The sequence below is a fragment of the Raineyella sp. genome (assembly GCF_034933565.1).
Lineage (GTDB): Bacteria > Actinomycetota > Actinomycetes > Propionibacteriales > Propionibacteriaceae > Raineyella.
This window is the reverse complement of sequence record NZ_JAYFNG010000032.1, coordinates 1-49,274: the sequence shown is the minus strand read 5'-3', so window position 1 is coordinate 49,274 and position 49,274 is coordinate 1. Positions and strand designations below refer to the sequence as shown.

Here is a 49,274-nt window from a genome sequence, read left to right as displayed (position 1 = left end):
GCGGCGGCGGCCGTGTGTGGCACCGCCGCACACCCCCGCCCGTAGGGATGGGTCGGCCCCGGGGGCACGACCCTTCCGGCATTTCCCCGCTCTGTCGTCCGGGCCGCCCTTGGTAGGCTGGCGGCCCGTCCCCTCCCAGTCAGGAAACCCCTATGGCCATTCCCTCCTTCGTCGATCGCGTCACTCTCGAGGTGGCCGGCGGTAACGGAGGCCACGGGTGCGCCTCCATCCACCGGGAGAAGTTCAAGCCACTCGGTGGGCCCGACGGCGGCAACGGCGGTGACGGCGGCTCGGTCGTGCTCCGCGTCGACCCCGGCCTGACGACGCTGGTCGAGTTCCACCGCCAGCACAGGCGCCATGCCGCCAACGGTGAGCCGGGCCGGGGGGACAACCAGAACGGCGCCAAGGGCGACGACATCGTGCTGCTCGTGCCGCAGGGCACGGTGATCACCGACGCCGCGACCGGTGCGTTGATGGCGGATCTGTCCACCCCGGACGCCGAGGCGGTCGTGGCCCAGGGCGGCCGGGGCGGGCTCGGCAACGCCGCGCTGGCCTCCTCCTCCCGGAAGGCCCCCGGCTTCGCGTTGCTCGGTGAGGAGGGCGAAGCCCACGACGTCGTCCTCGAGCTCAAGGTGGTCGCGGACGTCGGCCTGGTCGGCTTCCCCAGTGCGGGCAAGTCCTCGCTGATCGCGGCGATCTCCGCCGCCCGCCCGAAGATCGCCGACTACCCGTTCACCACGCTGGTGCCCAACCTCGGGGTGGTGGTGGCCGGCGACACCACCTACACCGTCGCCGATGTCCCCGGCCTGATCGAGGGCGCCTCCGAGGGCAAGGGACTGGGGCTGGACTTCCTGCGCCACATCGAGCGGTGCGCGGCGATCGTCCACGTGATCGACTGCGCCACCTTCGAGCCGGGCCGCGACCCGGTCACCGACCTCGACGTCATCGAGGGCGAGCTGCACGCCCACGGCGGGCTGGACGACCGTCCCCGGCTGGTCGCGCTGAACAAGATCGACGTCCCCGACGCCCGGGACCTGGTCGATCTGGTCCGCGCCGATCTGGAGGAGCGCGGCCTGCGGGTGTTCCCGATCTCCACCAAGACCGGGGAGGGGCTGAAGGCGCTGCAGTTCGCCATGGCCCAGCTCGTCGAGGAGCGCCGGGCCCACCAGCCGGCGCCCGCGGCCCCACGCATCGTGCTGCACCCGCCGACGGTCGGGGAGACCGGTGAGCAGTTCACCATCCGGCGGATCGGTGACGGTGAGGGTGGCTTCATGTGGCGGGTCCGTGGCGCCAAGCCGGAGCGCTGGGTGCGTCAGACGGACTTCAAGAACGCCGAGGCGGTCGGCTACCTGGCCGACCGTCTCAACCGGCTCGGCATCGAGGAGGCGCTGCTCGACCGGGGCGCCATCGCCGGCGACGCCGTCGCGATCGGCGGCGACGACGCGGTGATCTTCGACTTCGCCCCACAGGTCGACACCGGCGCCGAGATCCTGGCCCGGCGCGGGCACGACCAGCGGCTCGAGGGGCAGCGCCCAGCTGTGACGCGGCGCCGCGAGAAGGACGCCGCCTACCACGCCGCCCAGGACGAGGAGGCGTACGTCTTCGGTCCGCGCACCGTCCCGGAGCATCCGGAGGTGCTCGAGGAGCGGACCGACGCGCCGGGGGCCGGGGCGGGCCGGGACCCCGAGGAGCCCGAGCGGTGAGCAACGGCGTGGAGACCTCGATCGATCGCGCGGCGCTGTCCTCCTGCGGCCGACTGGTGATCAAGGTCGGCTCGTCGTCCCTGACCCGGGCCGACGGGCACCTCGACGTGATGCACATCGCGATCCTCGTCGACACCATCGGTGCCGCCCGGGCCCGCGGCCAGGAGGTCGCCCTGGTGTCCTCGGGGGCGATCGCCGCCGGGCTGCTGCCCCTGGGCCTCACCCACCGGCCGTACGATCTGCCCACCCAGCAGGCCGCCGCCGCGGTCGGGCAGGGCCAGCTGCTCGAGCTCTACACCGCACTGTTCCGCCGCTACGGGCTGTCCGCGGCCCAGGTGTTGCTGACCACCGGGGACCTGGAGTACCAGGAGCGCTACCACAACGCCCGCGAGACGATGGACCGGCTGCTGGAGCTCGGCGTCGTCCCGATCGTCAACGAGAACGACACGGTCGCCACCCAGGAGCTGCGGTTCGGTGACAACGACCGGCTCGCCGCCCTCACCTCGCACCTGCTGCACGCCGACGCGCTGCTGCTCATCTCCGACGTCAACGCGCTCTACACCGCCCACCCCGAGACCCCCGGCGCCCGCCGGATCGGCACGGTCCGCAACGTCGACGAGCTGGCCGGAGTGGACATCTCGCGGCGCGGCAGCGCGGTCGGCACCGGCGGCATGGTGACCAAGCTGGAGGCGGCCCGGATCGCCACCGGCGCGGGGATCGCGGTCGGGCTGACCGACCTGGAGCACCTGCCGGGCTTCCTCACCGGCCAGGACGTCGGGACCTTCTTCCTGCCCACCGGCAAACGCCGGCCCGCCCGGCTGCTGTGGCTGGCGCACATCAGCGACCCGGACGGCGCCCTGGTGCTCGACCCGGGCGCGGTGAGCGCCGTCGCCGACCGCAAGGCCTCGCTGCTGCCCGCCGGGATCACCGCCGTCCGTGGCAGCTTCGACGTCGGCGACCCGGTCGACCTGATCGACGAGCGCGGCCGGGTGATCGCCCGGGGGCTGGTGAACTACAACTCCGCCGACCTGAAGAGCATGATCGGCCACCACACCTGGGACCTCGCCGCATCGTACGGGGAGCGCTTCCAGCGCGCCGCAGTGCACCGCGACTCCCTGGTGGTGCTGCGCTGATGCCGCCGCTGTCGGCGCGGCCGGTGCCGGTCCGGGGGCGGTGCCATCCGGCCGACGACGCCGGGACGGCCGGCCGTGTCCGCCTGGCCCACGGAGCCCATCGGGCCCGGGCGGCCCTCGGCGGTCGCGCCCGGAGGGTGCTGGCGCTGCTGGCCGGCGCCGCGCTGGTCCCCCTGACCGCCTGTGGCGGACCGGGCCCGACGCCGACCCCGGCCGACCCGACCGCCGCCGGGCAGGGGACGTACGTCGTCGGCGCCGCCGTCGACCCGCTGTCGCTCGACCCGGCGCTGGTCACCGACCCGGACAGCCTGCGGATCACCCGGCAGATCTTCGAGACCCTGGTCATGCTGCCCGAGGCGGCGGCCGCCGCCACGCCGTCCCCCAGCCCCACCGCCACGACGGGGGCCGGCACCGGCACCGGGCCCGCGACGCCCGGCGACCCGACGACGACGGCGGCGGCGCCGGTCGACGACGCCGTGGCCCCCGGCCTGGCGACCGCCTGGAAGGCGACCAACGGCGGGCGGACGTACACCTTCACCCTCCGTCAGGGGGTGAAGTTCCAGGACGGCACGAGCTTCGGCCCGTCGGCGGTGTGTGCGAACGTCGACCGCTGGTTCACCTTCACCGGCCGGGCGGCCGACCCGGACATCTCCGCGGTCTACCAGGAGGTCTTCGGCGGCTTCATCGACTCCGCGGGCACCCGGCTGGCCGGCTGCACGGTGCTCGGCACCCAGCAGGTGCGTCTCGACCTCACCACCCCGATGCCGGGGCTGTTGACCCAGCTGACCCGCCCCCAGTTCGGCATCCAGAGCCCCACCGCGATGGCGACCTACGGTGCGTACGACACCGGCGCCGACCCGCGCGCCACTCCGTACGCGACCGCCCACCCGACCGGCACCGGGCCGTTCCGGTTCGGCGCCTGGGAGGCGGGCGTCCAGGTGGTCCTGCTGCGCAACCCCGACTACTGGGGCAGCAAGGCGACCGTCGAACGGGTCCTGATCAGGACCGTGAACGACCCCAAGGCGCGCGGCGACGGCCTGGTCAAGGGCACCCTCGACACGTACGACCAGATCACCCCGCTGGAGGCCGGGTCGCTGACCACCGACCCGAAGGCGGGCACCCGGGTGCTCGGCCGGGCACCGCGCGACCTGACCTATCTCGGCATCGACCGCAGCGCCAAGGCGATGCAGGACACCCGGGTGCGCCAGGCCGTCGCGATGGCGATCGACCCGACAGCCCTGGTGGTGCGGACGATGCCGCCCGGTTCCCAGGTCGCCGACGACCTGATCCCCGGCCGGTCACGGCAGCGCGCCTACGCGTACGACCCGACGGCCGCCCGTCGGCTGCTCGCCGAGGCGGGGGTGAGTGATCTCAAGGTGCGGATCGCCTATCCCAGCGGGGTGCAGCAGAGTTACCTGCCGGCCCCGGAGGACCTGTACGTCGCGGTCGCCGACCAGCTGAAGGCGGTCGGCATCACCGCCGAGCCGGTCGCGATGTCCTGGCCGGCGTACCTGCAGATGCTCGGCACCAGCAACAGCACCAACCGCCCCGACCTGCACCTGATGGGGGTGGCGATGGACACCCCGGAGTCGTCCTCGACCGTCAGCCAGCTGCTGTCCGGCGGGGCGGCGGAGTTCGGCCTCGGGGCGTCGTGGACCTCGGCCACGCTGAACACGCTCGCCGGACTGCCGGCCGGCAGCGGCCGGGACGCGGCGGTGCACGCCGCCGCGGACCATCTGCTCACCGACCCGGTCATCGTCCCGCTGGCGGTGCCCGCCGACCGGGTCGCCGTCGGGCGTCGGGTCACCCAGTTCACCGTCCGCCCGTACGCCGACGAGGTGTGGTCCTCGGTACGGCTGACCGGCTGACCGGCTGAGTCGGTGGTCGGCTGAGCTGCTGAGCTGCTGAGCTGCTGACCGGCTCACCGGCTGAGCCGCTGCCGGGCGGCGGATATCCTTGCGGCCATGGAGTTCCGTGACCAGGCCCTAGCCGCTCGTGACGCCGCCCAGGTGCTCGCTGTGACCCCGACCGGGGTGAAGAACGCCGCTCTCCACGCGATGGCGGACGCCCTCCTGGAGGCCACCGAGCCGATCCTGGCCGCCAATGCCGAGGACGTCCGTGCCGCGGAGGACAACGGCACCTCCGCCTCGCTGATCGACCGGCTGCGGCTCACCCCGGAGCGGATCGCCGCGATGGCCGACGGGCTGCGCCAGATGGCCGGCCTGGCCGACCCGGTCGGCGATGTGGTCCGCGGCTGGACCACCGACAACGGGCTGCGGATCCGCCAGCTGCGGGTGCCGTTCGGGGTGATCGGGATCATCTACGAGGCCCGGCCCAACGTCACCGCCGACGCCGGCGGCATCTGTCTGAAGTCCGGCAACGCGGCCCTGCTGCGCGGCTCCTCGTCCACGTACGCCTCCAATGTCGCCGTCGTCGAGGCCCTGCACCGCGGCCTGCAGGCGGTGGACCTGCCGCAGACCGCGATCCAGCTGGTCGCCGGCCCCCGTGAGGTCACCGACGAGATGATGACCGCCCGCGGCCTGGTCGACCTGCTCATCCCCCGGGGCGGGGCCGGGCTGATCAACCACGTCGTACAGAGCTCGACGGTCCCGGTGATCGAGACCGGCACCGGCAACTGCCATCTCTACGTCGACGCCGCCGCCGACCTCGACATGGCGTACGCCATCATGCTCAACGCCAAGACCCAGCGCCCCAGCGTGTGCAACGCCCTGGAGACGCTGCTGGTGCACCGCGACGTCGCCGACGCGTTCCTGGCCCGGGCCCTGCCCGGGCTGGCGGAGGCGGGCGTCACCGTGCACGGTGACCAGCGGGTGGCCGGCGTCAGCGACACGGTGGTGCCGGCCGGGGAGGACGACTTCGCCGCGGAATGGCTGTCGCTGGACCTGTCGGTGAAGGTCGTCGAATCGCTGGACGAGGCGATCGCGCACATCCGTCGCTACACCTCGGGGCACTCGGAGACGATCGTCACCGACTCGCGCCGGGCGGCCGACCGGTTCGTCGCGGCGATCGACGCGGCCGCGGTGCTGGTCAACGCCAGCAGCCGGTTCGTCGACGGCGGCGAGTTCGGCTTCGGGGCGGAGATCGGCATCTCCACCCAGAAGCTGCACGCCCGCGGCCCGATGGCGCTGGTCGAGATGACCTCGACGAAGTACGTGGTGGAGGGCGAGGGCCAGGTCCGGAGCTGACCGGGGCCCTCCGGGCCGGGCTCCCAGCGGGACGGGCTCAGAGCTCTCCGCAGGGCGGGGAAGGTGGTCCGCGCAGGGCGGGGCCCCAGCAGCGCGGCCTGAGGTGTTCCGCCACCGGGGCACTCCGGGACAGCGTCGGGCCGAGCCGCTAGCATGACCGGCATGACCAATGCTCTGGTAGCCCTCGCAGCGGGCGAAGGCCTCACGCTCCCGATGCCCGAGTGGGCGTTCTTCCTCATCCCGTTCCTGATCCTGACCGGGCTGATGCTCGCCGTCCAGCTCATCGGCCGGACCCACCCGCACAGCTGACCACTGGGTTGGCCACTACGCAGACCGGCCTGGCGCGCCGCCGTGACGTCCTGTACGGACGGCGGTACCGCCTGGGCGTGATGGGCGGCACCTTCGACCCCATCCACCACGGCCACCTGGTCGCGGCGAGTGAGGTCGCCGCCCGGTTCGCACTCGACGAGGTCGTGTTCGTCCCGACGGGCACGCCCTGGCAGAAGAAGGACCGCCAGGTCTCCTCCGGTGAGGACCGTTACATCATGTCGGCGATCGCGACCTCGTCGAACCCCCGCTTCACCGTCAGCCGGGCCGACATCGAGCGGCCCGGCGACACGTTCACCGTCGACACGCTGAAGGACCTGCGGGCCGAGCGGGGCGACGACGTCGACCTGTTCTTCATCACCGGTGCCGATGCGCTGGCCCAGATCCTCACCTGGCGCGGGGCCGACGAGCTGTTCGAGCTGGCCCACTTCATCGGCGTCAGCCGCCCGGGCATGACGCTCGAAGCACCCTCGGTCGAGCACCTGCCGGCCGACCGCATCACCTTGCTCAACGTGCCCGCGCTGGCCATCTCGTCCACCGACTGCCGCCAGCGGGTGCGGGACGGGCTGCCGATCTGGTACCTCGTCCCCGACGGCATCGTGAACTACATCAACAAACGTGGTCTCTACCAGGAGCTGTGATTCTTTGACCGCCACCGAGCGTTCCGTCCATCTCGCCCGGGTCGCCGCCCGGGCCGCCGCCGACAAGCTCGCCACCGATCTGGTGGCGTTCGACGTCTCCGAGCGGCTGGCGATCACCGACATCTTCCTCGTCGCCACCGCGGCCAACGACCGCCAGGTCGGTGCCGTGGTCGACGCGATCGAGGAGGCGCTGCACCGGGAGGATGCGAAGCGCACCCGGATCGAGGGCGACCGCGAGCAGCGCTGGGTGCTGATCGACTTCCTCGACGTCGTCGTACACGTGATGCAGCCCGACGAGAGGGCCCTCTACGCCCTGGAGCGGCTCTGGGGTGATTGCCCGCGGGTCGAGCTCGGCGTCGAAGAGACGCGATGACCGCGGCCCGGCTGATCATCTGGCGCCACGGCGAGACCGACTGGAACCTCACCGGCCGCTTCCAGGGCCACCACGACATCCCGCTCAACGCCGTGGGGGAGCAGCAGGCCCGGACGGCGGCCCCGTTCCTGGCCGAATGGGCCCCGACCACCATCGTCTCCTCCGATCTGTCCCGGGCCCGCGGGACGGCCCAGGCCCTGGCGGACGTCACCGACCTCCCGATCACCCTCGACGAGCGGCTGCGCGAGATCGATGTCGGCGACTGGGTGGGTCGTACGATCCAGGAGATCGTCGAGGAGGACCCCAGCATCGGGGAACGGATGCGCACCGGCGAGGACGTCCGCCGCTCCGAGCGCGGTGAGACCGCCGGCGAGATGGGGGAGCGGATCGCCTCGGCGCTCAGCGACATCGCCGAGCAGGCCGCCGACGGGGAGACCGTCGTCGTGGTCACCCACGGGATGGCCGCCCGGATCGGCTCGGTGTTCTTCGTCGGCGGATCCTACTTCGACACCCGGCTGCTCGGCGGCGTACGCAACTGCGCCTGGATCGTGATGGACACCGGCCGCGACGGCGTGTGGCGGATCCGGCAGTACAACGTGCACGTCTGACCGCTCGGGTGATCCTCTGGCTGCTCGGTGACTTGTCAGGGACGGGTTCCGGTGGCCTTGTCGGAACCGTCAGGAGGGCCTGCCAGGGGCCATCGGGAGCGGGCGCCCGATTTGGTGCGATCGGCGATTCGCGCTAAGGTTCTCTGGTCGGTCCGCGCAGGACGGGCGCCCGCAAGGGGCATTGGCGCAGTTGGTAGCGCGCTTCCATGGCATGGAAGAGGTCAGGGGTTCGAATCCCCTATGCTCCACTCTCTGTCTGTTCGGACTTGTTCCGGGCGGTCGAGTGTCTCCTGTACGGGAAGTATCCCGGGGCAGACGTACGGGGCATTGGCGCAGTTGGTAGCGCGCTTCCATGGCATGGAAGAGGTCAGGGGTTCGAATCCCCTATGCTCCACCAGATTGAATATGTTCAAACCCGTGACCTCAGAACAGAGGTCGGAGGTGGACTCCGGGTTCAGCGGGGTCGCAAGAATGGGCGTTCCGACAGTGTCGGGGCGCCCTTCTTCGTCTGTTGGTGAGGTCACGGGTTCAACGTGGCCGAGCCCACGGGTCTTGTTGACGATCACCGCGAACGGCTCGCTGAGTTCGTGGCGTACACGGATGCGCCCGTCGTCGGACACGTCGACGTAGAGGGCCTCGAAGAAGGCCCGGTTGAGCTGGCCCCGCGCTTCAGGGGTGGCGTGGCGGTAGAGGTCGTGGGGTTCGGCGCAGAGTGCGGTTGTCTTCTTCGTCAGCTCCACGCCGGCCTCCAGCTCGACGTCGACCTTGTCCGTGTGTTGTTGGACGGCCCGAGGTTGGAACTTGATGTCGCCCAGGAGCTTTTGCAGCTTGTCCGGGGAGCCGAGGCCGTTCATGAGTCCTTGGAGCAGTCGGTCTTCTCTCTGGTCGAGCTCGACGAGCTCCTTCTTGAGGTTGGCCTGGAGCTGCTTCGTGGTGGCTAGGTGCGCGGCGACTTCCTGCTCGGTCGCTTCGATCAGTGCCTTGCTCCGGTCGGGGCCGATCGAGATCTGGCTGTAGGAGTCTTCGACGGCTCGTTCGAGTGGATCGATGCGCAGGAAGGGGAGATCGCACACTCCCTTGGCCCGGCCGGTGCAACCGAAGTAGGCGTACTGGTGGTCCTTTACTTCTGTGTAGATGAGGCGGTTGTGATGGCCTCGCTGCTCGCAGCGGTCGCACCAGACGTAGCCCTTGAGGTAGTGGTGCAGCTTGTGTATGCGCACGTCGGCGGTCGAGCGGGTGTCCAGTACGTCCTGGACGCGGTCGAAGAGTTCCTGATCGACGAGCTCCTCGCAGGTGGTCCAGGCTGCCGGTTGGGGACGTTCTTCTGGACAGGGAGAAGAAGGATTCCATGGCGGCGTTGTCACCGCAGGCGCCGACCCGGCCCATGGATCCGACCATGTGGGCCATCGACCGCATTGCGCGGGGTGGGCGATAGGGGTGGGGAGAGCACCCCATCGGAGGCCTTAGGCGGATGCCACCACCCTTCATTGGACGAGATTGATAACCACCGAGACCACCATGAGGACGAACATGGCGGCCACCGTCAGCACGATCAGGTAGTACGGGAGAGCGGTCATGAAATACCAGACGCGCTCCCCGGATCGGATGCCGGCCTCGCGAACACAGGAAGTGAGGTATTGACGGCTCAAGAAGTGGAAGATGCTGATCTTGTCGGGTCCGCCGCCACCATTCGTCGCGGATCTCCACCGGCTGAGATAGCCGAGCCGACGAGAAAGATAGTAGCACCCGAAAATTACCCCCCATCCCAGCACGACGATTCCGTAAGTGATGTTGAATGTGAAGTAGAGCAACAGGCATGCCGCTGCCACCCACCCAGGAGCCACCACAAGGACCAGCGGAATAATTCGGCGCGATGCAGCCGCATCACACGCATCCCCCAACTCGGGAAAACTCATCCCAAACCTCGCTTAACGTAATTTCGCCATCCCTTAGGTCGTACAGTTTGCGGACCCTACAGGATCCCGTGGATCACCCCGAACAGACGCCCACAGAATTCAAATGCTTCGGATCAGTGGATCGACTTCTCGATGACTTCAAGTGGAGCCTCAGCCCATGCCGCGATCTCTTTCGCCTGTCGCACGACGCGGAAATCGTCCCATGGGGGCGGGCGGAATACAAACGAGGACAGAGAATCCAGCGCCACTTCCCGCCCGTCATTCAATATGACGGAGCCGTAAAGCAGCGGAAGACCCGTCGCATTCATTGAATTGAACTCAACGATTACTCGGTCTATTTGATAGCGACCCACCTTACGATACAATCCGTAACGCAGGGCGGCACCGTTCAAAACGACAGCCTTTTGCTCAATGAAGAGGATGTAAAAAATAGTCGCGAAGGTGAAGAATCCACCTCCGAGGAGTCATACGCGATCCAGCACCGCGCTGATGCCCAACGCAAGCAGTGGGTAAATATAGAACCCCCAAAGGACCGGTATGGGGTGCGGTATTAAGAAACGACGACCTCCCCAGTTGAACTCCACTCCTCCTCCTCCTCCTCCTTTCCTGCGATGTAGATTTGGCTAAGGTCGACCGCGATTGTTGATCCAGTTTCCAGCCACCCAAGCCCCAGATCCAGAATTCATCATCCCGCTATACACGGCCACTCGACGCCAGCCGCGATATCGAATGCAGTGTATTGGCCGTTTCCGGAGGGTGACCAAGTTCATTCTTCCGGTCCGTGATTTGTCCCCTACAAAAGCTCGGTATTCGGCGGTAGTGGTCCGCTCTTTATAGCCGATCCACTTGAACCCGGAACGTCCGGCCTGACCGACTCTTGCCACCGCACCCAGACCGAAGGAGGCGGCGGTCCAGATGCTGTCGGCGGCGATAGCGCGTCCGCTGCGGCGTATGGCCTGTCCCAAGGCCCCTCCCCTGTTGACGCGCTGCGGCCACAGTGTAGGCCGTACGGACTCCCCATGCGGCGACGGTGGCGATCGCACAAGCGCCAAGCCCGCCGATGATACAGACACCAGTGGCTGCCACGTTGACGATCGTCGTAATGGCGGACCGATGCACCATCAGGAAGCTCCCAACATCTCCCCAACCGAATTCTCCGGTAAGGTCGTGTTGGTTGACCGGATCATTCGCATACGCGTAGTTGTTGTCGGTTCCGCCTTCTTGGGGGTCGATGGAGAGGAATCGTCCGAGTGCGGCGATGTAGAGGTGGGCGCCCATCTGGGTGATGCCTCCGGCGATGGGGCTGGTGTCGGTGTCGGTCAGCTTCTCGTGTTGGCCGACGTAGCCGTAGGTGGTGCCGTCGGCCGTGTTGTCGGGGGTGGGGATCGGGTTGAGGGCGCCGGCTGGTTGGCTGATCGGGGTGGGGAGGACCTCGCCGAAGGGGCCGGTCATGAACGCGCTGATCAGGGCCCCGAGAGCGTTGGTGGTGGCGAAGATGTCGCCGTGGATGTTGGGCAGGCTGTAGGTGGCGGCGTCGGCTCCGGTCGCGCCGGTGGTGATCGTGGCCAGGACGTCACCGGGCAGGTGGTCGAAAATTCCGCAGTCCGTGCAGGGTGATCCGTAGAAGCGTGACGTCCTTGGGTGACATGGGTTGCTCCATCTCCGCGCCGTCATGCCGGTCGCCGGCTGAGAATGCACGGAGTTTCGCAACCATCCCTAACTGGGTGCTCTTGGCTGCTTGACACGATGCTCGGCAGGGGGTCGGTATGCGGCACTGGCAGCGCCGTCGTCTCTCGCTGTTCCAGACGCACACTGGTGGTGACGGGCGCGGGTCGTACGTGACCCCTCGCCTGCACCACGTGAGGGAGGCCCATCATGAGTGGGAATCAGACAGTCCTCGTCGTCGGCGCCACCGGCTACGTCGGTGGCCAGATGGTTGGCGAACTGCTGGCGCGGGACAAGCCTGTGCGGGCGCTCGTACGGCCCGCGACCGATGCCGGGCATCTTGAGTCCTCCGGCGTTGAAGTCGTCCGGGGCGACATGCTCGACCCGGCGTCGCTGGAGGCCGCGATGACCGGCGTGGACGCGGTGGTGACGACCGCGGCGGGGTACACCCGCGGGCTCCCGGAGGCGGACGAGATCGACACCGTCGGCCAGGCGAATCTCGGGACGGCCGCCGCCCGCGCCGGCGTGCGCAGGTTCGTGCTCACCAGCATCCTCACCTGCGACCAGACTCCCCAGGTGCCGCACTTCTGGCACAAGAAGCTGGCCGAGGACCACCTGGCGGCGATGGGGGTGCCCTTCGTGGCGCTGCGCCCCGGGGCATTCCTGGACAACTTCACGCGCTACGGGAGTGACCCGTTCACCACTGGGCGGCTGGTCCCCACCGGGGCACCCGGCTCGGTGATGACCTTTGTCCTCACCGCAGATCTGGCCCGGTATCTGGCCGAGGCGGTGGATGCTCCGGGTGTCGACGGGGAGCGGATCGACGTCGGCTGGACGCGCCCGGTGTCCGTCACGGAGATCGCCGCGATCGCCTCGCGGCTGCTCGACCGACCGATCGCGGTGGGGGCTGCGGACTTCCCGGTCGGCGCGGGGACGACAGGGGAGGAACGGCAGGCCCGGACGATGTCTGCGGACATGCGGGCAATGGCCGAGTGGTTCGACACCGGCCGCTACGTCGCCGATCCGACCCGGCAGGGCCAGGTGTTCGGCCCGGTGCCGACGCCGGAGGATGCGATCGCCCGGTTCCTGGTCGGTCTCGGCCATCAGGTCCGGGTCTGACTGTCGCCGAGAGCGCCGAGCCGATCACCACCATGGGCGGCGTACGGATGGTCCCCGACCTGACCCTGGCCGACCTGTACCCCGCACGTGCCGATCTGTTGGTGGTCGCCGGCGCGGTCATGTGGGACCGCGGCGACGGGCGGGCAGGTCTGGGCGGAGACCGCGGAGGCCTTCCTCGAGGCCGATGTGCCCGTGGCCGCCATCTGTGGGGCCACCGCCGGGCTCGCCCGGGCCGGGCTGCTCGACGATCGGCGTCACACCAGCGCCGCGCCCGTCTGCTCGCCTGTACCGAGGCCGGCTACTGGGCGATCCGGCAGATCTCCGTCGCACACCACCCCTGGGCCGATCGGGTCGCTTCCCGGGTGGACCTGGCGGATCTGCGGCACGCGCTCGACACACTGTGCAGGCTCACCACCGTCCTCGACGAGGACCGGACGGCGTCCGCGTGACCCTGGCGGCCCGCGCGGTCTCCTCATTCGGTCGTCGTGCCCCTGGCAAGACCCGGACTGCTGCACCGGCTGCGGTCATGTCCGCTCGGTGGTCCCTCAGGCGGTCGTCGTGACCCCGTCGGCGCCTCCGGTGTGCCTCAAGCGGTGCCGACCCGGTCAGCGCGTCCGGTGTGGCTCAAGCGAGCGTCGTGACGGTGAGCCCCACGGCGGTCTGCTCGACCCGGCAGGAGGTCAGGTCCGTGACCACCGCGTCGGCCTCGGAGAGCTGGGTTGCCGGGTGGGAGGTCGCCACCGCGAGCACGTGGGCACCCGCCGCGCGACCGGCGCGGATCCCGGCCGGGGCGTCCTCGATGACCAGGCAGTCGCGGACGTCATGGCCGAGGGCTCGGGCGGCGAGGCGATAGCCCTCGGGATCGGGTTTGCCCCGGGCCACGTCCTCGGCCGAGACGAGCACCTCGGGTGCCGGCAGCCCGGCGGCCGCCAGACGGGCCAGCATCAGACGCCGCGAACCGGACGTCACCGCCGCCCAGCGATCGGTCGGCAGGCCCGTCAACAGGGACCGGGTGGCGGGCAGCGCGACCACGTCGCCCAGGTCACTGAGCTCCAGCTGCTCCAGCTCGGTCACCGCGGCCGCACGCTGTGCCGCGGGCAGGAGATCGGCGACGGTGTCCTCGGAGCGCCGGCCATGACAGACACGCAGGATCTCCTCCGCCTCGAAGCCATGCGCACCGGCCCAGGTCCGCCAGGTGCGGGTCACCGCCGCCGTGGAATCGACCAGTGTTCCGTCGATGTCGAACAGGATGGCCTCGACCGGGAAGAGCATGACCCCAGCCTAGGCGCCCCGGGCCGCCAGGATGGCCGCGCGCTGGGCGTCGGTGAGGGGTTTCACCGCCTCGCGTACGGTCACGCCGGAGGCCCGGGCGGCGCGCGGCAGCAGCCAGTCGAACACCAGGTCGGGCCGTTTGCGCCCGGTGTCGCGGAGCACCCAGCCGATCGCCTTGCGGATGAAGAACTCCTGCTCATCCAGCATCGCGTCGGCGTAGCGGGCGAAGCGCTCGAAATCGCCCGCACCGCGGCGCAACGCGACCAGCAGAGGCCTTCTCGCCCGCTGCGCGCTCAGGCCTCGCCCGGGCGCGCAGCTCCGCATCGATCTCATCGGCCAGCCCCCGGGGATCAGTCACGAGCACATTGTCCCCGGATGCCGGACGGATGCGGATGACTACCGCAGGTCGAAGCGGTCCAGCTCGGAGACCTTCACCCAGGCGGCGACGAAGTCGCGGACGAACTTCTCCTGGGCGTCGTCACTGGCGTACACCTCGGCGATGGCGCGCAGCTCGGAGTTGGCCCCGAAGACCAGGTCGACCCGGGTGCCGACCCAGCTGGCCTCCCCGGTGGTGGTGTCGGTGGCCCGGAAGGTCCGGGAGTCCTCGTCGGCGGGCTGCCAGGAGGTGTTCATGTCCAGCAGGTTGACGAAGAAGTCGTTCGTCAGTGTGCCGGGCCGCCGGGTGAACATGCCGTACGCCGACCCGTCCCAGTTCGCCCCGAGCACCCGCAGGCCGCCGACCAGCACGGTCATCTCGGGCGCGGTCAGGGTGAGCAGGTTGGCCCGGTCGACCAGCAGATGCTCGGCCGGCATCCGGTGCACGCCCGCCTTGACGTAGTTGCGGAAGCCGTCATGGCTCGGCTCCAGGTAGCCGACCGACTCGACATCGGTCTGCTCCTGCACCGCGTCCGTACGACCCGGGGTGAACGGCACGGTGACCTCGACCCCGGCGTCGGCGGCCGCCCTACGGACGGCGACATCGCCGGCGAGCACGATCAGGTCGGCCAGCGACACCTGCTTGTCGGTGTGCTGCTCGGCCTGCCGGGCGTTGAAGTCCTGCTGGATCGCGGTGAGCGCCTCGAGGACGCGGCCGAGCTCGCCGGGACGGTTGACCTCCCACGACCGCATCGGCTCCAGCCGGATCCGGGCGCCGTTCGCGCCGCCCCGCTTGTCACTGCCGCGGAACGAGGCGGCCGAGGCCCACGCCGTCGACACCAGGTCGGCCACACTCAGCCCGGATGCCAGCACCGCCTGCCCCAGAGCCTCGACGTCGGCGGCGTCGATCAGCGCGTGTTCGCGGGCCGGCAGCGGGTCCTGCCAGATCAGGTCCTCGGCCGGCACCTCCGCGCCGAGGTAGCGGGACTTCGGCCCCATGTCGCGGTGGGTCAGCTTGAACCAGGCCCGGGCGAACGCCGCGGTGAACGCCGCCTGGTCACCGCGGAACCGTCGGGCGATCGGCTCGAAGCCCGGGTCCATCCGCAGCGCGACGTCGGTGGTGAGCATCCGCGGCTCGCGACGGCCCTCGGAGTGGGCCAGCGGCACCATGTCCTCCCCGCCCTGCTTCGGCCGCCAGTGGTAGTGGCCGCCCGGTCCCTTGACGACCTCCCAGTCGTAGGCGAACAGGATGTGCAGGAACTCGTCGTCCCAGCGGGTCGGGTGATAGGTCCAGGTCGCCTCGATGCCGCTGGTGATCGTGTCGTCGCCGACGCCGGTGCCGTACGAGCTCTTCCAGCCCAGACCCTGCTGCTCCAGCGGGGCCGCCTCGGGAGCGGGGCCGAGGTGCTCGGCGTCCGGTGCGGCGCCATGGGTCTTGCCGAAGGTGTGACCACCGGCGATCAGTGCGACCGTCTCCTCGTCGGTCATCCCCATCCGGGAGAACGTCGTACGGATGTCGCGGCCGGCGGCGACCGGATCGGGCACCCCCTCGGGGCCCTCGGGATTGACGTAGATCAGGCCCATGTGGGTGGCGGCCAGCGGCTTGTCCAGCTCGCGGTCGCCGCTGAACCGCTGATCGTCGGCCAGCCAGGTCGGCTCGGCACCCCAGTAGACGTCGTCATCGGGCTCCCACACGTCGGGGCGACCCCCGCCGAAGCCGAACGTCTGCAGGCCCATGATCTCCAGCGCGACGTTGCCGGCCAGGACCATCAGATCACCCCAGGACAGGGCGGGGCCGTACGTCTTCTTCACCGGCCAGAGCAGCCGGCGGGCCTTGTCGAGACTGGTGTTGTCGGGCCAGCTGTTCAGCGGTGCGAAGCGTTGTTGGCCGGTGCCGCCGCCACCGCGGCCGTCGAAGACGCGGTACGTGCCGGTGCTGTGCCAGGCCATCCGGATGATCAGCGGGCCGTAGTGGCCGAAGTCGGCCGGCCACCACGGCTGCGAGGTGGTCAGCACCGTCGCGATGTCCCGCTTCACCGCGGCGAGGTCGAGCGCCAGGAAGGCCTGCTTGTAGTCGAAGCCCGGCCCCATCGGGTCGGCCTCCTGCGGGTTCTTCGCCAGCACCTTGAGGTTGAGGCGGTGCGGCCACCAGGACGGGTTGGCCGACGCCTCGGTCGGATAGGGCAGGCGTGGGGTCTGGTCGGGATCGGACATCGTGATCAACCTTTCGTGCGAAGGGCGCTCAAGGGCAGTCAGCTGGTCCTGCCCTCGCCGCCGCTCGGCCCGGACAACACGGTCATGCTCCCATCGTCCGCGCACATCCGGGCCCTGTAAAGGCGAGGGGCGCGGGCGTGGGATCCCCGCCGAACGGTCCGTCGTCACACCGCTCTGAGGCGTCCCACCGCTTCGGCTCATCAACCACCCGGCTCATCAACCACCCGGCGCTCATCGGTGGGCGCCCCGCCCGCGGGGCCATGAGCGGCGTTTGACTCCCGGGGGTGGCCCGACCGGCGTGGTGGCCCACCGCTTGGCCCGGTCGACGATCAGCGAGTACACGATGACGAGGAACACCAGGGTGGCGAAGTACGGCAGCCCCAGTGGGGTGAAGCCGAAGACGGCGGCCAGCGGTGACAACGGCAGCAGGACGCCCACGACGACCACGGCGCTGACGGTCGCGAGCAGCGGGGCACTGGGGCGGCTGCGCCAGAAGGGCACCCGGGTGGTCCGGATCACGAAGACGATCAGGGTCTGGGTGGCCAGTGACTCGATGAACCACCCGGTGCGGAACAGCTCCGGGCCGGCGTGGAAGACCTGCAGCATCAGGGCGAAGGTCATGAAGTCGAACAGCGAGCTCAACGGCCCGATCATCAGCATGTAGCGCCGGATGTGCCCGATGTCCCACTCGACCGGACGGGCGAGCTGCTCGTGGTCCACCCGGTCGGTGGGGATCGCGAGCTGGCTGGCGTCGTAGAGCAGGTTGTTGAGCAGGATCTGCGACGGCAGCATCGGCAGGAAGGTGAGGAACGCGGACGCCGCGGCCGCGCTGAGCATGTTGCCGAAGTTGCTCGAGGTGCCCATCAGGATGTACTTCGTCGTGTTGGCGAAGATCCGCCGGCCCTCGATCACACCGTCGGCGAGAACGTCCAGGTCCTTCTCCAACAGGATCACGTCCGCGGCCTGTTTGGCGACGTCCGTGGCCGAGTCGACCGAGATCCCGACATCGGCGTCGTGGATCGCCAGGGCGTCGTTCACCCCGTCGCCGAGGAAGGCGACATCGAACCCCGCCTTCCGGTGGACCCGGACGATCCGCGCCTTCTGCTCCGGCGACACCCGGGCGAAGACGCGGGTGCCGGGGATCGCCGCGGCGAGGGCACTGTCGGTCAACTCGTCGATCTCGCGCCCGGTGAGGGTGCCGCCCGGGCGCATGTCCAGCTGATGACTGACGTGCTCGGCCACCTCGGCGGCGTCACCGGTGAGGATGTGCACCGAGATGCCGAGATCCCGCAGCCGTCCGAGGGACTCTGCGGCGGACTGCTTCGGCGGGTCGCGGAACACCAGCAGGCCGACCACCTCGGGGGTGCCGGTCGGAGTACTGGTGGGCGTCGGCCCGTCGACACCGACCCGGCTGACGGCGACCACCCGGTTCCCTTCGGTGAGCTCCTGCCTCGCCGCCTCGACCATCGGGCCGGAGGTCAGCCCGGCGGCGGCCAGCAGGGCCTCCGGTGCGCCCTTCTCGAGGCGCAGCCAGCCGCCGTCGGCGCCTCGTACGACGACCGCAGCCGAGCGGTGCACGTGGTCGAAGGCGCGGCGCGCGACCACCTCGGTGGTGGGCAGGCCGACGGCGTGCACGAGGGCGATGTCGAGGGCGTTGCCGGTCACCTCGCCGTTGGTCAGGCGCACCACCTCGGTGCAGATCGCCCCGAGTCGTGTCGCGGTCCCGGCCGGCACGGTGGGGGCGTCGACGGCCCGTTCGAAAGCGACAGCGCCCTCGGTGAGGGTCCCGGTCTTGTCGGTGAACAGGGTCTGGATGTCACCCAGGTCCTCGATGCTGACCAGCCGCTTCACCAGGACCTTGCGGCGGGCCAGCTGGTGGGCACCGTGGGTCATGCTGGTCGACACCACGGCAGGCAGCAGCTGGGGGGAGATCCCCACCCCGATGGCCAACGAGAACAGGGCGGCGTCGATCAGTGGGCGCTGCAGCAGCAGGTTGATCACCAGGATGGCGCCGATCAGCACCACCGCCACCCGCACCAGCAGCATGGAGAAGCCGGTCAGCCCGCGTTGGAAGGCGGTGGGTGGCTCGGTGTCGGTCAGCCCCGCGGCGATCCGGCCGAAGTCGGTCGTCCCACCGGTCGCCCGGACCGTCGCCGTCCCGCTGCCGGCGTGCACGACGGTGCCCATCCGGACCGTACGGGCCAGTGGGTCGTCCGTTGTCTTCGTGACCGGGACCGACTCACCGGTCAGCGTCGACTCGTCACACTCCAGGCCGTCGGCCGCGATCAGCTCCAGGTCGGCCGGCACGATGTCGCCCAGCCGGATCTCCACGACATCGCCGGGCACGAGCCGGGTCACCGGCAGCCGGACCGGAGCCCCGTCACGCCACGCGGTGCAGTCGTGCTCGAGCCGGGCCCGGAGGGCATCCGCCGCCCGACCGGCCCGGAACTCGTTGACGAACCCGAGGCCGACCGAAGCCGTCAGGATGACGCCGATGATGATCGCGTCGTTGCGTTCCCCGACCACGTACGACGCGGCGGCGGTCACCGCGAGGAGCACCAGCAGGGGTGAGCGCACCTGCCGCAGCAGCACCCGCCAGACCCGCGTCCGCGAGGTGCGGACAGCGTTCGGACCGTATTGCCGCAGCCGCGCTGCGGCCTCGGACGTCGTCAGGCCCAGCGTCTCCGGAGACACGCGTCCAGCTTAACGAGCGCGGACCCGGCGCACCTCAGGGCCACGCATCCGGGGCCCACTCGATCCACGCATCCGCGGCCCACTCGATCCACGCATCCGGGGCCCACCTGGTCCGTGTGTCCCGCTCACTCGGTCAGAACGTCCCGTTGGCGCCGCCGGTGACCTTCCCGGTGACGTCCTCGGTGGCTTCCTCATCGGCGGTCTCGACCTCCACCGCCGAGTCGTCGAGCCGCCGGTAGTGCCGGTTGCGGGCGCCGAGCAGGACCGAGGCGAGGAGCGCGGAGACGACAGAGCCGGTGAGGATGGCCACCTTGGCGTGGTCATGGGCCGGCAGGCCCGGGGCGAAGGACAGCTCGGCGACGAGCAGGGAGACGGTGAAGCCGATCCCGGCCAGCTGCCCGACACCGATCAGGTCGACCCAGCGCAGGGTCGGGTCGAGACGGACCCGCATCACCCGGGTCATCAACCAGGTGGTGGTGAGGATCCCGATCGGCTTGCCCAGCACCAGTGCGGCGACGATCGCGATCGTCACCCGGTCCGTCGCCGCCGACACCAGACCGTCCGTGCCGCCGAGCGCGACCCCGGCGGAGAAGAAGGCGAACAGCGGCACGGCCACGCCGGTCGACAGCGGCCGGACCTGGTGCTCGATCACCTCGGAGAGCCCCGGCTGTCCGGTGAGGGTGTCGCGGTCGCGGCGGTGGTGCAGCACCGGGATGGTGAAGCCGAGCAGCACCCCGGCGATCGTCGAGTGGATCCCGGAGGCGTGCATGAAGCCCCAGGCGACCGTGCCGAGCGGGAGCAGGACGAGCCACACCGCGGCGGGGCTGTCGCCGAGGAAGCGCCGACGCAGCTGGGCGTACGTGCCGTAGACGGCGATCGTCACCAGCGAGAGCAGCAGCGGCACCGGGTGGATCTCGTCGCTGTAGACGACGGCGATGATGCCGATCGCGATCAGGTCGTCGACCACGGCCAGGGTGAGCAGGAAGATCCGCAGTGAGTTCGGCAGATGCGAACCGATCAGCGCGAGCACCGCGACGGCGAAGGCGATGTCGGTGGCGGTCGGGATCGCCCAGCCGTGGTGCAGCGACGGGTCCGCGCCGGCGATGGCGAGGTAGATCAGCGCCGGCACGGCCACCCCGCCCGCCGCGGCGACGATCGGGGTGACGGCGGTGCTGAAGCGGCGCAGATCGCCGGCGACGAACTCGCGTTTGAGCTCCAGCCCGACGAGGAAGAAGAACACCGTCAGCAGGCCGTCGGCCGCCCACGAGCCCACGCTCAGGTCGAGGTGCCAGGGCGCGTAGCCGACGGTCAGGTCACGCAGCGCGAAATAGCTGTCGGCGGCCGGGGAGTTCGCCCAGACCAGGGCCAGCGCCGCCATCCCGACCAGCAGCCCGCCGCCCACGGTCTCCTTGCGTAGCAGGGCGACGATCCGCCGCACTTCGGTGGCACTGCCACGGGCGGGGAACAGGCCCATCCAGCGGTGAGGGGTCCGGGGTGCGGGGCGGTTCACGTACGTCCTCCAAGGGGTCGGCCGACTGATTGTCGACCAGACTTCCCGACGCACCGTCGAACATTTTACCGCAGTCCGGGAGCCAGGCAGCTCACCGCACCGCGGCAGGGGGCCGCAGCGCAGCCGGGAACGGTCCGCCGCACCACGGCAGGAGGCTGCTCAAACCGCAGCAGGCAGCCCGCTCACCGTGGGACGGCCGCCTCAGAAGTCGTCGATGATCAGCTTCTTCATCCCCATCATGTGCTGGTAGGCGTCCGGGCGGGCCATCAGCGTCGCCATGTCGGCCGGGACGATCTGCCAGCTGACGCCGAACTGGTCCTTGCACCAGCCGCACTGCTCGGCCTCCGGCACCTTCGACAGCTGCGCCCAGTACCGGTCGATCTCGGCCTGGTCGGCGCAGGTCACCGTGTACGACACGGCCTCGTTGAACGTGAACTCCTGGGGCGCACCGGAGTCCATCGCGGCGATCCAGGTCCCGCCCAGCTCGACGTCGCCGTACATCACCGCACCCGCCACCGCCGGACCGGTCGGCTCGGGGTAGGGGACCCGCTGCCCGGGCCTGGAGTCGGGGAACACCGACAGGTAGTAGTCGAGGGCCTCGCCGGCTCGGTTCTGCGCGGTGTTGCCGAACAGCAGGCAGGGGACGATGTCGGGACGCCGGTCGCCCTCGGGGTTGCCGAGCAGCAGCTGCCAGCTGAGCCCGTAGCGGTCCTTGACCCAGCCGTAGCGCGGGCTGAACGGGTACTCACCGATCGGCATCAGGACCTCGCCGTCGGTCGCCAGAGCCTCCCACAGCGTGTCCAGCTTCTCGCGGGCCCGGGGGTCCGGGCCGGCGACGAATCCGGCGAAGAACGAGTTCGCCGGGGTGAAGGCGAACTCCGCCCCGGCGTTGATCGCGGTGAACGGCGCTCCGGCGAGCTGGAAATCGAGGGTCAGGACCTCGCCGGCGAAGTCCCGCTGGAAGTCGGGCAGCCCCTCGGTGGGGTAGCGGACGACGGAGTTGATCTTCGCATCGGGGAAGACGGAGACGTAGAACTCGACGGCTTCCTCAGCAGTGCGGTTGAACCACAGGTTGGGGACGATCTTCTGCACGGCCACTCCTCGGGGCTCGGGCGGTCAGGTCTCCTCCCGACAGTACGCGGCTCGGCCGTCCCGCGGCAGGGTGACTTCCTGTGGATTGTGACCTGGGCAACACCGATCCGCGCGGGCCAGCTGTGGAGGTGACCTCCGGACTTCCGGTGGCGGAGCGGTGCCGTCGGGGCCCTCCGGAACGCGGTCCGATGCACCCCTGTGCAGAACGGGTGTGCCGACATGACATGCTCGGGGTATCGGCGGATGACGATCCGTCGGCACCAGGAACGACCAGGAGGATCAACGATGATCGACCCCATCACGGAGCGCGCCCGGCAGGCCATCGAGGCAGGGACCGCGGTGCTGGGCATGGAGCTCGGCTCCACCCGGATCAAGGCGGTGCTGATCGGCCCTGACCACCAGCCGATCGCGGTCGGGAGCCACGCCTGGGAGAACCAGTTCGTCGACCGTCGGTGGACGTACGCTCTGGAGGCGGTCTGGGAGGGCGTGCAGGCCTGCTACCGCGACCTGGCCGCCGACGTACGTCGCCGCTACGACGTCGAGTTGACCGGTCTGGGCGCGCTGGGTGTCTCCGCCATGATGCACGGCTACCTCGCGTTCGACGCCGACGGCGAGCTGCTGGTGCCGTTCCGCACCTGGCGCAACACCTCCACCAGCCGGGCCGCCGACGAGCTGACCCAGCTCTTCGACTTCCACATTCCGCAGCGCTGGAGCATCGCCCACCTGCGCCAGGCCATGCTCGACGGTGAGGAACACGTCTCCCGGGTCGCCCAGATCACCACCCTGGCCGGCTACGTCCACTGGCGCCTGACCGGGCAGCGGGTGCTCGGCGTCGGCGACGCCAGCGGCATGTTCCCGATCGACTCGACCACCGGGACGTACGTCGCCGGGATGCTCGACCGGTTCGACGAGGTGGCCACCGCCGAGGGGATGTCGTGGCGGATCGGCGACCTGCTGCCGACCGTGCTGTCGGCCGGCGAGGACGCCGGGACGCTGACGCCCGAGGGCGCCGGGTTGCTCGATCCGAGCGGCGCGCTGCAGCCGGGGGTCCCGCTGTGCCCGCCGGAGGGCGACGCGGGCACCGGCATGGTGGCCACCGGCTCGGTGGCCCCGCTCACCGGCAACGTGAGTGCCGGGACCAGCATCTTCGCCATGGTCGTGCTGGACCACGAGCTCGACCGGATGCACCCCGAGCTCGACATGGTCACCACCCCGTCCGGTGACCCGGTCGCCATGGTCCACTGCAACAACGGCGCCAGCGAGGTCGACGCCTGGGCCGGCGTGTTCGGTGAGTTCGCCACCGCGCTCGGCGTGAGGACCGACCCGTCGCAGGTCTTCGGCACACTGTTCCGCGCGGCACTGGCCGGGGAGGCCGACGGTGGCGGCCTGCTGGCGTACAACTTCCTGTCCGGCGAGCACAACGTCGGGCTGGCCGAAGGGCGTCCGATGGTCGTCCGTACCCCCGACAGCACGCTCAACCTGGCCAACTTCATGCGCGCCCAGCTCTTCGGCATGCTCGGCACGCTGCGGCTCGGCATGGACGTGCTGACCGCCGAGGGCGTACGGATCACGTCGATGTACGGCCATGGCGGTTTCTTCCGGACCGAGGGTGTGGGGCAGCGGATCCTGGCCGCTGCGCTCGATGCGCCGGTGACCGTCGGCTCCAGTGCCGGCGAGGGGGGCGCCTGGGGCATCGCCGTGCTGGCCGCCTTCCTGCGCGACCGTGCCGCTGACCGGTCACTGCCCGACTACCTGCGGACCCGGGTCTTCGCCGGTGCCCCGCTGACGGCGATGGATCCCGATCCGGCCGACGTCGCCGGGTTCGCCGCCTTCATGCAGCGCTTCGAGCGGGGCCTCGAGGTGGAACGGATGGCGGTCGAGCGGCTCTGAGCCCGCGTGGGGTGCGGAGCCTAGCGGGCCCGGGTGGACTGCCGGACGACCAGCCTCGGGTCGATCCGACGCGGCATCGCCGGCACCTCCTCGCCGAGCAGGGCGAGGAGCACGGCGATCCCTGTCGCGCCGAGGGTCTCGAAGTCCTGGTGGACCGTGGTGAGCGGCGGGCGGAAGTGCAAGCTCTCCGGGATGTCGTCGAAGCCCACCACACTGATGTCCTCGGGGATCCGCAGGCCGCGGTCGGACAGGGCGTGGATCAGGCCGAGGGCCATCTGGTCGTTCCCGGCGAAGACCGCGGTCAGGCCGGGGATCCGCAGCAGTTCCTCGGCAGCGGTGTAGCCGGCTTCGGCGCTCCAGTCGCCGCGCGCGACCGGTGGCACCGCCAGCCCCGCCCGGTCCAGGACGAAGCGCCACCCCGCCTCCCGGGCGCAGGCGTCGAGCCAGCCCTCGGGGCCGGTGAGGTGGCCGATCACGGTGTGTCCACGGTCGAGCAGGTGTCGGACGGCGAGCCGTGCGCCCTTGGCCTGGTCGACGCCGACCCGCGGCAGCCCGAGGCTGTGGGCCGGGTCGTCGGCCCGGCCGGGGAGCGCGCCGAGCAGCACGCAGGAGTCCGGCAGGTCCAGCGTGCCGAGCGCCTCGAGGGTCCCGGTGCGGGGCACGATCACCACCAGGCCCTCGACGTCCTGGCCGACGAGGAACTCCACCCCCTCCCCGAACGTCTCGACCGGGCCGGGGGTCACGGTGTAGGTGGTGGATGAGTATCCCGCCCTGCGGGCGGCGGCCTCGGCGCCCCGCAGGATGCTCGTCGGGCCGTAGTGGCTGGACGCCTCGAGGATCATCCCGATCCGGCGGGAGCGGCCGTGCGCAAGCGCGCGGGCGACCGCGCTGGGCCGGTAGCCCAGCTCGTCGATCGCCGCCTGCACCCGGGTGCGGGTCTCGGGACGGATCCGCGGGCTGTCGTTGATCACCCGCGACACCGTCTGGTGCGACACCCCGGCGAGACGGGCGACGTCGCGCATGCTCGGTGTCCTGCCACCCTCAGCCGGCATCGTCGATCCCCTCTCGACCGTGCCGGTCCGGGGACGTCCGATGATGCTCCATGGCCGGCTGTGATGTGTCACATTATGCGGTCCCGGCCGGCGTCGGCGTCGCGTTGTGGCTGCACTGCGATTCCTCGCAGGAACTGCATGACTCGCTCGCGGCTGCCGGGACAACGATCCTGCGCGCGCCTGCGCCCGCACCCTTCGGCCTCACCTTCACGTTCGTCGACCCGGACGGGTACGCAGTGACCATCCACGACAAGGCGTGACCGGCGGGTTTCCACATCTGCCCGACCTGGGACCGTGTGCTCTGCGCAGTCTCTCGCTGACAAAGTGCAAGGCCCCTGGTGCGGGAAGAATCCCGGGACTACCAACCCATCGGGAAAACCAAATAGCCCGAACCCTCAAAACGAAGGTTCGGGCTATTCCGATGTCCTGCGACATCGCATTGGTGGCGGGGGCAGGATTTGAACCTGCGACCTCTGGGTTATGAGCCCAGCGAGCTACCGAACTGCTCCACCCCGCGTCGGCAACGAAGTGAAACTCTAGCCCGGACCGGCCGGGAAACCAAATGGGCGGTCAGTCCACGAAGGCGTCCGGGTGGAGATCCTCCGGGTCGACGCCGGGGGAGTAGCGCGACAGGTCGGTGATCCCCGCCTCGGCCAGGACGTCCTCGACCAGGAGCGTACGGCCGCTGCGGCGCGCCGGGTCGGTGAGCACCAGGTGGGCGGCGTCGGCGTAGATCTCGGGTGTCCGGCTGCGTCGCATCACCTCGTCACCACCGAGCAGGTTGGCGACCGCCGCGGTGCGGATCGTGGTCCTGGGCCACAGGCAGTTGGCCCGTACGCCGGCCGTCGCGAACTCGGCGGCCAGCCCCAGTGTCGTCAGGGTCATGGCGTACTTCGCGACCATGTAGCCCGGGCACGCGCCCAGCCAACGGGGATCCAGGTTGAGCGGCGGGGAGAGGGTGAGGATCTGCGGGTCCTCGGCCTCGAGCAACCGGGGCAGCGCCGCGCGGGAGAGTAGGAAGGTGCCGCGGGCGTTGATGTCCTGCATCAGGTCGTATCGCCGGGGCTCGAGGTCAAGGGTGCCGGACAGGTCGATCGCGCTCGCGTTGTTCACCACGATGTCGAGCCCGCCGAACGCCGCGACGGTCGCCGTCACCGCGTGCACGATCGCCTCGTCGTCGCGGACGTCCCCGACGATCGCGAGGGCCTGGCCGCCCGCCTCGCGGATCGCCGCCGCAGCGGTGTGGATCGTGCCCGCCAGGCGCGGATGGGGCCGGTCGGTCTTGGCCAGCAGGGCGATGTTCGCACCGTCCCGCGCCGCCCGGAGGGCGATCGCCAGCCCGATGCCGCGGCTGCCGCCCGAGATGAGGAGCGTACGCCCCGCCAGTGTCGCCTCCATGACGGTCACCCTGTCAGGCCGCCCGCCGGGCCGACAACCCCTCCACCATCCGCACGAAGTACCGGTGCAGCCGCGGATCGGCGGTCAGCTCCGGGTGGAACGACGTCGCCAGCAGGTGCCCCTGACGTACGGCCACCACCGGCCCGTCCACCCCGGTCCGCGCCAGCACCTCGACCTCGGGCCCGACCTCGACCACCTGGGGCGCCCGGATGAACACCGCCGGGAACGCCGGCCCGTCCAGGCCCGCCACGGCCAGGTCCTCGGTGAACGAGGCCAGCTGGCCACCGAACGCGTTGCGCCGTGCGGTGATGTCCAGCCCTCCCACGGTGGCGAACCCCTCGAGCGTCTCACCGTCCTGCACCCGCTCGGCGAGCAGGATCAGGCCGGCGCAGGTGCCGAAGACGGGCAGCCCGGCACCGGCGCGTACGGACAGCTCGTCGAACAGCCCGACCTTCGCCGCCGCGCGCGCCATCGCGGTGCTCTCACCACCGGGCAGCACCACCGCATCGACGCCGTCGAGCCGGTCCGGCGTCCGGATCTCCCGGACGGACACCCCGAGGGCGGTGAGCATCGCGATGTGCTCACTCACCGCCCCCTGCAGTGCGACGACGCCGATCGTCGTCACCAGCCACGCTCCGCGAGACGGTGCGGCGCCGGGACGTCGGCGACGTTGATGCCGACCATCGCCTCGCCCAGCCCGCGGGAGGCGTCGGCGATGACCCGGGGGTCGTCGAAGTGGGTGGTGGCGCGGACGATCGCCGCGGCACGCTTGGCCGGGTTGCCGGACTTGAAGATGCCCGAGCCGACGAACACGCCGTCGGCGCCGAGCTGCATCATCATCGCCGCGTCGGCCGGCGTGGCGATGCCACCGGCGACGAACAGCACCACCGGCAGGTGGCCCTCGTGCGCGACCCGGCGGACCAGCTCGTACGGCGCCTGCAACTCCTTGGCCGCGACGTACAGCTCGTCGTCGGACTTGGCGGCCAGCGAACGGATCTCGCCGTTGATGGTCCGCAGGTGCTTCATCGCCTCGGACACGTCACCGGTGCCCGCCTCGCCCTTGGAGCGGATCATCGAGGCGCCCTCGGTGATCCGGCGCAGCGCCTCGCCCAGGTTCGTCGCGCCACAGACGAACGGCACCTCGAACCGGGTCTTGTCGATGTGGTTGACGAAATCGGCCGGGGAGAGCACCTCGGACTCGTCGATGTAGTCGACCTTCAGCGCTTGCAGCACCTGCGCCTCGACGAAGTGGCCGATCCGGGCCTTCGCCATCACCGGGATGGAGACCGCCTCGATGATGCCCTCGATCAGGTCGGGGTCGCTCATCCGGGCCACGCCACCCTGGGCGCGGATGTCAGCGGGGACGCGCTCCAGGGCCATCACGGCGACCGCGCCCGCCTCCTCGGCGATCTTCGCCTGCTCGGGGGTGACGACGTCCATGATGACGCCGCCCTTGAGCATGCGGGCGAGTCCGGTGTTGACCGTCGCACGGTCGGCGGCGGTGGTGGTGCTCTGGGTCATAGGTCTGGTTCCTCGTATCGGGTGATGTGGGTCGGGTGGGATGGCATCGGTGTCCCATGGCGCCGGTGACCTGCGCCGGTGACGGATGACGTCGACGCCGGGCTGGCGTGACAGGACGTGGTCACGTCGGACGGTGACGGTCACGGCGTCGACCGCTGACGGCGCGGCGACCACGCGACCCATCGTGGTGGACCCAACTGGCCCAGGCCAGAGCCACTTCTGTGATAGTTCAGTGGGCCAGTTGTGGGTAGGGTGGCGGCATGAGGCGAGATGCGGCCGATTTCCCGGTGGTGCTGGACCGCGACGGTGGCGCCTCCCTGCCGGTGCAACTGGCCGGCGCCGTACGATCCGCCGTCGCGGCCGGTGTGCTGGCTCCCGGCACCGCTGTCCCGTCCACCCGGGCCCTGGCGACCCGGTTGGGGGTGTCCCGCGGCACGGTCGAGGCGGCGTACGACCAACTGGCCGCCGAGGGCTATCTGGTCGCCCGTCCCCGGGCCGGCACGGTGATCGCGCCGGGCGTCGCGGCGCCCCAGGAGGGCCGCCCGACCCCGCGACGAGGGCCCGGAGGTGGTCCGGGCCGTACGGCTGCTACCCGCGGTGCGGTCGCCACGCGCGGTCCGAGCGCTACGGACGGCACGTCCGGTACGGCTACCGCGGGCGGTCCGCTCCGGGCGGTCCGCCCGTCGGCCTCGACCACCTCGGCGGGGGCCGACTCGCCGACCCCCGGCAGCGGTGAGCTGCTCGACCTCGTCCCGGGACACGAGGCGACCTCGCCCCTGGGGGACGCCGCCTGGCGGTCGGCGTGGCGCCGGGCCAGCTCGCCGACCGACCGGCCCGGGCGGCCGGACCCGGCCGGTGTCGCCGCATTGCGCCTGGCCATCGCCGAACATCTCCGGCTGATGCGGGGGATGGCGGTGTCCGCCGATCAGGTCGTGGTGACGGCCGGGGCCCGGGAGGGGCTCGGGCTGCTGCTCGCCGCACTGTTCCCGGACCCGGACCGCCGGACCCGGGTGGCGGTCGAGGACCCGGGCTTCCCCGGTCTGCGGCGCTTCCTGGCCCGTCAGCCGGTGACGACCGTGCCCTTCGCCGCGGACCGGCTGCCTGACGACGCGGCCGGCTGCGACCTGGTCATCGTCACACCGAACTACCAGTATCCGGACGGGCGGTCGATGGACGCGGCGGCCCGCGGCCGGGTGTTGTCCTGGGCGTTGCGGACCGCCACGCTGATCCTCGAGGACGACTACGACAGTGAATCGCGCTACCTCGGCCCGCCGCTGCCCACCCTGTTCGGCCTGGGCGGGGAGACCCCTGTCGTGCAGCTCGGCACGTTCTCCTCGGTGCTGTCCCATGACATCGGGACCGGCTACCTGCTGCTTCCTCCTGATCTGGTCGATCCGGTGGTCGCCACCCGTGCCGACCTCGGCAGCCCGGTCGCGGCGGTCACCCAGCGGGCCGTGGCCGCCTACCTCGCCGATGGGGGACTACGCCGCCGGATCCATCGCAACCGGCGCCGCCTCACCGTGACCCGCGACGTCGTCGCCGCGCACCTGAGCGGGCTGCCCGGTGCGATCGACGGCGGTCGGCTGCTCGTCCTGCCGATGGCCGAGCCCGCCGCGACGACTGTCCGTGACCGGTGCCGGGCCCGGGGCGTGCGTCTCGGCGACCTCGCGCAGGGCTGGGCCGGCACCGCCCACCGGACCGGTCTGATCATCGACTACGGCGGTGTCGAGGCCGGTGACCTCGACCGGGCCCTCGACCTGCTCGTCGGACTGCTCGGCGGGCCCGGGGGCGGGCTGGTGTAGACGGCGGGGGAGCGTGTCGCTGGGCCCGGCTGCTCGGCCGGCCCGGGGTGGGCCTCTCGGCGGGCCCGGGGCGGGAACGGCGCCGGAGCGTCACCGGCGCCGGTGTCGGTGCCCACCAGTAGGCTCGCCCCGTGATCAGCCGACGCCGCCCCCGCGGCACCGCCGCCCCGATGATCGACCCGGTCGAGCCGCGTGACCTCGTGGCCGGACGGGCCGCCGACCTGACCACGGGCGGTGGCGACGTGGTCGGGCGTACGTACGCCGACATCGTCCTCGACGAGCTGGACCTGACCGGCCGCGACGTCGACGGATGCCGGTTCGAGGGGCTGACGGTCGGGGACTGGGAGCTGACCGGCAGCACCGTGGTCGAGGTCGTCGCCGAGCGCCTCGAGGTCACCACACTGGCCGCGCACCGGGCCGACTGGCGCGACGTGCGGGTGGGCGGCAGCCGGATCGGGTCGGCGGAGCTCACCGACGGCAGAGTCCGCTCCGTACGGTTCACCGGGTGCAAGATCGGGTTCCTCAACGTACGGGGCACCGAGCTGACCGACGTCGAGTTCGTCGACTGTTCGATCGAGGACCTCGACCTGGTCCGGTCGCGGGTCACCCGGGTGGCGTTCAGCGGCAGTCGGCTGGGGCGCCTCGACCTGTCCGGCGCCACCCTGCGCGATGTCGACCTGCGCGGAGCCGAGTTCGGCGACCTGACCGGCTGGGAGGATCTGCGCGGGCTCACCGTCTCCTCGGCACAGCTCCTTGTGCTGGCGCCCGTGCTGGCGGAGCGACTCGGGATCCGGGTCGATGCCTGAGCTCCTCCCCTGACCTGTGGGGTCGCTGAAGAGTCGCTGTCAGCCCTTGCCGGGCTCGAGGGTTCGGTGCTATAAGCGGTGGCCGCTATGCTGAGGCGCGGAAGGTCGGTCCGGAGCGGGGGAGATGCATGAGGAACGTTCGTAGTGCCGGTCTCGCGATGGGCGTCATTCTGACGATCCTGGCGGTCGCCGGGTGCGCACCGAAGGTCACCCAGGCCGTGCCCGCTCCCGTTGCCACCGAACAGACCATGGTCCGGGCCGATGTCGCCTCCAGCCCGACCCCCACCCCGTCGCCCTCGGCCTCCGCGCAGCGGTCCGCCAAGGCGCTGCCGACCGTCGCCTTCAGGGCCACCCCGAAGCCGACCCCCTCCGGTGAGGCCACCATGGACACCGCCGCCAACGCCGCCGCGGCGGCGAGAAAAGCTGAGGCGGACAAGAAGGCCGCGGCGGCCCGGAAGGCTGCCGGCGCCAAGCCCGTGGCGGCCCCGGCGAACACCGATCCCCGCTGCGGCTACGGCACCGTGATGTGCGTGTCGAAGGCGGCCCGGAAGCTCTGGTTGATGAAGGACGGGCAGATCGTCGACTCGGTCGATGTGCGGTTCGGCAAGGAGAGCGACCCGGAGCGGCGCACCCGCGAGGGCAACTTCCTGGTCTTCCGCAAGGAGGTCCAGTGGACCTCCAACCTCTATGGCTCCGAGATGCCGTACGCGATGTTCTTCTCCGGCGGCCAGGCGGTGCACTTCTCCAGTGACTTCGCCGCGCGCGGCTACGCCGGTAACTCCCACGGCTGCGTCAACGTCCGCGACAAGGCGACGCTGGCCGCCATCTTCGACCAGGTGCAGGTCGGCTCGACCCGCGTCGTGGTCTACTGACGCACCGCCCCCGGGCCGCCCGGCCCTGCGCACCGGACCGAGCACACGGAGGTCATCACCCCATGGGTTGGATCAACACGATCGTCGACTGGGTCACCACCCTGATGCAGGCCATCGGCGGGCCGGGAGTCTTCCTGGCCATCCTGCTGGAGAACGTCTTCCCGCCGATCCCCAGTGAGGTGATCCTGCCGCTGGCCGGCTTCACCGCGGCCGGCCCCGACGCCCCGTACGGTGTCGTCGCCGCCATCCTGTGGGCCACCGCCGGTTCCCTGGCCGGTGCGGGCCTGCTCTACTGGCTCGGCGCTGCCATCGGGGCCGACCGGCTGCGCCGGATCGCCGAGCGGATGCCGCTGGTCGACGCTCACGACGTCGACGCGTCCGTCGACTGGTTCACCCGGCACGGATCGGTCGCCGTCCTGATCGGCCGGCTGGTCCCGGGCGTACGCTCGCTGATCTCCATCCCTGCCGGCATCGACCGGATGCCGCTGCTGACGTTCGGCGCCTTCACCGCGCTCGGCAGCCTGATCTGGAACTCCGTCCTGGTCCTCGCCGGCTACGCCCTGGGTGACAACTGGCACGCCGTCTCGGACTGGATGGACCGCTTCTCCACGGTCGTCTACCTCGTCCTCGCCGCCGGACTTGTCGCGCTCACCGTCTGGCTGGTGCGCCGCGCCCGGCGGCGTACCGGGCCGGACGACGTCACGCCCTCGGGTGGTGCCACCGGCCCCTCCTCGGTCCCGAGCATCCGGTCGGCTGCCGGATCGGGCACCCGGTCGACCGCCGAGCCGGATGCCGGGTCGGGCATCGGGCCGGATGCCGGATCGGGCACCCGGTCGACCGCCGAGCCGGATGCCGGATGACCCGCTGACGCTCACCGGGCCGAGCGGTCACGGCCCCAAGTGATCCCAGGGCCCCAAGTGATCCCAGGGCAGGTGGTCATGGGGCCAGGTGATCACGGGCCGAACGGTCATGGGATCACCCGAGGTCACCCGACCCGCAGCGCGCCGACCGCCTCGTTGCGGTCGTTGCGCAGCACCAGGGTCAGTGGCCCGGCCGGTGCCTCGAACGACAGCTGACCGGTGAGTGTCTCCCCGGCCGCGATCACCCCCGATCCCACCGCCAGCGGGGACTCCTGGTCGGACACCGGCAGGTAGCGATTGCCCGAGTCGTCGTACGCCCACAGGATGTACGACTGGTAGCCGCTGGTGGCGGCCAGCACCACGTCGAGCTCGGTGAGCTTCCCACGTCGCCGGTGGTCCGTCACCGCCAGCCGGCCGGTGCCCTCCGAGGACTGGTAGTCGATCCACTGCCCTGATATCGGCAGGCCCGTCCGGGCCGGGGATGACGGGGTGGTCGACCGCGAGCGCGGCCCGGCGGTCGGGGGGAGCGGGCGGTCGGTCGGGGTGCCCGGGCCGGTGGTCCGTGGTGGTGTACCGGCGGACGCCGAGGAGCCGGCCCCGAGACCTGGTGTGCTGGAGGAGGATCGGTCCAACCGATCCCCGATCAGGGCGGCGGCAACCACCGCCACCATCAGGACAACACCGGTGATGTACGTGCGGATCCGGGCTGTCGATCCGTCGTGCTTGGCCACCGTACGAGTCTAGGCGTCCACAGGGCGACGCCGACCGGTCGCACTGTCCACAACCGGCTCTCGTCCGAGCCGCCTCGCCGGTGGGCGGCCCACGCTCCGTGCATGGACCCCCGCACCGATCCCCGCCAGGACACCACTCCGCCTCGTTTCAATCCGCCTGATCCCCTCCCGCCTGATCTCAGCCGGCCTGGTTCCACCCCGCTCGGTTCCAGCACGTCGGGTCCTGTCCAGCCTGATCCTGCCGATTCCGACGTCGTCGTCCTGCGCCCCCACGGACTGCAGGGCATGTTGGCCACCGTCCCCTACCTGCTCGGTTTCCACCCGCGCGAGTCCCTCGTGGCGGTCGTCTTCGACGAGGAGCGGGTGCTGGTCACCCTGCGAATGGACGCCGACGACCTGCGCCTCCATCCGGACGGCGTCGACGAGTTCCTGCGTGGGCAGTTGAAGCGCCTCGGGGCCACCGCCGTGCTGCTCGTCGCCTACACCGACACCGATGCCCCTGACCTGGCCGATGCCCTCGCCGGCCTGTCGCTCGGGCTCGAGACGGCTGTCCTCGTCGACGCCACCGCTCCCGAGGTACTGGACGCGATCCACGTGGCAGCCGGTCGCTACCGTTCGGTCACCTGTGTCGACCTGTCCTGTTGTCCCCCCGATGGATTCGACTACGCCGAGGTGCTCAGCGACCCCGCTGCCGCCGAGGCAGTGGTCCACGGCCTGCCCGCCCGGGCCGACCGGGAGGAGCTGCGCGCCGTCGTGGTCCACGACGACACCCGCACCGACGACGGCTTCGAGCGGTCGCTCGTCCGCACCTTGACCTGGGTGGGTGGGCTCGACGGGCCACAGGCGGCCGAGGCGATGGATCGGTTGCTGGCCCGGCTCGAGGCCACCGAGGCCGACCCGGGGCCGGTGGATCTGGGGCGGCTGGTCGGTCTCGCGGCTCGCCCGGAGGCGCGTGACGTCGCGACGTTGCGGATCGAGCGCGGGACCGCGGTGTTGTGGTTGCACGTCTGGTCCGCCGCGGCCCGGTGCAGCAGCGGACCGGCGGCCGCCGCACCGCTCGGGCTCGTCGGTGTCGCGGCCTGGGCCCAGGGCGACGGCGCCCTGGTCTGCATCTGCCTGGAAGAGATGGAGAAGGTGCTGCCCGAGCACGGGCTGGTCTCTCTGCTGCGCAACGTCGTGGAGAACGGGCTGCATCCCGACGTGTGGCACCGGATGCGGGAGGAGTGCCTGGCCCGGTTCGGACCATTGGGCCCGGCGTCAGCCTCTGAGCAGAGGGAGGGGGAGGGAGGGGCCGTGGGCTAGAATCGCCGGGTGCCAGAGGACATGACGACGTATGACGCGGTGGCCGCTCAGCAGCGCTGGCAGGCGTTCTGGGAGCAGGATGGGACCTTTGTGCCCCTCGACGACGGTTCCCGCGAGCGACGCTACGTCCTCGACATGTTCCCCTACCCGTCGGGTGACCTGCACATGGGCCACGCCGAGGCCTTCGTGATGGGTGACATTGTCGCCCGCTACTGGAAGCTGCGCGGCTACGACGTCATGCACCCGATCGGCTGGGACTCCTTCGGCCTGCCCGCCGAGAACGCCGCCATCAAGCGCAACGCCCACCCCTCCGAGTGGACGTACAAGAACATCGAGACCCAGGCCCGCTCCTTCAAGCGCTACGGCCTGAGTGTCGACTGGAGCCGGCGACTGCACACCTCCGACGTCGAGTACTACCGCTGGACCCAGTGGCTGTTCCTCCGGTTCTTCGAGCGGGGCCTGGCCTATCGCAAGGACTCGATGGTCAACTGGTGCCCCAATGACCAGACCGTGCTGGCCAACGAGCAGGTCGTCCAGGGCCACTGCGAGCGGTGCGGCGCCCTGGTCACCAAGCGCAAGCTCAACCAGTGGTACTTCAGGACCACCGAGTACGCCCAGCGGCTGCTGGACGACATGGATCAGATCGAGGGCCACTGGCCCGACCGGGTACTGGCCATGCAGCGCAACTGGATCGGCCGCTCCGAGGGCGCCTACGTCGACTTCACCGTCGAGGGCCACGACGGCCCGGTCACCGTCTTCACCACCCGACCCGACACCCTTTTCGGTGCCACGTTCTTCGTCGTCGCTCCCGAGTCCGAGCTGGCCGATCAGATCTGCGCCCCCACGCAGCGTGCCGCGTTCGAGGAGTACCTCGAGGCGACCAAGCGGATCTCCGACATCGAGCGGCAGTCCACCGAGCGGCCCAAGACCGGCGTCTTCCTCGGCCGTTACGCGACCAACCCGGTCAACGACGAGAAGCTGCCGGTCTACGCCGCCGACTACGTGCTGGCCGACTACGGCACCGGGGCGGTGATGGCCGTGCCTGCTCATGACCAGCGCGACCTCGACTTCGCCCGGACGTTCGACATCCCGGTGCGAATGGTCGTCGACACCGGCCAGCCCGACCCCGCCGAGACCGGCATCGCCACCGCCGGCGACGGGACGTACGTCAACTCCGGCGACCTGGACGGCCTGGCCGACAAGGCTTCCGGCGTCACCAGGATGATCGACCGGCTGGAGGCGGCCGGGCGCGGTCGGCGGGCCATCACCTACCGGTTGCGGGACTGGCTGCTCAGCCGGCAGCGCTTCTGGGGCGCCCCCATCCCGATCGTGCACTGCCCGGCCTGCGGCGATGTCGCGGTCCCCGATGACCAGCTGCCGGTCGAGCTGCCCGACCTGCGCGGCGAGGACCTCGCCCCCAAGGGCACCTCCCCGCTCGCCGGGCCGGCCGCCACCGCTTGGCGCGAGGTGGCCTGCCCGTCCTGCGGCGGCCCTGCCGAGCGGGATACCGACACGATGGACACCTTCGTCGACTCGTCGTGGTATTTCTTCCGCTACTGCTCGCCGGGCAACACCGATGCGCCGTTCGACCGGGCCGACGTCGCCCGGTGGATGCCCGTCGACCAGTACGTCGGCGGCGTCGAGCACGCCACGCTGCACCTGATGTACTCCCGGTTCGTCACCAAGGTCCTGTACGACATGGGCCTGATCGGCTTCACCGAGCCGTTCCGTCGCCTGCTCAACCAGGGGCAGGTGATCAACGAGGGCAAGGCGATGTCGAAGTCCCTGGGCAACGGTGTCGACCTCGGTGAGCAGATCGACCGGTTCGGTGTGGATGCCATCCGGTTGACCGTTGTCTTCGCCGGCCCGCCCGACGAGGACATCGACTGGGCCGACATGTCGCCGGCAAGCTCGCTGAAGTTCCTCCAGCGGGCCTACCGGCTGGCGACCGAGGTCACCTCCGCGCCCGGCACCGACCCGGCCGGCGGCGATGCCGCGTTGCGCCACGTCACCCACCGCACCATCCGGGACGTCACCCAGCTCCTCGACGACCAGCGCTTCAACGTCGTCGTGGCCCGGGTCATGGAGCTGGTCAACGCCGCCCGCAAGGCGGCCGACGCCGGCGCCGGACCGACCGACCCCGCCGTCCGCGAGGCCGTCGAGTTCGTGACCGTCGCCCTGAGCACGATCGCCCCGTACGTGGCGGAGGAGATGTGGGAGGCTCTGGGCGGCGCACCGTCCGTGGCGAATGCCTCGTGGCCGAGCGCCGACCCGAGCCTGCTGGTCGTCGACTCGGTCACCTGCGTCGTCCAGGTGCAGGGCAAGGTCCGGGCCAAGCTGGCCGTCGCCCCGACCATCGCCGACGCTGACCTGGAGGCTCTCGCGCTGGCCGACCCGGGCGTGCAGCGGTCGCTGGACGGCCGCGGTGTCCGCAAGGTCATCGTCCGGGCACCCAAGCTCGTGAGCATCGTCCCGGCCTGATCCGGGATGTCGGCGTCGTGCCCGACCCCGGTGGGTAGGGGCCGAGGGATGTGGGGGCTGGAGACGTTTTGTACGATGATGTTGTGAAAAATTCCGAGGTGGACACCGACGTGTCGAGTGGTGACGCCGATCCTGACGAGACCGTGGCGATGGGCCCACTGCCCGCCGTGGTGGCCACGCCACTGTCGAGCGCCCGGGCGGCCGTCCTCGCGCAGTTGGCCGAGGCGGACGGGAAGCCACTGCGGGCCCAGCAGATCGCCAAGGCCCTCGGTCAGCACGTCAACACCATCCGCGAGCACCTCGAGGGTCTTGTCGCTGACCAGTTGGCCGAGGCGACCACTGAGACGCCCCGTGGTCGCGGCCGTCCGGCCACGCTCTACCGGTCCCTGCCCGGCGGCCCGATGTGGCCGACCGGCCGACAGTATGCCGCCCTCGCCGACGTCCTTGTCGAGCAGGTACTGGAATCGGTGGATGACTCCGAGCAGGCCGCCTTCCGGGCCGGCCAGCGGTGGGGACGCAAACTCCTGGAGGGCGTCGCCGAGGACACCCCGGCCGAGGACGCGGTGGACCGTCAGCTGACCGAGGTCGGCTTCGCCCCGGAGCGGCTGGCAGAGGGGGAGTGGCGGCTGCACCGCTGCCCCCTGCTCGCTGCCGCCCGCCGGCACCCTGAGGTCGTCTGCAATGTCCATCGCGGTCTCGTTGCGACGATGTTGGAGGGACTCGGCGAGCCCTCCGAGGTGACCATCTTCCCGTTCAGTGAGCCGGGCGCCTGCCGCCTTGCCGCCACGCCTGCTCCTGACCCGGAGCCCGACCCGGTGACCACCGATCCGTCCGTCCAACAGACCTCCTGATCCCAGCGTGCGGCCCGGTCTCGGCACGTTCCTGAGCTCAGCATGCCTGTCGATCTCAGCACACCCCTGATCCCGGCGCGCCGCCCGGTCCCAGGACATTCTGGGATCCCTCGGGCCGGATCCGTCCACAGCCGTGGCGGGTGTACCTGCCGACTGTCCACAGGGGGATCCGGAACGCCGCCGCGGCGCGCCTTCCGGCACACACTCCGGCATGAGCCGCCGACTGCCACAGCCCTCCGCCGAGGCGACCCGCCGACGTCTGGCGGGGCTGCTCGAGGCCTCACCCGACGAGGCGTGGGAGGATGCCACCCCGCCTGATCCTGAGCCACCCGAGGTCCCACGGGGCCTGCTGGGCGGTTGGCGCCGTGAGACCGTCCTCGTCGTCTGTGCGATCCTGCTCGTCGGCATTGTGGTGGGCGGATTCACCCTGCTGCGCTCCCGTCCGGTCGCGGTGCCCTCGGCTTCGGCGACCCCGGCCGCTCCGACGGGGTTGGGGCTGCCCGCCGCCCGCAGCCCGGGGGCCACCCCGACGCCGTCCGCCTCGGCCCGGCCCTCGCTCGCCGCACACATCATCGGCGAGGTGAAACACCCCGGCCTGGTCTCCCTGCCGGCCGGGGCACGGGTGGATGACGCGATCACCGCGGCCGGCGGGCTCACCTCCCGGGCCAATCCCGGTGACCTCAACCTCGCCCAGCCGCTCCAGGACGGCCAGCAGGTCGTGATCGGGTCCGCCAACAAGCCTGGCGGCGAGGTCCGGGGGCCTGCCGCCCCGGCTGCCGGTACCGCCGGCGCCGCGACCGGTGGGCCCCCGGCCGGCAAGGCATCCTCCGGGGCCCGGATCAACCTGAACACCGCGTCCGCCACCGAACTGGAGAAACTGCCCGGTGTCGGGCCCGCGACGGCCCAGAAGATCATCATCTGGCGAGAGCAGAACGGCGGGTTCCGCACCGTCGAGCAGCTGAAGGATGTCCAGGGGATCGGGCCGAAGACCTATGCCGACATCGCGCCGCACGTCGCCGTCTGACCACCCGGATCCGCGCCCGGCGCCGGCTGACGTCCGCCTCGTCGGGCCGGCCCTGGCCGCGTGGGCCGGCAGCTGGCTGGGCACCTCCGGCCGGCCGGTCTGGCAGCTCGCCGGCATCGCCTGTGCGCTGCTCCCGCTGGTCCCGGCTCTCCGCGCCCGCCGCTGGTCCTGGGTGCCCGTCGCCGCCGCGCTGCTGGGCTGTCTCGGGGTGGGCTGGCTGCACGCGCTGGCGGTCGCGACCGGACCGGTGCGGACCCTCGCCACCGACTCCCGCGCCACCGAACTGCGGATCGTCCTGCTGCACGACCCGGTCCGGGTGGCCGCGCCCGCCCAGGTGGACGGCACCGACGGCCGCGCCGGGCGGATGTGGGTGCGCGCCCGGGCCGAGCAGGTCCGCGTCGCCGAGCAGACCGTACGGGTGCGGGCACCGGTGTTGGTGACCGTCACAGTCTCCGACGGGCCCGCGTGGCAGCAGGCGGTCGCCGGCAGCACGGTGGCCGTGCGGGGCACTCTGGCCGCACCCGGTCCGGGCTCCGACCTTGCCGCCGTGGTCCGGGCGACCGGGCCGGTGACCGTCGTCGCAGGTCCGTCCTGGGATCAGCGTGCGGTCCGCAGTGTCCACGACGGACTCCGCGCCGCCGTGGCCGATCGCGACCCCCGAGCCAGGGCGCTGGTGCCGGCCCTCGTGGTCGGCGACACCGCGCTGGTGGACCAGACCATGGAGACGGAGTTCCGCGACGCCGGCCTGCTGCACGTGATGGCAGTCTCCGGCAGCAACCTGACGCTCCTGCTCGCCTTCCTGCTGTCCGGGGCCAAGCTCCTCGGGCTGCGCGGCCGCACCCTGCACGTCGTCACCGCCTCGGGGGTGGTCGTGTTCGTCGCCCTGTGCCGCACCGAACCGAGCGTCCTGCGGGCGGCCGCCATGGGCACTGTCGCCCTGTCCGCGCTGATGGCGGGCGCCGCCGACGGGCCACGGCGGGGCCTGCGCTCCCTGTCGGTGGCGATCATCGGGCTGCTCGTCATCGATCCGTGGCTCTCCCGCTCCGCGGGGTTCGCCCTGTCCAGCGCCGCGACCGCCGGCATCGTGCTGTGGGCCTCGCCATGGGCCGAGCGGATGGCGCGATGGGCACCCCGATGGCTGGCGGAGGCCGTCTGTGTCCCGCTGGCGGCCCAGCTCGCCACCGCTCCGGTCGCGGTCCCGCTGTCGGGCAACGTCAGCATCGTTGGCCTGCTGGCCAACATGGCGGTCGGCCCGCTCGTCGGCCCCGCCACGGTCACCGGCTTCGCCGCTGCCGGCCTCGGTGTGGCGTGGCCACAGGGAGCCGTGATCGTGGCCTGGCCCGCCGCTCTCGCGGCCCGCGCCATCGCGGCGGTGGCGTCCGCGGCCGCCGGCACACCGGGCGCGACGCTGTGGTGGCCACCCGGTGCCGCCGGGGTAGGCCTGCTCGCCCTCGCCAGCGCCGTCGCGGTGCTGGCCGCCCCCGGCTGTCTGGCCCGCTGGTGGCTGTCGCTGCTGCTGGCCGTCGCCCTGCTCGTCGTGGTGCTCCGCGGCCCGGCCCGCCCCGGCTGGCCGCCCCCCGATTGGGCCCTGGCGGTCTGCGACGTGGGCCAGGGCAATGCCATCGCGCTGGCCTCCGGCCCCGGTGAGGCGGTGCTGGTCGACACCGGTGGCGACCCGGCGGCGGTGACCGGTTGCCTGCGCCAACTCGGTGTCCGGAGGATCTCCCTGCTCGTCCTCAGCCACCTGCACGCCGACCACGCCGGAGCGCTGCCGCAGGTGCTGGCGCAGGTGCCCGTCGAGGCGGTGGTCACCGCCCCGGGGCACTACCCGGCAACCGGCAGGGTCCCCCACCTGGAGTCGTCGGCCGGTGACGTGGTCACCGTCGGGGCGGTGCGCTGGGAGTCACTCGCCCCGGAGCCCGGCCGCCCACCGCCGACCGACTCCGCCGACGAGAACGACGGCAGTCTCACCGGCCGTGCCTCCGTCGGCGGCCTGAGCGTCCTGCTGCCCGGCGACCTTCAGGCCGAGGGCCAGGATCGGTTGCTGCGTGCCGGTGCCGACGTCTCGGCCACCTTCCTGGTCGTTCCGCACCACGGTTCCCGCGACCAGTCGAAGGACTTCCTGCGGGCCACCGGTGCCCGGGTCGCGCTGGTGAGCGTGGGCCGGAGCAACTCGTACGGACATCCGCACCCGGCCACCCTCGCCACCCTCGCCGAGCTCGGCATGTGGATCGTCCGGACCGACCAGGGCGGCCACATCGCCGTCACCTGCACCGACCAGCGGTGCCGCGCGGTCCCGGTCCACTGAGTTCGCTGCTGTCGGTGCGGGCTGGGATAGTGGGGTGGTGGCCACCACACGACAGCCCACCACAAGGCAACTCCGCGTCGACGACCTCGGCTCCCCGTACGGCAGGGTCATGCTGATCCAAGGACCTGAGGAACTGCTGGCGGACCGTACGGTCGAGCAGATCGTCGCGGCCTGCCGGGCCGAGGACCCCGACGTCGAGGTGGTCCGGACCAGTGCCGTCGGTCTGGACGGCGGTGACCTGACCCAGATGACCTCCGGCTCGCTGTTCGCGACCCGCTCGGTGGTCGTCGTCGACGACCTGGCCGAGGCCTCCGACTCCCTGGGCCAGGCACTGTTGGCGGGCGCCGCGAGCCCGGCACCGGACATCGCGCTGGTCCTCGTCCATCGCGGTGGCAACAAGGGCAAGGGCCTGGTCGACAAGCTGAAGAAGGCGAAGGTGGCCCACTTCCCGGTGGTGGCGCTCAAGCCGAAGGAGCTCGTCGGCTTCGTCGAACACGAGGCCCGGCGCCGCGGCGCCCGGCTGGATCCGCAGGTGGCGCAGTACCTTGTCGACGCCGTGGGCACCGACCTGCGCGCACTGTCCGGCGCGGTCGACCAGCTGGCCCAGGATTCCGAGGACGGCCTGGTTCGCGAGGGCCTGGTCCGGCGGTTCTTCCAGGGCCGGGCCGAGGTCAAAGGCTTCACCATCGCCGACGCCGCACTCGAGGGCCGCACCACCCGGGCGCTGGAGGAGCTCCGCTGGGCGCTGGACTCGGGCACCGCGCCGGTGCTGATCACCAGCGCGATGGCCTCGGGGATCCGTGGACTCGGCCGGTTGAGCGGGGTCCGGGGCCGGGGCAACGACAACGAGGTGGCGGCCGACATCGGGGTGCCACCGTGGAAGCTGCGCACCATGCGTCAGCAATTGCAGCGCTGGGACCAGATGCGGCTGGCCCGAGCGGTCCGGTTGGTCGCCCGGGCCGACGCCGACGTCAAAGGCGCGGCCGACGACGCGGCGTACGCCCTGGAGACGATGGTCCTGCAGGTCAGCCGACTCGCCGGGCGGTGACCTCCCGGCCGGGGCGCCCGCCGACGGTGCTCATGCCGCGTCGGCCGATCACCGCGGCAGCGACCACGCCGCCCACGACACCGCCCAGGTGGGCCTGCCAGGAGACGCCGGAATCGGTCGGCAGCACCCCCCAGATCATCCCGCCGTAGACCGCGACGAGACCGACGGCGATGAGGATCTGGCGCCAGTCACGGGTCCAGATGCCGCGGACCACCAGGTAGGCGAACCAGCCGAAGATCAGTCCGCTCGCCCCGGCGACGTACGCCCCCGCCGGGGTGAAGGCCCAGGCGAACAGCCCGGACACCACGACGACCAGCAGGGTGGTGACCCACCACTGGGCCCGTCCGGAGATGTAGACGAACCAGCCGAGGACGAAGAACGGCACCGTGTTCGAGATCAGGTGCTGCCAGCCGAAGTGCAGCAGGGGAGCGGTGAAGATGAATGCCAGGCCCTGCGGGTCGCGGGCATGGATCGCGAAGTTGTCCAGCAGGTTGCCGCTGAGGACGTCGACCGCCTCGATCACCCAGAGCAGCACGACCCAGCCGAACATGAACCGCGCCGCAGCGCCCGCCGTCACCTGCCGTTGGACGACACCCGGCGTGGCACGGGGAGCAGGGTACTGACCACCGGACATACTCATGGCCTCCAGTCTGCCAATCGGGGGCAATGGGGGACATCCCCGAGGATGACGAGCAGCGCCCCGACCTCCGAGGATCGGGGCGCTGTGCACAGTCGAGCTCTCGACCGTCCGGTCGCTGCACTGCTCGGGGCTGCTTGCGTACCGGGCGCTGCGCGATGAGCCCGGACCGTCAGCAAGGTGTTGTCAGGAGGGACGGCGTAGCCGCGAAGGCAGGTCGTCGACCCTCATGACAGGGTGCGACGTGGCTCAGGCAGCCAGTGCGGCGGCCTTCTTGGCGATGGCCGACTTGCGGTTCGCCGCCTGGTTCTTGTGGATGACACCCTTGGTCACGGCCTTGTCCAGCTGGCGGAGGGCGGCACGAGCGGCCTGCTGGGCCTTCTCGGTCTCGCCGGCCTCGACGGCCTCGGAGAAGCGGCGGGTGTAGGTGCGCAGGGCGGACTTGACCGCCTTGTTGCGCTGACGAGCCTTCTCGTTCGTCTTGATGCGCTTCTGCTGGGACTTGATGTTTGCCACGGGGCAGGCCTCTGTACTCTCGGACGTTTAGGGATCTGTGGCGTGTGCCCGATGCTCGGAACACAACGCAAGCAGGTACCTTACCAGCGGCCCACGCATCCGCCAAAAGGGCCGGCGGATCGCGCCGGTGGGGCCAGCGCTGCAGCGCCCGTTCGGGGGCGGCCCGGGTGATCGTGGCCCCTTGGCGGATCGCGAGCCCACCCGGCCGATCGCGAACCGGCCGGGTGGCGGGAGAGACATCGGGTGGCAGGAGAGGCATCGCGTGAGAGACTGGGACGCACCCCGTACGCCCTTGACCAGGAGAGTCCACCCCAAGTGACTGACAGTGTTCTCGAGCCCGGCCGGACCGATCCGTCCCTGCTGCGCAACTTCTCCATCATCGCGCACATCGACCACGGCAAGTCCACCCTCGCCGACCGGATGCTGCAGCTCACCAAGCTCGTGGACGACCGCAGCATGCGGGCCCAGTACCTCGACCGGATGGACATCGAGCGCGAGCGCGGGATCACCATCAAGTCGCAGGCCGTGCGGCTGCCGTGGAGCGTCGACGGGCAGACGTACGCGCTGAACATGATCGACACTCCCGGCCACGTCGACTTCACCTACGAGGTGTCGCGGTCCCTGGATGCCTGCGAGGGCGCCCTGTTGCTCGTCGACGCCGCCCAGGGCATCGAGGCGCAGACGCTGGCGAACCTCTACCTCGCGCTCAACGCCGACCTGGAGATCATCCCGGTCCTCAACAAGATCGACCTGCCCGGAGCCGAGCCGGACAAGCATGCGGCAGAACTCGCCGGCATCATCGGCTGCGACCCCGACGACGTGCTGCGGGTGTCGGCCAAGACCGGTGTCGGCGTGCCCGAGCTGATGGACCGGATCGTCGAGCGGGTGCCGGCACCCACCGGCGTCGCCGACGGCCCGGCCCGTGCGCTGATCTTCGACTCGGTCTACGACGTCTACCGCGGTGTCGTCACGTACGTACGGGTCGTCGACGGGCAGCTGCGGTCGCGCGAGAAGATCCAGATGATGTCGACCGGCGCCACCCACGAGCTGCTCGAGATCGGCGTCATCGCACCGGAGCCGACCAAGGGCACCGCGCTGGGCGTCGGCGAGGTCGGCTACCTGATCACCGGGGTGAAGGACGTCCGCCAGTCGCGGGTCGGCGACACCGTGACCGCGGCGGTGAAGCCTGCCACCGAGCCGCTGTCGGGCTACCAGCACCCGAACCCGATGGTCTATTCCGGTCTCTACCCGATCGATGCCTCCGACTACCCCGACCTGCGCGAGGCGCTGGACAAGCTCCAGCTCAACGACGCCGCTCTGGTCTACGAGCCGGAGACCTCGACCGCCCTCGGCTTCGGCTTCCGGGTCGGCTTCCTCGGCCTGCTGCACATGGAGATCGTCCGTGAGCGGCTGGAACGAGAGTTCGGCCTCGACCTGATCTCGACCGCCCCGAACGTCGTCTACCGGGTGGTGATGGAGAGCGGCGAGGAGCGGACGGTGACCAACCCGTCGGAATACCCGACGAACGGCAAGATCGCCTCGGTCTTCGAGCCCATCGTGGACGCGACGATCCTGGCCCCGGCCGAGTACATCGGCACGATCCTGGAGCTGTGCCAGACCAAACGCGGCGTCCAGCAGGGCATGGACTACCTGTCCTCCGACCGGGTCGAGATCCGCTACACCCTGCCGCTGGCCGAGATCGTCTTCGATTTCTTCGACCAGCTGAAGTCGCGGACCAAGGGCTACGCCTCGCTCGACTACCACGAGTCGGGGGAGCAGGAGGCGGACCTGGTCAAGGTCGACATCCTCCTGCAGGGTGAGCCGGTCGATGCGTTCTCCGCCATCGTGCATCGCGACAACGCCTACTCGTACGGCACGATGATGGCCTCCAAGCTGAAGGAGCTGATCCCGCGCCAGCAGTTCGAGGTGCCGATCCAGGCTGCGGTCGGTGCCCGGGTGATCGCCCGCGAGACGATCCGGGCGATGCGCAAGGACGTGCTCGCCAAGTGCTACGGCGGTGACATCAGCCGCAAGCGCAAGCTGCTGGAGAAGCAGAAGGAGGGTAAGAAGCGGATGAAGACGATCGGCCGGGTCGAGGTCCCGCAGGAGGCCTTCGTCGCGGCCCTCTCGACGACGGAACCGGACAAGAAGGACAAGTAAGGACCGCGACTCTGCCGGGCGGCGCGACTGCTCGTCCGGCGGCGGGACCGTCCGTCCAGCGGGCACGACCGCTCGTCCATCCGGCGGCACGACCGTTGGAGCGACCTGAACGACGTGTCGAGTGGTTTCGATCGTCACCGGCGACGTGGCATGGTGGACGTACGGGGCCAACGGCGGTCCGGACCTTCATGAAGCTTCCGCGTCACGACGGCGCGGGTGGAAGAGCGTTACGGAGTGCATCATTTCCACCAGGATGACCGGCCCAGGCAAAGACACGACGAACAACCGGCCCACCGGCCGGGCCGGCCTGCGCGCCGGCGCCGGTCAGGGCGCCGACGGTGGTATCCCGGCCCCCGCCCCCTTCGGAGCCGTTCACACACCGGCCTCCCACATCCCGGACACGCAGCCCTCGCCGGCGTACGACCCAGTGGGTGACGCCCCGGCGGGCGACCGCACGATGGTGCGGGATGCTGGCGAGACCCGGCTGCGGCCCGCGGTCGGGGCGCCGGAAGTGGATCCGGCTCCCCGGCCCCCGGAGCTGCCGACCCCGAAGCCGCGGGCGGCCCTGCCCGCCGGCTCGACCCGCCAGGGCCATCCGGTCACGGGCGCGAAGAAGGACAAGGACGGCTCCGGCTGGACCCACCCGAAGGTGACCAGCATCGTCGCCGGCGCCGGCGCCGCGGCCACCTCCACACTGATCGGTGGCCACCTCGGTGTGGCCGGCACGGTGATCGGTGCGGCCGTGGCCAGCATCATCACCACCCTCGCTGTCAACATCTACGAGAACACTCTGCGCAACGGCGTCCACCGGGTGCGCAGCGCCTGGAAGGGGCACGGCGACAACCCGGCCCGGTCCGGGCCCGATGGCACCGCGGCGGCCCCCGACGGCACGGCAGTGAGCCCGGACGGCACGACAGTGATTCCGGACCGCACGGCAGTGATCGGGGCCACCGCCGGCGAGGCGGCGGCGTTCGGCGCCGGCGACACCTCTGCCCCTGATGACAGCACCGACGACGCCACCACCCTCACCCCGGGTGGCAGGCGGCTGCCGATCCGGCTCAGCCGCCGGACGATCGTGGTCACCGGGCTGACCGCTCTCGTCGCGACCGTGCTGGGTCTGGGCGTGATGGTCGGTCTGGAGCACGGCTCGGCCACGCCGATCACGCCGGGCACCAGCCGGCTCGCCGGCACCGGCTCGACCTCGAAGAGCACCGGCAGCGACAGCTCGACGACGACCCAGGACCACCAGTCCGGCACCACGACGGGCACTGAGACCGGCCCCGGCACGGCCACCACGACCGCGAGGGCCACCCCGTCGACCGTCGCCACTCCGCCCCGGCCGTCGGCGAGCAGCGGAGCCAGCACCGGGACCTCCGGCGGGACGTCGGGCGACACCTCCGGCACGACCGGGTCGGGCACCACCGGCGACGGGTCGGGCAGGACGAGCGGCAACGGCACCTCGGGCACGACGAACGGCACCACCGGCTCGGGGAGCACAGGCTCGACCACCGGCCAGTAACTCGACCACCGGCCAGTAAGCGGAACGGCCCGCCGGCTGGGGCAGCGGGATACCATGGCCACCATGCCCGGCCAGCCTCGACACGTGCACATGCTCTCCATGCACACCTCGCCGCTGGCGCAGCCCGGCGTCGGTGACGCCGGAGGCATGAACGTGTACGTCGCTCACCTCGCCGCCATGCTGGCGGACTGCGGCATCCCGGTCACCCTCTGGGCGGCCCGGCTCGAGGGCGGGCAACCGCTGCACCGATGGCTCGGGCCTCGCCTGGACGTACGCCACGTGCCGCTGCCGGGGGTCGTCCAGATCGAGAAGAACGACCTGCGCCACCACGTCGGGGCCTTCGCCGCCGCCGTCGCCGCCGCCGTCGCCGACGGGGCCGGTGAGGGGCCCGGCCAGGTGGTCCATGCGCACTACTGGCTGTCCGGTCTCGCCGGCGTCGAGGTGGCCGACAGACTCGGTGTGCCGTTGGTGACGAGCCTGCACACCAGCGCTCTGGTGAAGAACCTGCGGGCGTCGGTCGGCGAGACCCCCGAGCCGGACTTCCGGGTCGCCGCCGAGCGGTGCGTCGTCGCCGCCTCCGACGCCCTGGTGGTGAACACCCCCACCGAGGCCCGGCAGATGCATGAGCTCTACGGCGCCCCGGTCGACCGGCTGCACGTGATCACCCCGGGCATCGACCCCGCCGTGCACCACCCGCCCTCTCCCGATCTGCGCGACATCCCGCCGACCGTCGACACCCCGGTGGAGATCCTGATGGCCGCGCGGCTGCAGCCGCTGAAGGGGCCTGAGCTGCTGATCGAGGCCGTCCGCCTGCTCGCCCCCGACCGGTTGCCGGTGCACGCGACGATCATCGGTGACGGCAGCGCCGGCTACCTGGCCAGGCTGCGCGACCTGGTCGCCCGCAACGGCCTGGAGCCGATGGTCTCCTTCGCCCCCGCCCTGCCGGGGCCGGCGCTCGCCGACCGGATGCGCGCGGCGGACATCGTCGTGGTCCCGTCCTCGTCGGAGACCTTCGGCCTGGTGGCACTGGAGGCGCAGGCCTGCGGCACCCCCGTCGTCGCGAGCCGGATCGACGGACTCACCGATGCGGTCCGCGACGGCCGGACCGGGCTGCTGATCGCGGACCGTACGCCCCGGGCCTGGGCCGACGCCCTGCGCGCGCTGATCCTCAACCCGGCGCGGCGTCGCGCACTGGGGCGGGCCGGGGCCGAACGGGCGGCGGGGATGACCTGGGCGGTCACCGCCGAGCGGGTCGCTGCGGTCTACGGCTCGGCACTGCACCACGGGCACCGCGCCGCAACGACCGCTTTTGCCTGTTGTTGAGTCCCGCCGGGGAATCACGCCACTCGAGCCGCGCCGGCGGGCCGGACCTGGTGGGTCGAGGCTGTCCGAAGCTGTGGGCGAGCCGGATGATCATGGCCCGCCGACGTCGAACGGCGGCCATCCGGTCGGACCGGATGGCCGCCTGACGGGGTCGGGTGGGACGGGGCTCAGTGCTCCCGCTCGCCGCGGATGAAGGCCTCGAGGTCGGCCCGGGCGATGTCGTCGGGGCGCTGCTCCGGCGGGGACTTCATCAGATAGGCGGCGGCCGAGGTCAGCGGGCCGCCGATGCCGCGGTCGAGGCCGATCTTCGCCGCCCGGATGGCGTCGATGATCACCCCGGCGGAGTTGGGCGAGTCCCACACCTCGAGCTTGTACTCCAGGCTGATCGGCGCGTTGCCGAAGCCGTGGCCCTCCAGCCGGACGAAGGCGAACTTGCGGTCGTCGAGCCAGCCGACGTAGTCCGACGGGCCGATGTGGACGTCCTTCTCGGCGAACTCGTGTGCGACGTTCGAGGTGACGGCCTGGGTCTTGGAGATCTTCTTCGACTCCAGCCGGTCGCGCTCCAGCATGTTCTTGAAGTCCATGTTGCCGCCGACGTTCAGCTGGTACGTACGGTCGACGGTGTAGCCACGCTCCTCGAACAGGTGCGCGAGCACCCGGTGAGTGATGGTGGCGCCGACCTGGGACTTGATGTCGTCACCGATGATCGGCAGCCCGGCGTCCTCGAACTTCTTCGCCCACTCCGGCGTGCCCGCGATGAACACCGGCAGGGCGTTGACGAAGGCGCAGCCCGCGTCGATGGCGCACTGCGCGTAGAACCGGTCCGCCTCCTCCGACCCCACCGGCAGGTACGAGACCAGGACGTCGGCCTCGGCCGCCTTCAGGGCACCGACGACATCGACCGGCTCGGCGTCCGACTCGGTGATGGTCTCGCGGTAGTACTTGCCGAGACCGTCGAGGGTGTGGCCGCGCTGGACGGTGACACCGGTGGGCGGCACGTCGCTGAACGTCATGGTGTTGTTCTGGCCGGCCTTCATCGCGTCGGCGAGGTCGAGGCCGACCTTCTCCGCGTCGACGTCGAAGGCGGCGACGAAGTGCACGTCGTTGACGTGGTAGTCGCCGAACTTCACGTGCATGAGGCCGGGGACGGTGTCGCTCGGATCGGCGTCGCGGTAGAAGTGCACGCCCTGGACCAGGGAAGAGGCACAATTACCGACGCCGACGATGGCGACACGGATCGGGTGATCGGACACGTTTCTCCTTGCAGTGCGGGGTGAAGCCGAAACTCGGTCCCGGGCGTGGGCGTCACCCCCCGGCGATAGTGA

At 70.9% G+C, this 49,274-nt stretch carries 42 protein-coding genes and 3 tRNA genes; 27 read left to right on the top strand and 18 right to left on the bottom strand.

Annotation, left to right across the window (positions count from 1 at the left end):
* The first annotated feature begins 152 nt into the window (after positions 1-152).
* The 11 genes from obgE to VB059_RS10105 all read left to right on the top strand — a co-directional run bounded on the left by obgE (position 153) and on the right by VB059_RS10105 (position 8,932).
* Positions 153-1,703, top strand: a complete 1,551-nt coding sequence (obgE, locus tag VB059_RS10155) for a GTPase ObgE (protein WP_416339536.1) — start codon at positions 153-155, stop codon at positions 1,701-1,703.
* Positions 1,700-2,836, top strand: coding sequence for a glutamate 5-kinase (proB, locus tag VB059_RS10150; RefSeq protein WP_323421907.1), 1,137 nt, complete (start codon positions 1,700-1,702; stop codon positions 2,834-2,836). The genes obgE and proB overlap by 4 nt, the downstream gene beginning before the upstream one ends.
* Entirely contained in the window at positions 2,836-4,704 is a 1,869-nt protein-coding gene (locus VB059_RS10145; protein WP_323421906.1) for an ABC transporter substrate-binding protein, read from the top strand. Before proB ends, VB059_RS10145 begins: the two co-directional genes overlap by 1 nt.
* A gap of 96 nt (positions 4,705-4,800) precedes the next feature.
* A complete protein-coding gene (locus tag VB059_RS10140; protein ID WP_323421905.1) occupies positions 4,801-6,042 on the top strand; it encodes a glutamate-5-semialdehyde dehydrogenase in 1,242 nt (413 codons plus the stop codon).
* A gap of 162 nt (positions 6,043-6,204) precedes the next feature.
* Positions 6,205-6,351, top strand: a complete 147-nt coding sequence (locus VB059_RS10135; RefSeq protein WP_323421904.1) for a hypothetical protein — start codon at positions 6,205-6,207, stop codon at positions 6,349-6,351.
* Positions 6,352-6,359: 8 nt separating this feature from the next.
* Complete coding sequence (nadD, locus tag VB059_RS10130) at positions 6,360-7,010, top strand: nicotinate-nucleotide adenylyltransferase (RefSeq protein WP_323421903.1); 651 nt, start codon at positions 6,360-6,362, stop codon at positions 7,008-7,010.
* Positions 7,011-7,014: 4 nt separating this feature from the next.
* A complete protein-coding gene (gene rsfS / locus VB059_RS10125) occupies positions 7,015-7,383 on the top strand; it encodes a ribosome silencing factor (protein WP_323421902.1) in 369 nt (122 codons plus the stop codon).
* On the top strand, positions 7,380-7,991 hold the full coding sequence (locus tag VB059_RS10120) for a histidine phosphatase family protein (RefSeq protein ID WP_323421901.1): 612 nt from the start codon (positions 7,380-7,382) through the stop codon (positions 7,989-7,991). Before rsfS ends, VB059_RS10120 begins: the two co-directional genes overlap by 4 nt.
* Before the next feature lie 175 nt (positions 7,992-8,166).
* A tRNA-Ala gene (locus VB059_RS10115) sits at positions 8,167-8,239 on the top strand.
* A gap of 73 nt (positions 8,240-8,312) precedes the next feature.
* Positions 8,313-8,388: transfer RNA gene (locus VB059_RS10110), tRNA-Ala, on the top strand.
* 136 nt (positions 8,389-8,524) lie between these two features.
* The gene (locus tag VB059_RS10105; RefSeq protein WP_323421900.1) at positions 8,525-8,932 is read left to right on the top strand and encodes a hypothetical protein; all 408 of its coding nucleotides are present in this window, start codon (positions 8,525-8,527) and stop codon (positions 8,930-8,932) included.
* A gap of 543 nt (positions 8,933-9,475) precedes the next feature.
* On the opposite strand, the gene VB059_RS10100 is transcribed toward VB059_RS10105, so the two are convergent.
* The 3 genes from VB059_RS10100 to VB059_RS10090 all read right to left on the bottom strand — a co-directional run bounded on the left by VB059_RS10100 (position 9,476) and on the right by VB059_RS10090 (position 11,605).
* Entirely contained in the window at positions 9,476-9,907 is a 432-nt protein-coding gene (locus VB059_RS10100) for a hypothetical protein (RefSeq protein WP_323421899.1), read from the bottom strand.
* 113 nt (positions 9,908-10,020) lie between these two features.
* Positions 10,021-10,299: a hypothetical protein gene (locus tag VB059_RS10095; RefSeq protein ID WP_323421898.1), complete on the bottom strand. Its 279-nt coding sequence runs from the start codon at positions 10,297-10,299 to the stop codon at positions 10,021-10,023.
* Positions 10,300-10,738: 439 nt separating this feature from the next.
* Complete coding sequence (locus VB059_RS10090; RefSeq protein ID WP_323421897.1) at positions 10,739-11,605, bottom strand: RHS repeat-associated core domain-containing protein; 867 nt, start codon at positions 11,603-11,605, stop codon at positions 10,739-10,741.
* A 177-nt stretch (positions 11,606-11,782) separates the two neighbouring features.
* Here VB059_RS10090 and VB059_RS10085 point away from each other — a divergent pair, with 177 nt between their 5' ends.
* Entirely contained in the window at positions 11,783-12,691 is a 909-nt protein-coding gene (locus VB059_RS10085) for an SDR family oxidoreductase (protein ID WP_323421896.1), read from the top strand.
* Between the two features lie 624 nt (positions 12,692-13,315).
* Here the strand turns inward: VB059_RS10085 and VB059_RS10080 are convergent.
* The 6 genes from VB059_RS10080 to VB059_RS10055 form a co-directional block, all read right to left on the bottom strand.
* Positions 13,316-13,963, bottom strand: a complete 648-nt coding sequence (locus VB059_RS10080) for an HAD family hydrolase (protein WP_323421895.1) — start codon at positions 13,961-13,963, stop codon at positions 13,316-13,318.
* 9 nt (positions 13,964-13,972) lie between these two features.
* Positions 13,973-14,287: a DNA alkylation repair protein gene (locus tag VB059_RS10075; protein WP_323421894.1), complete on the bottom strand. Its 315-nt coding sequence runs from the start codon at positions 14,285-14,287 to the stop codon at positions 13,973-13,975.
* Between the two features lie 72 nt (positions 14,288-14,359).
* Positions 14,360-16,552: a catalase/peroxidase HPI gene (gene katG / locus VB059_RS10070; RefSeq protein WP_323421893.1), complete on the bottom strand. Its 2,193-nt coding sequence runs from the start codon at positions 16,550-16,552 to the stop codon at positions 14,360-14,362.
* 231 nt (positions 16,553-16,783) lie between these two features.
* Complete coding sequence (mgtA, locus tag VB059_RS10065) at positions 16,784-19,246, bottom strand: magnesium-translocating P-type ATPase (RefSeq protein WP_323421892.1); 2,463 nt, start codon at positions 19,244-19,246, stop codon at positions 16,784-16,786.
* Positions 19,247-19,379: 133 nt separating this feature from the next.
* Entirely contained in the window at positions 19,380-20,756 is a 1,377-nt protein-coding gene (nhaA, locus tag VB059_RS10060; protein WP_323421891.1) for a Na+/H+ antiporter NhaA, read from the bottom strand.
* A gap of 201 nt (positions 20,757-20,957) precedes the next feature.
* Positions 20,958-21,848, bottom strand: a complete 891-nt coding sequence (locus VB059_RS10055; protein ID WP_323421890.1) for a VOC family protein — start codon at positions 21,846-21,848, stop codon at positions 20,958-20,960.
* Between the two features lie 285 nt (positions 21,849-22,133).
* Between VB059_RS10055 and VB059_RS10050 the strand changes: the two genes are divergently transcribed.
* Positions 22,134-23,738 carry a xylulokinase gene (locus VB059_RS10050; protein WP_323421889.1) on the top strand — a complete coding sequence of 535 codons (1,605 nt, stop codon included), beginning with the start codon at positions 22,134-22,136 and terminating at the stop codon, positions 23,736-23,738.
* A gap of 20 nt (positions 23,739-23,758) precedes the next feature.
* On the opposite strand, the gene VB059_RS10045 is transcribed toward VB059_RS10050, so the two are convergent.
* Entirely contained in the window at positions 23,759-24,760 is a 1,002-nt protein-coding gene (locus tag VB059_RS10045) for a LacI family DNA-binding transcriptional regulator (RefSeq protein ID WP_323421888.1), read from the bottom strand.
* Positions 24,761-24,840: 80 nt separating this feature from the next.
* Between VB059_RS10045 and VB059_RS10040 the strand changes: the two genes are divergently transcribed.
* Positions 24,841-25,050, top strand: coding sequence for a VOC family protein (locus tag VB059_RS10040; protein WP_323421887.1), 210 nt, complete (start codon positions 24,841-24,843; stop codon positions 25,048-25,050).
* 180 nt (positions 25,051-25,230) lie between these two features.
* Here the strand turns inward: VB059_RS10040 and VB059_RS10035 are convergent.
* The 4 genes from VB059_RS10035 to pdxS form a co-directional block, all read right to left on the bottom strand.
* Positions 25,231-25,307: transfer RNA gene (locus tag VB059_RS10035), tRNA-Met, on the bottom strand.
* Positions 25,308-25,360: 53 nt separating this feature from the next.
* Positions 25,361-26,188, bottom strand: a complete 828-nt coding sequence (locus VB059_RS10030) for an NAD(P)-dependent oxidoreductase (protein WP_323421886.1) — start codon at positions 26,186-26,188, stop codon at positions 25,361-25,363.
* 13 nt (positions 26,189-26,201) lie between these two features.
* Positions 26,202-26,813 (bottom strand): pyridoxal 5'-phosphate synthase glutaminase subunit PdxT, encoded by a 612-nt coding sequence (gene pdxT / locus VB059_RS10025; RefSeq protein ID WP_323421885.1) that lies wholly within the window; start codon positions 26,811-26,813, stop codon positions 26,202-26,204.
* Positions 26,810-27,709 carry a pyridoxal 5'-phosphate synthase lyase subunit PdxS gene (gene pdxS / locus VB059_RS10020; RefSeq protein ID WP_323421884.1) on the bottom strand — a complete coding sequence of 300 codons (900 nt, stop codon included), beginning with the start codon at positions 27,707-27,709 and terminating at the stop codon, positions 26,810-26,812. The genes pdxT and pdxS overlap by 4 nt, the downstream gene beginning before the upstream one ends.
* A 260-nt stretch (positions 27,710-27,969) precedes the next feature.
* Between pdxS and VB059_RS10015 the strand changes: the two genes are divergently transcribed.
* The 4 genes from VB059_RS10015 to VB059_RS10000 all read left to right on the top strand — a co-directional run bounded on the left by VB059_RS10015 (position 27,970) and on the right by VB059_RS10000 (position 32,049).
* A complete protein-coding gene (locus VB059_RS10015) occupies positions 27,970-29,511 on the top strand; it encodes a PLP-dependent aminotransferase family protein (RefSeq protein ID WP_323421883.1) in 1,542 nt (513 codons plus the stop codon).
* Between the two features lie 131 nt (positions 29,512-29,642).
* Positions 29,643-30,317, top strand: a complete 675-nt coding sequence (locus VB059_RS10010) for a pentapeptide repeat-containing protein (RefSeq protein ID WP_323421882.1) — start codon at positions 29,643-29,645, stop codon at positions 30,315-30,317.
* 128 nt (positions 30,318-30,445) lie between these two features.
* On the top strand, positions 30,446-31,189 hold the full coding sequence (locus VB059_RS10005; protein WP_323421881.1) for a L,D-transpeptidase: 744 nt from the start codon (positions 30,446-30,448) through the stop codon (positions 31,187-31,189).
* Between the two features lie 62 nt (positions 31,190-31,251).
* On the top strand, positions 31,252-32,049 hold the full coding sequence (locus VB059_RS10000; RefSeq protein WP_323421880.1) for a DedA family protein: 798 nt from the start codon (positions 31,252-31,254) through the stop codon (positions 32,047-32,049).
* 125 nt (positions 32,050-32,174) lie between these two features.
* Here VB059_RS10000 and VB059_RS09995 read toward each other — a convergent pair whose 3' ends face one another.
* Positions 32,175-32,780 carry a hypothetical protein gene (locus VB059_RS09995; RefSeq protein ID WP_323421879.1) on the bottom strand — a complete coding sequence of 202 codons (606 nt, stop codon included), beginning with the start codon at positions 32,778-32,780 and terminating at the stop codon, positions 32,175-32,177.
* Between the two features lie 285 nt (positions 32,781-33,065).
* Between VB059_RS09995 and VB059_RS09990 the strand changes: the two genes are divergently transcribed.
* From VB059_RS09990 to holA, 6 genes are all read left to right on the top strand, one after another.
* Entirely contained in the window at positions 33,066-34,082 is a 1,017-nt protein-coding gene (locus VB059_RS09990) for a DUF4192 domain-containing protein (RefSeq protein ID WP_323421878.1), read from the top strand.
* Positions 34,083-34,103: 21 nt separating this feature from the next.
* Positions 34,104-36,563, top strand: coding sequence for a leucine--tRNA ligase (gene leuS / locus VB059_RS09985; RefSeq protein WP_323421908.1), 2,460 nt, complete (start codon positions 34,104-34,106; stop codon positions 36,561-36,563).
* Positions 36,564-36,646: 83 nt separating this feature from the next.
* A complete protein-coding gene (locus VB059_RS09980) occupies positions 36,647-37,414 on the top strand; it encodes a transcriptional regulator (protein WP_323421877.1) in 768 nt (255 codons plus the stop codon).
* Between the two features lie 211 nt (positions 37,415-37,625).
* The gene (locus tag VB059_RS09975; RefSeq protein ID WP_323421876.1) at positions 37,626-38,438 is read left to right on the top strand and encodes a helix-hairpin-helix domain-containing protein; all 813 of its coding nucleotides are present in this window, start codon (positions 37,626-37,628) and stop codon (positions 38,436-38,438) included.
* Positions 38,407-40,746 (top strand): ComEC/Rec2 family competence protein, encoded by a 2,340-nt coding sequence (locus VB059_RS09970; RefSeq protein WP_323421875.1) that lies wholly within the window; start codon positions 38,407-38,409, stop codon positions 40,744-40,746. The genes VB059_RS09975 and VB059_RS09970 overlap by 32 nt, the downstream gene beginning before the upstream one ends.
* A gap of 37 nt (positions 40,747-40,783) precedes the next feature.
* On the top strand, positions 40,784-41,794 hold the full coding sequence (gene holA / locus VB059_RS09965) for a DNA polymerase III subunit delta (RefSeq protein ID WP_323421874.1): 1,011 nt from the start codon (positions 40,784-40,786) through the stop codon (positions 41,792-41,794).
* On the opposite strand, the gene VB059_RS09960 is transcribed toward holA, so the two are convergent.
* Both VB059_RS09960 and rpsT read right to left on the bottom strand, forming a co-directional pair.
* On the bottom strand, positions 41,772-42,344 hold the full coding sequence (locus VB059_RS09960; RefSeq protein WP_416339537.1) for a rhomboid family intramembrane serine protease: 573 nt from the start codon (positions 42,342-42,344) through the stop codon (positions 41,772-41,774). The two genes, holA and VB059_RS09960, sit on opposite strands and share 23 nt — an antisense overlap.
* A 336-nt stretch (positions 42,345-42,680) precedes the next feature.
* A complete protein-coding gene (rpsT, locus tag VB059_RS09955; protein WP_323421872.1) occupies positions 42,681-42,947 on the bottom strand; it encodes a 30S ribosomal protein S20 in 267 nt (88 codons plus the stop codon).
* Positions 42,948-43,262: 315 nt separating this feature from the next.
* On the opposite strand from rpsT, the gene lepA reads away from it, so the two are divergent.
* The 3 genes from lepA to VB059_RS09940 all read left to right on the top strand — a co-directional run bounded on the left by lepA (position 43,263) and on the right by VB059_RS09940 (position 47,949).
* The gene (lepA, locus tag VB059_RS09950; protein ID WP_323421871.1) at positions 43,263-45,107 is read left to right on the top strand and encodes a translation elongation factor 4; all 1,845 of its coding nucleotides are present in this window, start codon (positions 43,263-43,265) and stop codon (positions 45,105-45,107) included.
* 253 nt (positions 45,108-45,360) lie between these two features.
* Positions 45,361-46,626 (top strand): hypothetical protein, encoded by a 1,266-nt coding sequence (locus tag VB059_RS09945; RefSeq protein WP_323421870.1) that lies wholly within the window; start codon positions 45,361-45,363, stop codon positions 46,624-46,626.
* A gap of 63 nt (positions 46,627-46,689) precedes the next feature.
* The gene (locus tag VB059_RS09940) at positions 46,690-47,949 is read left to right on the top strand and encodes a glycosyltransferase (protein ID WP_323421869.1); all 1,260 of its coding nucleotides are present in this window, start codon (positions 46,690-46,692) and stop codon (positions 47,947-47,949) included.
* 167 nt (positions 47,950-48,116) lie between these two features.
* Here the strand turns inward: VB059_RS09940 and VB059_RS09935 are convergent, their stop codons facing one another.
* Complete coding sequence (locus tag VB059_RS09935; protein WP_323421868.1) at positions 48,117-49,202, bottom strand: inositol-3-phosphate synthase; 1,086 nt, start codon at positions 49,200-49,202, stop codon at positions 48,117-48,119.
* Positions 49,203-49,274 lie beyond the last annotated feature (72 nt).

Coding starts and splice junctions, on each gene's coding strand:
- VB059_RS10085 (WP_323421896.1), top strand. CDS start 11,783: ATGAGTGGGAATCAGACAGTCCTCGTCGTCGGCGCCACCGGCTACGTC.
- VB059_RS10120 (WP_323421901.1), top strand. CDS start 7,380: ATGACCGCGGCCCGGCTGATCATCTGGCGCCACGGCGAGACCGACTGG.
- VB059_RS10040 (WP_323421887.1), top strand. CDS start 24,841: ATGGCCGGCTGTGATGTGTCACATTATGCGGTCCCGGCCGGCGTCGGC.
- VB059_RS10080 (WP_323421895.1), bottom strand. CDS start 13,963: ATGCTCTTCCCGGTCGAGGCCATCCTGTTCGACATCGACGGAACACTG.
- VB059_RS10135 (WP_323421904.1), top strand. CDS start 6,205: ATGACCAATGCTCTGGTAGCCCTCGCAGCGGGCGAAGGCCTCACGCTC.
- VB059_RS10145 (WP_323421906.1), top strand. CDS start 2,836: ATGCCGCCGCTGTCGGCGCGGCCGGTGCCGGTCCGGGGGCGGTGCCAT.
- VB059_RS10005 (WP_323421881.1), top strand. CDS start 30,446: ATGAGGAACGTTCGTAGTGCCGGTCTCGCGATGGGCGTCATTCTGACG.
- katG (WP_323421893.1), bottom strand. CDS start 16,552: ATGTCCGATCCCGACCAGACCCCACGCCTGCCCTATCCGACCGAGGCG.
- VB059_RS10045 (WP_323421888.1), bottom strand. CDS start 24,760: ATGCGCGACGTCGCCCGTCTCGCCGGGGTGTCGCACCAGACGGTGTCG.
- VB059_RS10015 (WP_323421883.1), top strand. CDS start 27,970: ATGAGGCGAGATGCGGCCGATTTCCCGGTGGTGCTGGACCGCGACGGT.
- VB059_RS09940 (WP_323421869.1), top strand. CDS start 46,690: ATGCCCGGCCAGCCTCGACACGTGCACATGCTCTCCATGCACACCTCG.
- pdxS (WP_323421884.1), bottom strand. CDS start 27,709: ATGACCCAGAGCACCACCACCGCCGCCGACCGTGCGACGGTCAACACC.
- VB059_RS10030 (WP_323421886.1), bottom strand. CDS start 26,188: ATGGAGGCGACACTGGCGGGGCGTACGCTCCTCATCTCGGGCGGCAGC.
- VB059_RS10140 (WP_323421905.1), top strand. CDS start 4,801: ATGGAGTTCCGTGACCAGGCCCTAGCCGCTCGTGACGCCGCCCAGGTG.
- VB059_RS10000 (WP_323421880.1), top strand. CDS start 31,252: ATGGGTTGGATCAACACGATCGTCGACTGGGTCACCACCCTGATGCAG.
- VB059_RS10100 (WP_323421899.1), bottom strand. CDS start 9,907: ATGAGTTTTCCCGAGTTGGGGGATGCGTGTGATGCGGCTGCATCGCGC.
- VB059_RS09990 (WP_323421878.1), top strand. CDS start 33,066: ATGTTGGCCACCGTCCCCTACCTGCTCGGTTTCCACCCGCGCGAGTCC.
- VB059_RS09960 (WP_416339537.1), bottom strand. CDS start 42,344: ATGTTCGGCTGGGTCGTGCTGCTCTGGGTGATCGAGGCGGTCGACGTC.
- leuS (WP_323421908.1), top strand. CDS start 34,104: ATGACGACGTATGACGCGGTGGCCGCTCAGCAGCGCTGGCAGGCGTTC.
- obgE (WP_416339536.1), top strand. CDS start 153: ATGGCCATTCCCTCCTTCGTCGATCGCGTCACTCTCGAGGTGGCCGGC.
- VB059_RS09975 (WP_323421876.1), top strand. CDS start 37,626: ATGAGCCGCCGACTGCCACAGCCCTCCGCCGAGGCGACCCGCCGACGT.
- VB059_RS09945 (WP_323421870.1), top strand. CDS start 45,361: ATGACCGGCCCAGGCAAAGACACGACGAACAACCGGCCCACCGGCCGG.
- VB059_RS10075 (WP_323421894.1), bottom strand. CDS start 14,287: ATGCGGAGCTGCGCGCCCGGGCGAGGCCTGAGCGCGCAGCGGGCGAGA.
- VB059_RS09970 (WP_323421875.1), top strand. CDS start 38,407: ATGCCGACATCGCGCCGCACGTCGCCGTCTGACCACCCGGATCCGCGC.
- VB059_RS10050 (WP_323421889.1), top strand. CDS start 22,134: ATGATCGACCCCATCACGGAGCGCGCCCGGCAGGCCATCGAGGCAGGG.